General features: G+C 67.5%; 59 protein-coding genes and 1 other RNA gene (2 of these 60 cut by a window edge). 37 read left to right on the top strand and 23 right to left on the bottom strand.

The features are described from left to right. Positions 1 to 389, top strand: partial view of a peptide-methionine (R)-S-oxide reductase MsrB gene (gene msrB, locus AC1RM6_RS24170; protein WP_493105985.1) — the 3' portion only. It extends 109 nt beyond the left edge of the window; 389 of the gene's 498 nt are visible here — the last part of the coding sequence; the start codon falls outside the window, past its left edge; its stop codon occupies positions 387 to 389. Positions 390 to 548: 159 nt separating this feature from the next. Here the strand turns inward: msrB and AC1RM6_RS24165 are convergent, their stop codons facing one another. Then, a complete protein-coding gene (locus tag AC1RM6_RS24165; protein ID WP_493105983.1) occupies positions 549 to 1,373 on the bottom strand; it encodes a cold-shock protein in 825 nt (274 codons plus the stop codon). A 344-nt stretch (positions 1,374 to 1,717) separates the two neighbouring features. Here AC1RM6_RS24165 and AC1RM6_RS24160 point away from each other — a divergent pair, with 344 nt between their 5' ends. The 6 genes from AC1RM6_RS24160 (at position 1,718) to rpoN (ending at position 6,813) form a co-directional block, all read left to right on the top strand. Then, complete coding sequence (locus AC1RM6_RS24160) at positions 1,718 to 2,461, top strand: TerC family protein (protein ID WP_493105981.1); 744 nt, start codon at positions 1,718 to 1,720, stop codon at positions 2,459 to 2,461. A gap of 76 nt (positions 2,462 to 2,537) precedes the next feature. Then, entirely contained in the window at positions 2,538 to 3,155 is a 618-nt protein-coding gene (locus tag AC1RM6_RS24155) for a ribonuclease D (protein ID WP_493105979.1), read from the top strand. Next, on the top strand, positions 3,156 to 3,803 hold the full coding sequence (gene lptC / locus AC1RM6_RS24150; protein WP_493105977.1) for an LPS export ABC transporter periplasmic protein LptC: 648 nt from the start codon (positions 3,156 to 3,158) through the stop codon (positions 3,801 to 3,803). Beyond that, complete coding sequence (locus AC1RM6_RS24145; protein WP_493105975.1) at positions 3,800 to 4,324, top strand: LptA/OstA family protein; 525 nt, start codon at positions 3,800 to 3,802, stop codon at positions 4,322 to 4,324. Before lptC ends, AC1RM6_RS24145 begins: the two co-directional genes overlap by 4 nt. Before the next feature lie 122 nt (positions 4,325 to 4,446). Further along, a complete protein-coding gene (gene lptB, locus AC1RM6_RS24140) occupies positions 4,447 to 5,235 on the top strand; it encodes an LPS export ABC transporter ATP-binding protein (protein WP_493105973.1) in 789 nt (262 codons plus the stop codon). A gap of 24 nt (positions 5,236 to 5,259) precedes the next feature. After that, entirely contained in the window at positions 5,260 to 6,813 is a 1,554-nt protein-coding gene (gene rpoN, locus AC1RM6_RS24135; protein ID WP_493105972.1) for an RNA polymerase factor sigma-54, read from the top strand. A gap of 205 nt (positions 6,814 to 7,018) precedes the next feature. Here the strand turns inward: rpoN and ssrA are convergent. After that, positions 7,019 to 7,361, bottom strand: a transfer-messenger RNA (tmRNA) gene (ssrA, locus tag AC1RM6_RS24130). Positions 7,362 to 7,379: 18 nt separating this feature from the next. Beyond that, positions 7,380 to 7,820: a large conductance mechanosensitive channel protein MscL gene (gene mscL, locus AC1RM6_RS24125; RefSeq protein WP_493105970.1), complete on the bottom strand. Its 441-nt coding sequence runs from the start codon at positions 7,818 to 7,820 to the stop codon at positions 7,380 to 7,382. 133 nt (positions 7,821 to 7,953) lie between these two features. Here mscL and AC1RM6_RS24120 point away from each other — a divergent pair, with 133 nt between their 5' ends. The 4 genes from AC1RM6_RS24120 to AC1RM6_RS24105 are packed head-to-tail and all read left to right on the top strand — an operon-like array spanning position 7,954 to position 10,635. Then, complete coding sequence (locus tag AC1RM6_RS24120) at positions 7,954 to 8,547, top strand: LemA family protein (protein WP_493105968.1); 594 nt, start codon at positions 7,954 to 7,956, stop codon at positions 8,545 to 8,547. Between the two features lie 5 nt (positions 8,548 to 8,552). Then, positions 8,553 to 9,410, top strand: a complete 858-nt coding sequence (locus AC1RM6_RS24115) for a TPM domain-containing protein (RefSeq protein WP_493105966.1) — start codon at positions 8,553 to 8,555, stop codon at positions 9,408 to 9,410. Further along, a complete protein-coding gene (locus tag AC1RM6_RS24110; protein ID WP_493105964.1) occupies positions 9,410 to 10,096 on the top strand; it encodes a TPM domain-containing protein in 687 nt (228 codons plus the stop codon). The genes AC1RM6_RS24115 and AC1RM6_RS24110 overlap by 1 nt, the downstream gene beginning before the upstream one ends. 38 nt (positions 10,097 to 10,134) lie before the next feature. Then, positions 10,135 to 10,635 carry an NUDIX hydrolase gene (locus tag AC1RM6_RS24105; RefSeq protein ID WP_493106177.1) on the top strand — a complete coding sequence of 167 codons (501 nt, stop codon included), beginning with the start codon at positions 10,135 to 10,137 and terminating at the stop codon, positions 10,633 to 10,635. Positions 10,636 to 10,793: 158 nt separating this feature from the next. Here AC1RM6_RS24105 and AC1RM6_RS24100 read toward each other — a convergent pair whose 3' ends face one another. Both AC1RM6_RS24100 and hrpB read right to left on the bottom strand, forming a co-directional pair. Further along, positions 10,794 to 11,096, bottom strand: a complete 303-nt coding sequence (locus tag AC1RM6_RS24100; RefSeq protein WP_493105962.1) for an ETC complex I subunit — start codon at positions 11,094 to 11,096, stop codon at positions 10,794 to 10,796. Between the two features lie 80 nt (positions 11,097 to 11,176). Further along, the gene (hrpB, locus tag AC1RM6_RS24095; protein WP_493105960.1) at positions 11,177 to 13,639 is read right to left on the bottom strand and encodes an ATP-dependent helicase HrpB; all 2,463 of its coding nucleotides are present in this window, start codon (positions 13,637 to 13,639) and stop codon (positions 11,177 to 11,179) included. Between the two features lie 151 nt (positions 13,640 to 13,790). Between hrpB and AC1RM6_RS24090 the strand changes: the two genes are divergently transcribed. After that, positions 13,791 to 14,186, top strand: coding sequence for a response regulator (locus AC1RM6_RS24090; RefSeq protein WP_493105958.1), 396 nt, complete (start codon positions 13,791 to 13,793; stop codon positions 14,184 to 14,186). A 10-nt stretch (positions 14,187 to 14,196) separates the two neighbouring features. Here the strand turns inward: AC1RM6_RS24090 and AC1RM6_RS24085 are convergent, their stop codons facing one another. Both AC1RM6_RS24085 and AC1RM6_RS24080 read right to left on the bottom strand, forming a co-directional pair. Continuing rightward, complete coding sequence (locus tag AC1RM6_RS24085; protein WP_493105956.1) at positions 14,197 to 16,359, bottom strand: S9 family peptidase; 2,163 nt, start codon at positions 16,357 to 16,359, stop codon at positions 14,197 to 14,199. Positions 16,360 to 16,412: 53 nt separating this feature from the next. Continuing rightward, positions 16,413 to 17,438 carry a polyprenyl synthetase family protein gene (locus AC1RM6_RS24080; protein WP_493105954.1) on the bottom strand — a complete coding sequence of 342 codons (1,026 nt, stop codon included), beginning with the start codon at positions 17,436 to 17,438 and terminating at the stop codon, positions 16,413 to 16,415. On the opposite strand from AC1RM6_RS24080, the gene AC1RM6_RS24075 reads away from it, so the two are divergent. Both AC1RM6_RS24075 and AC1RM6_RS24070 read left to right on the top strand, forming a co-directional pair. Beyond that, positions 17,368 to 17,535 carry a hypothetical protein gene (locus AC1RM6_RS24075; RefSeq protein WP_493106181.1) on the top strand — a complete coding sequence of 56 codons (168 nt, stop codon included), beginning with the start codon at positions 17,368 to 17,370 and terminating at the stop codon, positions 17,533 to 17,535. The genes AC1RM6_RS24080 and AC1RM6_RS24075 overlap by 71 nt on opposite strands. Continuing rightward, positions 17,532 to 17,813, top strand: a complete 282-nt coding sequence (locus tag AC1RM6_RS24070; RefSeq protein WP_493105952.1) for a chorismate mutase — start codon at positions 17,532 to 17,534, stop codon at positions 17,811 to 17,813. Before AC1RM6_RS24075 ends, AC1RM6_RS24070 begins: the two co-directional genes overlap by 4 nt. Before the next feature lie 153 nt (positions 17,814 to 17,966). On the opposite strand, the gene AC1RM6_RS24065 is transcribed toward AC1RM6_RS24070, so the two are convergent. Next, entirely contained in the window at positions 17,967 to 19,766 is a 1,800-nt protein-coding gene (locus tag AC1RM6_RS24065; protein WP_493105950.1) for an ABC-F family ATP-binding cassette domain-containing protein, read from the bottom strand. A gap of 103 nt (positions 19,767 to 19,869) precedes the next feature. On the opposite strand from AC1RM6_RS24065, the gene AC1RM6_RS24060 reads away from it, so the two are divergent. The 3 genes from AC1RM6_RS24060 to AC1RM6_RS24050 all read left to right on the top strand — a co-directional run bounded on the left by AC1RM6_RS24060 (position 19,870) and on the right by AC1RM6_RS24050 (position 22,310). Then, positions 19,870 to 20,166, top strand: coding sequence for a PepSY domain-containing protein (locus AC1RM6_RS24060; RefSeq protein ID WP_493105948.1), 297 nt, complete (start codon positions 19,870 to 19,872; stop codon positions 20,164 to 20,166). Positions 20,167 to 20,197: 31 nt separating this feature from the next. Beyond that, positions 20,198 to 20,860 carry a response regulator transcription factor gene (locus AC1RM6_RS24055; protein WP_493105946.1) on the top strand — a complete coding sequence of 221 codons (663 nt, stop codon included), beginning with the start codon at positions 20,198 to 20,200 and terminating at the stop codon, positions 20,858 to 20,860. Positions 20,861 to 21,002: 142 nt separating this feature from the next. Beyond that, a complete protein-coding gene (locus AC1RM6_RS24050) occupies positions 21,003 to 22,310 on the top strand; it encodes a sensor histidine kinase (protein ID WP_493106175.1) in 1,308 nt (435 codons plus the stop codon). 98 nt (positions 22,311 to 22,408) lie between these two features. Here AC1RM6_RS24050 and AC1RM6_RS24045 read toward each other — a convergent pair whose 3' ends face one another. From AC1RM6_RS24045 to gluQRS, 4 genes are all read right to left on the bottom strand, one after another. Next, positions 22,409 to 22,891, bottom strand: coding sequence for a GNAT family N-acetyltransferase (locus tag AC1RM6_RS24045; RefSeq protein ID WP_493105944.1), 483 nt, complete (start codon positions 22,889 to 22,891; stop codon positions 22,409 to 22,411). Positions 22,892 to 22,898: 7 nt separating this feature from the next. Next, positions 22,899 to 25,271 carry a phenylalanine--tRNA ligase subunit beta gene (pheT, locus tag AC1RM6_RS24040; protein WP_493105942.1) on the bottom strand — a complete coding sequence of 791 codons (2,373 nt, stop codon included), beginning with the start codon at positions 25,269 to 25,271 and terminating at the stop codon, positions 22,899 to 22,901. Further along, the gene (gene pheS / locus AC1RM6_RS24035) at positions 25,268 to 26,365 is read right to left on the bottom strand and encodes a phenylalanine--tRNA ligase subunit alpha (protein WP_493106173.1); all 1,098 of its coding nucleotides are present in this window, start codon (positions 26,363 to 26,365) and stop codon (positions 25,268 to 25,270) included. Before pheS ends, pheT begins: the two co-directional genes overlap by 4 nt. A 109-nt stretch (positions 26,366 to 26,474) precedes the next feature. Continuing rightward, positions 26,475 to 27,353: a tRNA glutamyl-Q(34) synthetase GluQRS gene (gene gluQRS, locus AC1RM6_RS24030; RefSeq protein ID WP_493105940.1), complete on the bottom strand. Its 879-nt coding sequence runs from the start codon at positions 27,351 to 27,353 to the stop codon at positions 26,475 to 26,477. A gap of 183 nt (positions 27,354 to 27,536) precedes the next feature. Here gluQRS and AC1RM6_RS24025 point away from each other — a divergent pair, with 183 nt between their 5' ends. Next, positions 27,537 to 28,103: an HNH endonuclease gene (locus AC1RM6_RS24025; RefSeq protein ID WP_493105938.1), complete on the top strand. Its 567-nt coding sequence runs from the start codon at positions 27,537 to 27,539 to the stop codon at positions 28,101 to 28,103. Positions 28,104 to 28,185: 82 nt separating this feature from the next. Continuing rightward, on the top strand, positions 28,186 to 30,867 hold the full coding sequence (ppc, locus tag AC1RM6_RS24020) for a phosphoenolpyruvate carboxylase (protein WP_493105936.1): 2,682 nt from the start codon (positions 28,186 to 28,188) through the stop codon (positions 30,865 to 30,867). Positions 30,868 to 30,936: 69 nt separating this feature from the next. Here ppc and AC1RM6_RS24015 read toward each other — a convergent pair whose 3' ends face one another. The 5 genes from AC1RM6_RS24015 to AC1RM6_RS23995 form a co-directional block, all read right to left on the bottom strand. Beyond that, a complete protein-coding gene (locus AC1RM6_RS24015; protein WP_493105934.1) occupies positions 30,937 to 31,758 on the bottom strand; it encodes an ATP-binding protein in 822 nt (273 codons plus the stop codon). Positions 31,759 to 31,907: 149 nt separating this feature from the next. Continuing rightward, positions 31,908 to 32,417, bottom strand: coding sequence for a ribosome maturation factor RimM (rimM, locus tag AC1RM6_RS24010; protein WP_493105932.1), 510 nt, complete (start codon positions 32,415 to 32,417; stop codon positions 31,908 to 31,910). A 45-nt stretch (positions 32,418 to 32,462) separates the two neighbouring features. After that, positions 32,463 to 32,876 (bottom strand): 30S ribosomal protein S16, encoded by a 414-nt coding sequence (rpsP, locus tag AC1RM6_RS24005; protein WP_493105930.1) that lies wholly within the window; start codon positions 32,874 to 32,876, stop codon positions 32,463 to 32,465. Positions 32,877 to 32,916: 40 nt separating this feature from the next. Beyond that, a complete protein-coding gene (gene ffh, locus AC1RM6_RS24000; protein WP_493105928.1) occupies positions 32,917 to 34,425 on the bottom strand; it encodes a signal recognition particle protein in 1,509 nt (502 codons plus the stop codon). Between the two features lie 144 nt (positions 34,426 to 34,569). Next, positions 34,570 to 35,535: an alpha/beta hydrolase gene (locus tag AC1RM6_RS23995; RefSeq protein WP_493105926.1), complete on the bottom strand. Its 966-nt coding sequence runs from the start codon at positions 35,533 to 35,535 to the stop codon at positions 34,570 to 34,572. Between the two features lie 113 nt (positions 35,536 to 35,648). Between AC1RM6_RS23995 and AC1RM6_RS23990 the strand changes: the two genes are divergently transcribed. Further along, a complete protein-coding gene (locus AC1RM6_RS23990; protein ID WP_493105924.1) occupies positions 35,649 to 37,289 on the top strand; it encodes a putative bifunctional diguanylate cyclase/phosphodiesterase in 1,641 nt (546 codons plus the stop codon). A gap of 191 nt (positions 37,290 to 37,480) precedes the next feature. Here AC1RM6_RS23990 and AC1RM6_RS23985 read toward each other — a convergent pair whose 3' ends face one another. Next, positions 37,481 to 38,449, bottom strand: a complete 969-nt coding sequence (locus tag AC1RM6_RS23985; protein ID WP_493105922.1) for a hypothetical protein — start codon at positions 38,447 to 38,449, stop codon at positions 37,481 to 37,483. Between the two features lie 84 nt (positions 38,450 to 38,533). Between AC1RM6_RS23985 and dapF the strand changes: the two genes are divergently transcribed. The 5 genes from dapF (at position 38,534) to AC1RM6_RS23960 (ending at position 43,581) form a co-directional block, all read left to right on the top strand. After that, on the top strand, positions 38,534 to 39,349 hold the full coding sequence (gene dapF / locus AC1RM6_RS23980) for a diaminopimelate epimerase (protein ID WP_493105920.1): 816 nt from the start codon (positions 38,534 to 38,536) through the stop codon (positions 39,347 to 39,349). A 10-nt stretch (positions 39,350 to 39,359) separates the two neighbouring features. Beyond that, complete coding sequence (gene mtaB, locus AC1RM6_RS23975) at positions 39,360 to 40,610, top strand: tRNA (N(6)-L-threonylcarbamoyladenosine(37)-C(2))-methylthiotransferase MtaB (RefSeq protein ID WP_493105918.1); 1,251 nt, start codon at positions 39,360 to 39,362, stop codon at positions 40,608 to 40,610. After that, the gene (ftsY, locus tag AC1RM6_RS23970; protein WP_493105916.1) at positions 40,607 to 41,542 is read left to right on the top strand and encodes a signal recognition particle-docking protein FtsY; all 936 of its coding nucleotides are present in this window, start codon (positions 40,607 to 40,609) and stop codon (positions 41,540 to 41,542) included. The genes mtaB and ftsY overlap by 4 nt, the downstream gene beginning before the upstream one ends. Further along, on the top strand, positions 41,539 to 42,177 hold the full coding sequence (locus tag AC1RM6_RS23965; protein ID WP_493105914.1) for an inner membrane-spanning protein YciB: 639 nt from the start codon (positions 41,539 to 41,541) through the stop codon (positions 42,175 to 42,177). The genes ftsY and AC1RM6_RS23965 overlap by 4 nt, the downstream gene beginning before the upstream one ends. A gap of 111 nt (positions 42,178 to 42,288) precedes the next feature. Then, positions 42,289 to 43,581 (top strand): methyl-accepting chemotaxis protein, encoded by a 1,293-nt coding sequence (locus AC1RM6_RS23960; RefSeq protein WP_493105912.1) that lies wholly within the window; start codon positions 42,289 to 42,291, stop codon positions 43,579 to 43,581. Between the two features lie 30 nt (positions 43,582 to 43,611). Here the strand turns inward: AC1RM6_RS23960 and AC1RM6_RS23955 are convergent, their stop codons facing one another. The 3 genes from AC1RM6_RS23955 to pspF all read right to left on the bottom strand — a co-directional run bounded on the left by AC1RM6_RS23955 (position 43,612) and on the right by pspF (position 46,265). Then, on the bottom strand, positions 43,612 to 44,235 hold the full coding sequence (locus AC1RM6_RS23955; protein WP_493105910.1) for a superoxide dismutase: 624 nt from the start codon (positions 44,233 to 44,235) through the stop codon (positions 43,612 to 43,614). Positions 44,236 to 44,433: 198 nt separating this feature from the next. After that, on the bottom strand, positions 44,434 to 45,183 hold the full coding sequence (locus AC1RM6_RS23950) for a glycosyltransferase family 25 protein (protein ID WP_493105908.1): 750 nt from the start codon (positions 45,181 to 45,183) through the stop codon (positions 44,434 to 44,436). A 5-nt stretch (positions 45,184 to 45,188) separates the two neighbouring features. Further along, positions 45,189 to 46,265 (bottom strand): phage shock protein operon transcriptional activator, encoded by a 1,077-nt coding sequence (gene pspF / locus AC1RM6_RS23945; protein ID WP_493105906.1) that lies wholly within the window; start codon positions 46,263 to 46,265, stop codon positions 45,189 to 45,191. Between the two features lie 172 nt (positions 46,266 to 46,437). On the opposite strand from pspF, the gene AC1RM6_RS23940 reads away from it, so the two are divergent. The 9 genes from AC1RM6_RS23940 (at position 46,438) to AC1RM6_RS23900 (ending at position 49,766) form a co-directional block, all read left to right on the top strand. Further along, entirely contained in the window at positions 46,438 to 46,590 is a 153-nt protein-coding gene (locus tag AC1RM6_RS23940; RefSeq protein WP_493105905.1) for a hypothetical protein, read from the top strand. Between the two features lie 40 nt (positions 46,591 to 46,630). Continuing rightward, the gene (pspA, locus tag AC1RM6_RS23935; protein WP_493105904.1) at positions 46,631 to 47,302 is read left to right on the top strand and encodes a phage shock protein PspA; all 672 of its coding nucleotides are present in this window, start codon (positions 46,631 to 46,633) and stop codon (positions 47,300 to 47,302) included. A 5-nt stretch (positions 47,303 to 47,307) separates the two neighbouring features. After that, entirely contained in the window at positions 47,308 to 47,577 is a 270-nt protein-coding gene (pspB, locus tag AC1RM6_RS23930) for an envelope stress response membrane protein PspB (protein WP_493105902.1), read from the top strand. A 47-nt stretch (positions 47,578 to 47,624) separates the two neighbouring features. Next, on the top strand, positions 47,625 to 48,005 hold the full coding sequence (gene pspC / locus AC1RM6_RS23925) for an envelope stress response membrane protein PspC (RefSeq protein ID WP_493105901.1): 381 nt from the start codon (positions 47,625 to 47,627) through the stop codon (positions 48,003 to 48,005). A gap of 99 nt (positions 48,006 to 48,104) precedes the next feature. Next, positions 48,105 to 48,419, top strand: a complete 315-nt coding sequence (locus AC1RM6_RS23920) for a hypothetical protein (protein WP_493105899.1) — start codon at positions 48,105 to 48,107, stop codon at positions 48,417 to 48,419. Between the two features lie 19 nt (positions 48,420 to 48,438). Next, positions 48,439 to 48,696: a hypothetical protein gene (locus tag AC1RM6_RS23915; RefSeq protein ID WP_493105897.1), complete on the top strand. Its 258-nt coding sequence runs from the start codon at positions 48,439 to 48,441 to the stop codon at positions 48,694 to 48,696. A 26-nt stretch (positions 48,697 to 48,722) separates the two neighbouring features. After that, entirely contained in the window at positions 48,723 to 48,983 is a 261-nt protein-coding gene (locus AC1RM6_RS23910; protein WP_493105895.1) for a hypothetical protein, read from the top strand. A gap of 17 nt (positions 48,984 to 49,000) precedes the next feature. Then, positions 49,001 to 49,258, top strand: a complete 258-nt coding sequence (locus tag AC1RM6_RS23905; protein WP_493105894.1) for a hypothetical protein — start codon at positions 49,001 to 49,003, stop codon at positions 49,256 to 49,258. A 94-nt stretch (positions 49,259 to 49,352) separates the two neighbouring features. Next, a complete protein-coding gene (locus AC1RM6_RS23900; RefSeq protein ID WP_493105892.1) occupies positions 49,353 to 49,766 on the top strand; it encodes a SufE family protein in 414 nt (137 codons plus the stop codon). A gap of 192 nt (positions 49,767 to 49,958) precedes the next feature. On the opposite strand, the gene AC1RM6_RS23895 is transcribed toward AC1RM6_RS23900, so the two are convergent. Next, the gene (locus tag AC1RM6_RS23895) at positions 49,959 to 50,264 is read right to left on the bottom strand and encodes a WYL domain-containing protein (protein ID WP_493106171.1); all 306 of its coding nucleotides are present in this window, start codon (positions 50,262 to 50,264) and stop codon (positions 49,959 to 49,961) included. Positions 50,265 to 50,520: 256 nt separating this feature from the next. Between AC1RM6_RS23895 and AC1RM6_RS23890 the strand changes: the two genes are divergently transcribed. The 3 genes from AC1RM6_RS23890 to AC1RM6_RS23880 are packed head-to-tail and all read left to right on the top strand — an operon-like array spanning position 50,521 to position 53,891. Then, positions 50,521 to 50,856 carry an STAS domain-containing protein gene (locus tag AC1RM6_RS23890; RefSeq protein WP_493105877.1) on the top strand — a complete coding sequence of 112 codons (336 nt, stop codon included), beginning with the start codon at positions 50,521 to 50,523 and terminating at the stop codon, positions 50,854 to 50,856. Positions 50,857 to 50,899: 43 nt separating this feature from the next. Beyond that, positions 50,900 to 51,862 carry an MBL fold metallo-hydrolase gene (locus AC1RM6_RS23885; RefSeq protein ID WP_493105873.1) on the top strand — a complete coding sequence of 321 codons (963 nt, stop codon included), beginning with the start codon at positions 50,900 to 50,902 and terminating at the stop codon, positions 51,860 to 51,862. Continuing rightward, entirely contained in the window at positions 51,837 to 53,891 is a 2,055-nt protein-coding gene (locus AC1RM6_RS23880; RefSeq protein ID WP_493105871.1) for a CHASE2 domain-containing protein, read from the top strand. The genes AC1RM6_RS23885 and AC1RM6_RS23880 overlap by 26 nt, the downstream gene beginning before the upstream one ends. On the opposite strand, the gene AC1RM6_RS23875 is transcribed toward AC1RM6_RS23880, so the two are convergent. Then, on the bottom strand, positions 53,884 to 54,428 hold the 3' portion of the coding sequence (locus AC1RM6_RS23875; protein WP_493105869.1) for an OmpA family protein. The gene runs 40 nt beyond the window's last position; the window shows 545 of its 585 coding nt (coding positions 41-585); its start codon lies off the right edge, out of view — the gene reads right to left on this strand; it ends in the stop codon at positions 53,884 to 53,886. The genes AC1RM6_RS23880 and AC1RM6_RS23875 overlap by 8 nt on opposite strands.

The following is a 54,428-nucleotide window of genomic DNA, read 5'->3' as shown; positions in this document are numbered from 1 at the left end:
AGGTGACGCTGAGCGACGCCGAATGGCGCAAGCGGCTGTCGCCCGCCGCCTATCAGACGCTGCGGCACGCCGCGACCGAGCGGCCCGGCACCAGCCCGCTGCTCAACGAACATCGCGCCGGCACCTTTGCCTGCGCGGGCTGCGCGCTGCCGCTGTTCGCATCGAAGACCAAGTTCGACAGCGGCACCGGCTGGCCCAGCTTCTGGCAGCCGCTGCCCCGCGCAGTCGCCACCAAGACCGATCTCGAACTCGGCTATCCGCGCACCGAGGTGCTGTGCCACCGCTGCGGCGGCCATCTCGGCCATGTCTTCGACGACGGTCCGCAGCCGACCGGCAAGCGCTATTGCATGAACGGGGTCGCGCTGAAGTTCATTCCCGCGAAGGTCTGATCGTCCAGGTCTTTCGCCGAGGCCCGCAAAGCCTTCGGTGCGCGTAGTCCGGGGTCGATCGACACGCCGATCGATACCCAAAGAAAAAGCCCGGCTTCGATGAAGCCGGGCCCTCTCCTTATCGTGTGACTGTGCCTGGCCGAGGCCAGGCACCGACGATCACTGAAGCGGGGTGAGGTTCACCGCCGCATATTTGCCGCGACGATCGACCTCGAGTTCGAACTCGAGCCGGTCGCCTTCGTTGAGATTGGTCATGCCGGCACGTTCGACGGCCGAGATGTGGACGAACGCATCGGGCTGTCCATCGTCGCGCTGAATGAAGCCGAAGCCCTTCATCGCGTTGAAGAACTTGACCGTGCCGCTCGCCTTTTCACCGGTGAGCTGACGCGAGGGGCCACCAGCGCCGGCACCGGCGCGGGGGGCGTCGCGATCACGCGGAGGACCGCGGTCCTCGACCGGCAGCGGCTCGCCGTCGATCTTGAGATCGGTCGCCGAGATGCGGCCGCCACGATCGACGAGGGTGAAGCCGAGCGGCTGACCTTCGGCGAGACCGGTCAGGCCGGCCTGCTCGACTGCGGAGATATGGACGAACACGTCCTCGCCGCCATCGTCACGAACGACGAAGCCGAAGCCCTTCTGTCCGTTGAAGAATTTGACGACGCCCTTGCCTTCGCCGATGACCTGCGCCGGCATGCCGCCACGGCCACCGCCGCCGCCACCACCGAAGCCGCCGCCACCGCCGCCGCGATAACCGCCGCCGCCGCCACCGCCGCCGAAGCGGTCACCGCCGCCGCCGCCACCGCCGAAGCGATCGCCGCCACCGAAGCCGCCGCCACCGCCGAAACGATCACCGCCACCGAAGCCGCCGCCACCACCGAACCGATCGCCGCCGCCGCCGAAACCGCCACCATAGCTGTCCTCGCCGAAGCCGTCGCGCTTGTCCCTGCCGCCGCGCTGACCGCGCCGCCCTCTATCGAAACTCATGCCGTCCAAGTCTTCCCGAATGTCGCCCCAAATCATCGAAGGGCCAAGCGTGCCGGGCGCAGCACACAGACCCTTCGGCACGCAAAATGAGCCATGCCTAATAATTGCCATAAAGCAAAACGGGGGCTGCTGCGAGCGGTTTCGCCGCCATCCGAGCGCCGATGCGGTGCAAAGCGCGGCCGAAATGAGCCTGTTACCGTATTTTCCCCAGAAATTGTGACATCGGTCATCCTGAATTCAGGTGAAAAAGCGGCGCTGGCCGCGAGCGATTCGCAAGCGCCCCTTGCCGCTCGCCGGACGAAGCGCCACCTCCCGCGAACGCGATCATCGGGGGCCGGACCATCATGTCGAACATCATCGCCATCTTCGCCGATCCGGCCAACTGGGCGGCGATCGTCGCCTTGGTGACGATGGAGGTGGTGCTGGGCATCGACAACCTCATCTTCATCTCGATCCTGACCAACAAGCTGCCCGAACGCTATCGGGCACGCGCGCGGCAGATCGGGATCGGCCTCGCGCTGATCCTGCGGCTGGTGCTGCTCAGCCTGATCGCGGTGATCGTGCGGCTCACCCAGCCGCTGTTCGAGGCTTTCGGCCATGGCTTCTCGTGGCGCGACCTGATCCTCGTCGCCGGCGGACTGTTCCTGGTCTGGAAGGCGACCACCGAAATCCACCACAGCGTCGACGCCGATGACGGTGCCGAGGCGGCCGATACCGGCAAGGCCGGACTCGGCTTCGGCGCGGCGATCGTCCAGATCGTGATCCTCGACCTCGTCTTCTCGATCGACTCGATCATCACCGCGGTCGGCATGACCGACCATGTGCCGATCATGTTCCTCGCGGTGATCGCCGCGGTGTCGGCGATGATGACCGCCGCCGGCCCCCTGTCGCGCTTCATCGAACGCAATCCGACGGTGGTGATGCTCGCGCTCGCCTTCCTGTTCATGATCGGCATGACCCTGATCGCCGAAGGCTTCGGGGTGCATGTGCCCAAGGGCTATATCTATGCCGCGATGGCCTTTTCGGCCGCGGTCGAGGCGCTCAACATCTTCGCGCGCAACCGGCGACAGGCGCGCAACAGGCCGTGAGGCGATTGCGCGACCCTGCAGGATCCCGGTCGCCAAACGGGTTGAGCGCAGCGGGCTTGGGGCCTATGCGGTCGGGATGACTGTCTATCTGCACCAGGAGGACCTGCCCGAGGGCGTCCTCGCCCCCGGTCCCGTCGCCGTCGATACCGAGACGATGGGCCTGCTCACTCCGCGCGACCGGCTCTGCCTGGTCCAGATCTCCGACGGCCATGGCGACGAACATCTCGTTCGCTTCGCCGCCGGCAGCAGCTTTGCCGCGCCCAATCTGCGCGCGGTGCTAGGCGACCCCGACCGGCTCAAGCTCTACCATTTCGCGCGCTTCGATCTCGCGGCGATCCGCCATTATCTCGGCGTGGTCGCGGCGCCGGTCTATTGCACCAAGATCGCCTCGCGGCTGATCCGCACCTATACCGACCGCCATGGCCTCAAGGAGCTGGTGCGCGAACTGCTCGGTGCCGAAATCTCCAAGCAGCAGCAATCCTCGGACTGGGGGGCGCCCGAACTGAGCGACGCGCAGAAGGATTATGCCGCGTCGGACGTGCGCTATCTCCATGCGATGAAGGCAAAGCTCGACGAGCGGCTGATTCGCGAAGGCCGGATGGAGCTCGCCCAGGCCTGTTTCGACTTCCTGCCCGCCCGCGCCGATCTCGATCTCGCCGGCTGGCCCGAAGTCGACATCTTCGCGCATATCTAGATGTCCGAACTCGCCGACAGCGCCAGATCCAGACGGCAGCTCTGGGCCGCATCGGGCAGCAGCCATGACCGGCTGATCGGCCTGCTGCGGCTGGTCCTGCCCGCGGCGATCCTGGTGCTGGTGGTGGTGCTGACGATCGCGCCGCTGACGATCGGCAGCGACATCAGCTTCGTGCTGTCGAAGGACCGAGTCGAACTGGCCCGCGAGCGGCTGCGCGTGACCAAGGCGATCTATCGCGGCGAGGATTCGAAGGGCGAGCCGTTTCAGCTGACCGCCGCGTCGGCGGTCCAGGCGACCTCGCGGGATCCCGTGGTCAAGCTGTCGACCCTCGCGGCGAAGATCCAGCTGCAGGACGGCCCGGCGACGATCGTCGCCAATCGCGGCCGTTACGACATGGACAGCCAGAAGATCGCGATCGACGGGCCGGTGCTGTTCCAGTCGGCCGACGGCTACAAGATCAAGACCCGCGACGTCGGCGTCGACATGGAAAGCCGGACGCTGGCGAGCCAGGGCAATGTCGACGGGATCATGCCGCTCGGCACCTTCACCGGCGACCATTTCACCGCGGATCTCAACACCCATGTCGTGGTGCTCGAGGGGCGCGCGCGCTTGCATATCGTACAGGGGCAGGGCAAGGCGAAACCATGAACGCGACGCTTCATCCGATCATCGCCCTCGCGCTTGTCGCGGTGCTCGCCCCTGCCCCGGTTTCGGCGCAGGCGGTCTCCGCGCTCAAGAATCACGACAGCAACGCGCCGGTCGATTTCTCGGCCGACCGCATCGAGCTGCAGGACCGCGCCGACCGCGCCGTGCTGACCGGCAATGTCGACGTCAAGCAGGGCAATATGACGATGAACGCCGACCGGCTGACGATCGCCTACAACAAGGCCGGCAGCACCCAGGTGACCCGGATGGACGCCAGCGGCGGCGTCACCGTCAAGAGCCCGACCGAAACCGCGCGCGCGCAATTCGGCATCTACGATCTCCAGAAGCGGCTGATCACGATGATCGGCGGAGTGACGCTCACCCGTCCGGGCCAGGGCGATACCAACGGCGCCCGGCTGGTGATGAACCTCAACACCGGCATCGCCACGATGGACGGCGGCGCCGTCGGCGGGCGTGGCGGCCGGGTCACCGGTCGCTTCACGCCGCCGCCGCGCAAGGATTGAGGTTCGCCGAACCGGCGCCCGTCGCGATGAATCTTCGGCATGCACGAAGCTTGCCAGTTTCCCCGCGCCCGGCGTATCGCTAAACCGCGGCTTGCGTTGAAAGCCGCCAGGATGGTCCGCTCATGAACGATACCGCCACGATTGAACGCTTTGGCGAACGCTCCGGCCGTCCGATCGAGGAGGGAATCGGGCGCGGCCTGTCGGTCGTCTCGATCGCCAAATCCTACGACAAGCGCCAGGTCCTGTCGGACATCTCGCTCGATGTCGCGCGTGGCGAAGTGGTCGGCCTGCTCGGCCCCAACGGCGCCGGCAAGACGACCTGCTTCTATTCGGTGATGGGGCTGGTGAAACCCGACGCCGGCCGCATCCTGCTCGACGGCGACGATATCACCACCCTGCCGATGTACCGCCGCGCGATCCTGGGCCTGGGCTATCTGCCGCAGGAGACCTCGATCTTCCGCGGGCTGAGCGTCAGCCAGAATATCCTCGCCGTGCTCGAACTGATCGAGCCCGACAAAGGCGTGCGCAACGACCGGCTCGAATCGCTGCTCGCCGAATTCCACCTCACCCATTTGCGCGATGCGCCGGCAATGGCGCTGTCGGGCGGCGAGCGCCGCCGCTGCGAGATCGCCCGCGCGCTGGCGGCGAGCCCGTCGATCATGCTGCTCGACGAACCGTTCGCGGGCATCGATCCGATCTCGATCGCCGACATCCGCGACCTGGTGAAGGATCTCAAGCGCCGCGACATCGGCGTGCTGATCACCGATCACAATGTCCGCGAGACCCTCGACATCGTCGACCGCGCCTGCATCGTCTATGACGGCAAGGTGCTGTTCCAGGGCAGCCCCGCCGAACTGGTCGCCGATCCCAATGTCCGCCGCCTCTATCTGGGCGAGAGTTTCTCGCTTTGAGATGATCCGACGGCCCTTGGCATAATGGCGCTCGGCCCCCGCCTCGACCTGCGTCAGAGCCAGTCGCTGGTAATGACGCCGCAGCTCCAGCAGGCGATCAAGCTGCTGGCGCTCTCCAATCTCGAGATCGAGGCGTTCATCGCCGAGGAGATCGACAAGAATCCGCTGCTCGAAGCCGGCGGTGGCGAGTCCGAGGCGCCGAATCGCGAGGACGGCCCCGATTTCGATCCCGGCGACGGCGCCGGCGGCGAATCGGGTTTCGACGATGACGGTTTCAGCGCCGACGATCCGCCGACCGCCGACCGGCTGATGGCGGCGGGCGATGCCGCGGGCGACGCCCCGCTCGACGTCGATTATGGCGCCGAGACCTTCCATCACGACAGCGCCGCCGACAGCATGAGCGATGGCGGCCGCGGCCTCGACGGCGGGCTGGGGCTCGAAGGCGGCGGGGGCGGCGACGAGGGGATCGATCTCGACAGCTTCGCGACCGCGACCATCTCGCTCCAGGACCATCTGATCGCGCAGATCGGCCAGATCCTGTCGGGGGGCGACCTGCTGATCGCGCAGCAGCTGATCGATATGATCGACGAGGCCGGCTATCTCGCCGGCCAGACCTTCGAGATCGCCCAGCAGATGGGGGTGCCGCTCCACCATGTCGACCGCGTCCTGCTCGCGATCCAGCGGCTCGATCCGACCGGGGTCGGTGCGCGCAATCTCGCCGAATGCATCGCGCTGCAGGCGAAGGAGGCCGATCGCTACGATCCGGCGATGGCGCGGCTGATCGCCAATCTCGATCTGCTCGCGCGCGGCGCGCTGCCGCAGCTGCGGCGCATCTGCGGGGTCGACGAGGAAGATATGGCGGACATGATCCGCGAACTGCGCGGCTATGATCCCAAGCCCGGATTGCGCTTCGGCGGCGAGACCGCGGCCCCGGTGTCGCCCGACATCTTCATCGCCAGACTGCCGGGCGGCTGGGCGATCGAACTCAACCGCGCCACCCTGCCGCGGGTGCTGGTCAATCGCGATTATTATACCGAGCTGGCGAGCGGCCCGCAGGACAAGGCGAGCAAGGCCTGGCTGTCCGAATGCCTCGCCAGCGCCAACTGGCTGGTCAAGGCGCTCGACCAGCGCGCCCGCACGATCCTGAAGGTAACGACCGAGATCGTGAAGCAGCAGGAAGCCTTCTTCGTCCACGGCGTCGAGCATCTGCGGCCGCTGACCCTCAAGGCGGTCGGCGATGCGATCTCGATGCACGAATCGACCGTCAGCCGGGTGACATCGAACAAATATCTGATGTGCGAGCGCGGGCTGCACGAGCTCAAATATTTCTTCACCAGCGGGGTCTCGGCTTCCGATGGCGGCGACGCGGTGTCGGCCGAGGCGGTCAAGAGCCAGATCGTCAAGCTGATCGCCGCCGAAGGCGACGACATATTGTCCGACGACAAGCTGGTCGACCTGCTCAAGGACAAGGGCTTCGACCTCGCCCGGCGCACGGTGGCCAAATATCGCGAGGCGATCGGCCTCGGCTCCTCGGTCCAACGCCGCCGCCAAAGGGCGCTGGGGTCGCGGGCCGCGTGAGCCCTGTATCTGAAGCCGGACAGGGCCGGTCGACATTCGACTTGGGCTGTGCCGAAAATGATGTTTTTCGAGAACCGGCGCGCAGCGTACTTTCAGTACGTGAGCACCGGAAGCGCAGAAAAGCGTCATTTGCAGGCCAGCCCAAGCGAATGCCGGCCGGCCCGGAAGTGGGGAGCTTCTGTTGCCCGGTGCTCCCCGTACCGCTGGATTCCGCTTCTGTTGCCCGGTGCGGACCGAACCGCGCTTAAGCCTTGTAACTTCGTCTGTTAGGACTCAGTTACGCGGCAATCGCGAGTGCCTCGTTATCGTTAGCACTTGTAGTTTTGAACGGTTTTACGGCTCATTCAGGCCGGGCAAAAACATCGTCTTTGAACACACGTCGATCCTAGTTCGACCCCGTCATAATCCTTGGCGAACCAAGGTTTGTGGTGGAGTCGCCGGGTACCGCCCCCGGGTCCGCTGCATCTATTTCACGACATCATTTATCGCCATAGCCGGGCGAACCCGGCACCGACCTATATAGAGGGTGCGCAGCGAATTTGAAGGGCGAACCGCACCGCCCCCGTTCAGCTCGCCTTCTTCTTCAGCTCCTCGAGGATCTCGCGCAGCAGGACGACATCCTCGGGCGGGGCGGCGGGCGCGGCCGGCTTGGCTTCCTCGGCCTTCTCGAACTTGCTGGCGGCCCGAACGATCAGGAACATCACGAAGGCGACGATCAGGAAATTGACCGCGACCGTCACGAACTGACCAAACCCGATCATCGCCACGCCGGCTTTCTTGAGATCGGCATAGTTGCTCGCCGAACCGGCAAAATCGGCCGGGATCGCGCTCAGCCGCAGGAAATAGCTCGAGAAATCGAGCCCACCGGAGACATAGCCGATCACCGGCATGATGATATCGTCGGTGAGCGACGAGACGATCTTGCCGAAGGCAGCGCCGATGATCACCGCGACCGCAAGGCCAATGATGTTGCCCTTGTTGATGAACGTCTTGAAATCGTTGAGCATCTTTTCACTCCGCTACCGACAGCCTTGGCGCGATCATCGCGGCCGTGCAATAAAGGTCAAGCGCGGCATTGAAGCCGGACAAACCGGGCCTACCTACGCGAATAATACAGTTGGACCAGGGGAAGACCTCCAGATGACCATCGACCGCCGTTTCGCAGCTGCCCTGTTCGTCCCCGTCGCGGCGATTTCGCTGAGCGGCTGCGGGATCAACAGCGTTCCCACCGCGCAGGAAGAGGCCAAGGCCAAATGGGCCGACGTCCAGACCCAATATCAGCGCCGCGCCGACCTGATCCCCAATCTCGTCGCCACGGTGAAGGGCTATGCCAAGCAGGAATCGACCGTCCTGACCGACGTGACCAACGCGCGCGCTCGCGCGACCGGTATCCAGCTTTCCGCCGACGACCTGCAGGACCCCGCCAAGGTCAAGGCCTTCGCCGACGCGCAGGGCCAGCTCAGCGGATCGCTCAGCCGGCTGTTGGTGGCCTCCGAAAATTATCCCGAGCTCAAATCGAGCGACCAGTTCATGGCGCTGCAGAGCCAGCTCGAAGGCACCGAGAACCGGATCGCGATCGCGCGGCGCGATTATAACGAGTCGGTGCGCAGCTATAACACGCTGATCCGCACCTTCCCGACCGCGATCGGCGCCAAGATCTTCCATGGCGCGCAGCCGATGCAGTCGTTCGAGGCCAGCGCAGGCTCCGACAAAGCACCGACCGTCGGCTTCTGACCGGCATGACCGCCGCCGCATTCGCCGCGCCGCGCCCGCACGCGCCTGCCGCATGGGCCAGGACGGCGTGGGTCGTGCTGCTGGCGGCGATCGTGTTGCTGCTCGCCGCGCCGGGCTTCGCCCAGACCTTCCCGCCACTGACCGGCCGGGTGGTCGACGCCGCGCATCTGCTCGATGCCGCCCAGACCGCCGATCTCGATGCCAAGCTCGCGGCGCTCGAAACGCAAAGCGGACATCAGATGGTGGTCGCCACGGTCCCCAGCCTCGAAGGCCAGGAGATCGAGGATTATGGCTACAAGCTCGGCCGTGCCTGGGGCATCGGGCAGAAGAAGGGCAATGACGGCCTGATCCTGTTGGTCGCGCCGACCGAGCGCAAGGTGCGGATCGAGGTCGGCTATGGGCTCGAACCGATCGTCACCGACGCGCTGTCGAGCGTCATCGTCCAGCGCCAGATCCTGCCGCATTTTCGCGACGGCGACATGGCCGGCGGCATCGTCGCCGGTGCCAATGCGCTGGTCGGGCTGCTGCAATTGCCCGACGATCAGGCGCAGGCGCGCGCGCAGGCGATGGTCAGCGCCGACAAGAAAGAGCGCAAGCATGGCGGCGGCGTGCCGATCTCGCTGATCTTCTGGCTGATCGTCATTGCCTTCGTCGTGATCTCGAACATCGTCGGGCGTTTCGGTGGCGGCCGGCGCTATCGCCGCGACGGCGGTGGACCGGTGATCCTGTGGGGTCCGGGGCTCGGCGGCGGCTGGGGTGGCGGTTCGTCGGGCGGATCGGGCTGGGGCGGAGGCGGCGGTGGCGGCGGCTTTTCGGGCGGCGGCGGGTCGTTCGGCGGCGGCGGTTCGTCGGGGAGTTGGTGATGCCGGGCATGGTCGACAGCATCAGCGAAGCCGATATCGCACTGGTCACCCAGGCGGTGACCGAAGCCGAAACCCGAACCGATGGCGAAATCGCCACGATCGTCGCGCGGCGATCGGACAATTACAACGACGTGCCGCTGATCTGGGCGGCGCTGACCGCGCTGCTGGCGCTCGCGGTCTATGCCGCCTTCCCCGATTTCTATCTCGGCCTGGTCGACCGGCTGAGCGGCGGCTGGCAGCATGAATGGACCCACCGCGAAATATTGACCGCGCTGCTGGTCGCGGTGACGATCAAGTTCCTCGCCGCGCGTTTCATCATCGGCTGGTGGCCGGTGCGGATGTTCTTCACCCCGGCCAAGACCAAGACCCGCCGCGCCCATGCCCAGGCGATCATGCTGTTCCGCACCGGCACCGAGCAGAGAACGAAGACCCGCACCGGGGTGCTGATCTATCTCTCGCTCGCCGAACATCGTGCCGAGATCGTCGCCGACGAATCGATCGCGGCCAAGGTGGCGCCCGAGACCTGGGGGGCGGCGATGGCGCTGCTGATCGACCATCTGCGCGACGGCCGGCCCGGCGAGGGCATGGCCGCAGCAGTCGCCGCGGTCGGCGACGTGCTTTCGCAGCATTTTCCACGTACGGGTACCGATCCCGACGAAATCCCCAACCGGATGATCAGCCTGTGAGCGATGCAGAAACGACCGAATATGGCCCGATCGAGATCATGTGGCAGGGCCGCTTCATCACGACGATGCGCGAAGGCAAATGGGAATATGTCGGCCGCGCCCGCAACATCAAGGCGGGGGTGATCCTGGCGGTCGACGACGGCCATGTCCTGCTGGTCGAACAATATCGGGTACCGCTCAAGGCGTGGACGATCGAACTGCCCGCGGGGCTGGTCGGCGACCATGACGAGGAGGAAGAGGTCGAGATCGCCGCCGGACGCGAGCTCGAGGAGGAAACCGGCTACCGCGCCGACCGGATCGATTCGCTCGGCAATTTCGCCTCGTCGCCGGGCATGGTCTCCGAAACCTTCACCCTGGTCCGCGCCACCGGCCTGACCAAGGTCGGCGACGGCGGCGGAGTCGACAGCGAGAATATCATCGTCCACCGCGTCGCGCTGACCGAGATCACCGCCTTCGTCGCCGCCCAGCGCGCGGCGGGCAAGATGATCGACGTCAAACTGCTGCTGCTGCTCGCCGACGATATCCTGGCGGGGGCGTGACCCTGAAATATCGATAATGAGGCGGGAAACGGAGCCGAAGGCTCCGCAAGGCCGAACGGCCGCCCGACCCCGGATCAAGTCCGGGGGAAGAAGCCAAGGCGGGCGGATGCCCGCCGCCCGGCGTCTGAGGGCGGGCCAACGTCGTTGGCCCTAACAAATCACGCCGGATCGATCGGCCCGACGTTGAAATTGTCGGCGTAGGTCTGGAGCTTGAGCGTCTTCGCCGGCGGCGGGACGATCTCGACCGCGAAGCCCTGGCCCGCAGCATAGGCCTTGGCGGCGTCGACCGTCGGGAAGCTCAGCTTGACCTGACCGCGGGTGTCGCCCGACCCTGCCCAGCCGGTCAAAGGATCGGGCTGCTTCGGCTCGACGGGTTCGAACTCGAGCACCCAGTCGGCGGTGCGGGCACGGCCCGACTGCATGCTGTTCTTGATGCCCTGATAGATACGCGCCTGGACCATGTCGGTTTTCCCTCAAGCGATTTCGCGGCCTCGGAAATCGCGACAAATCGGGGGTGCGATGCCGCAGCGCCGCGAAGCCGTCAAGACCGCTGGCTGGCCTTCTTCGTCCGAAGCGTCGGATCGGCCGCGGCCGGATCGTCGGGCCAGGGGTGGCGCGGATAGCGGCCGCGCATTTCCTTGGCGACCGCCGTCCAGCTTCCCGCCCAGAAACCGGGGAGATCCTTGGTGGTCTGGATCGGCCGGCCCGCCGGCGAGGTCAGGCGCAGGGTCAACGGCACCCGCCCGCCCGCGATCATCGGATGGCTCGACAGGCCGAACAGCGTCTGCGGTCGCAGCTCGACCGCCGGACCGCCTTCGGCGGCATAATCGATCGGATGACGGCTGCCGGCGGGCGACTGGAGATGTTCGGGTGCGAGCCGTTCGATCTTCTGGCGACCGTCCCAACCGATCAGCCCGTCGAAAGCATCGGCGTTGATCGTCGGTAGCCGCCTTTTGCCCTCGACCAGCGGCGCCAGCCAATTATCGAGCCCGGCGAGCAGGGCCTCGTCGGCAAGGTCGGCGACATCGGCATCGTGCGTCCGCGCGAAGATCGCCCGCGCGCGCAAGGCGATCGCACCATCGGACCAGTCGAGCAGGCCGAGCCCGCGCTCGCGCACCGCCTCGACAAGAGCCCGCGCGATCTCATCGGCATTGGCGGCCTCGTCGCGCCCGCCGCTGAGCAGGATCGCCCCAAGGCGGCGCTCGCGCCGGGCCTCGACCGCGCCGGTCGCGGGATCGAAACGCGCGGTGCGGCGCAGTTCGATCCGGTCGGCGAACAGCGTCTCGACCGCCGCGGCATCGATCGGCGCGGCCGCGAGGATGCGCGCCCCCGATGCCGACCCTTGCGTCTCGGCGACCGCCAGCCATTCGTTGCGCGCCAGCGGCAAGGTCGGATCGAGTCGGAAACCGCGCCCACCGCTCGAAATCCAGTCTTCGCCGCTGACCGAGCGGCGTCGGGCGATCCGGTCGGGAAAGGCCAGCGCGACGCAGGCCGCGAGATCCGATTCGTCGATATCGTTGCCGCCACCGACCAGCCGCGTCCAGCGCCCGGCGAGCTGGCGCGCGGCATCGGCGCGGCGGCCGCGCTCCCCGCGCCAGCGCCTGAGCCTCAAGTCGAGATCGGCATCATTCCCGCCCAGCCCGCGTTCGGACAGCAGCACCGCGACCGCCGCGGCGGTGCCGGCCATGTCGCGCTCGGCGGCGCGGATCATCATATGGGCGAGACGCGGCGGCAGCGGCAGCGCCGCCATCGCCTTGCCGTGCGCGGTCGCGCGCCCGTCCGCATCGATTGCATCGAGCCCGGCCAGCCGCGTCCGCGCCTCGGCGATTGCGGCGGCCGGTGGCGGATCGATCCAGCGCAGGCTGGTCGGATCGGTGACGCCCCACAGCGCGCAGTCGAGCAGCAGCGACGACAGGTCGGCCTCGAGGATCTCGGGCGGATCGAAGCGCGGCAGACCGGCGGTCGCCGCCGCCTCCCACAGCCGATAGACCACGCCCGGCTGCTGCCGGCCGGCGCGGCCCGCGCGCTGGGTTGCCGCCGCCTGGCTGACCCGTTCGGTGACGAGCCGGGTCATGCCTGCCGCACGGTCGTAGCGCGGCCGCCGCGCGAGCCCCGAATCGACGACGACGCGCAGGCCGTCGATGGTGATGCTGGTTTCGGCGATCGCGGTGGCGAGGACGATCTTGCGGCGCCCCGGCGGCGACGGTGCGATCGCCGCGCGCTGTTCGGCCGCGTCGAGCGTGCCGTGGAGCCGATGGAGGTCGATATCGGGCGCGAGGTCGCCAAGCCGTTCGGCGGTCCGCTCGATCTCGGCGACCCCGGGCAGGAAGGCGAGCAAGCTGCCGCTTTCCTCGCCGATCGCACGGCGGATCGCGGGGGCCATATCGTCCTCGACCCGCCGCTCGACATTGCGCGGCAGATGGCGGAGCTCGATCGGGAAGCTGCGTCCTTCGCTCTCGACCAGCGGCGCCGGATCGCCGGCCTCGTCCGCCATCAAGGCCGCGAAGCGGCCGCCGTCGAGCGTCGCCGACATCGCGACGAGGCGCAGGTCGGGACGCAGCGCCGCCTGGGCGTCGAGCGCCAGCGCGAGGCCGAAATCGCTGTCGAGGCTGCGCTCATGGACTTCGTCGAACAACACCGCCGAGATACCGGGAAGATCGGGATCGGCCTGGATACGGTTGACGAAAATCCCCTCGGTGACGACGAGGATGCGGGTCGCGGCCGACTGCTTGCTGTCGAGCCGGGTCGCATAGCCGATCGTCCGCCCGACCGGTTCGCCGGCGATCTGCGCCATCCGTTCGGCCGCGGCACGCGCGGCGAGCCGCCGCGGCGACAACAGCAATATCTGGCCGCTGCACCAGGGGCGACCCAGCAGCGCCGGCGCGACCGCCGTGGTCTTGCCGGCCCCGGGCGGGGCGACCAGCACGGCATTCGAGCCCGATTCGAGCGCGGCGACGAGCGTGGGCAACACCGCATCGATCGGCAGACGGAAGGCATCGTCCATGGCGTCGTCCCCTGCCAGATCGGCCAGCCCGTGGCCAGTCCCGGACGAAAGGTTCGATTCGAACCCTGTTTTCGAACGATTGCGCATGATTCGGAACCGATTCATGTTACGCTCTGTTAATAAGAGGCTCGCAACCGGGAGAGGTGCAGCCATGCACGTCCTGATTATCGAAGACGAAGCAATGCTCGCCGCCGACCTGCAATGCTTTCTCGAGGAGCTCGGGGCCGATTCCTCCGATGTCGCCGACAGCGAGCAGGACGCGATCGAGGCCGCGCTGGCCCGTCCGCCCGATCTGATCACCGCGGACGTCACCCTGCGCCAAGGCACCGGCACCGCCGCAGTCAAGGCGATCCGCAACGAGATCGGGCATGTGCCGGTGGTGTTCGTCACCGCGGGCGACATGACCGGGGCGGCGTTCGACGCCAACACACACAGGGTCAAGAAGCCGATCCTGTGGCTCGAACTGGTCGAGGCGCTGGCCGAACATGATCTGCCGCCCGCCTATCCGGTGCCACGGGGGGCTGCCGCGGCACCGACAGCCCCCTGAGCAGTATAGGTCAAGGCGCCTTCGTTACCTCCGGCGCCGCGAGCGGCCCTCCGATGACCGCGGGCGCGCCTTTCAGATAATGGCCGAGCCAGCCCTGGACCTCGCGGTAGAATTGCCGGCTGTCCTCGGGCTTCAATATCCAGTGCCAGGCGTCGGGGAAGATCAGCAGCCGGCTCGGCACCTTCATCCGCTGGAGCGTCGACCAGGTCTCGAGCGTGTTCGCCAGCGGCACCCGGAAATCGCGCTCGCCGGCGGTCAGCAGCATCGGCGTCTTCCAGTCGGCGCCATAGGTGATCGGGCTCTGGTCGCGCCAGACCTTGCCGCCCTCCCAGGGCGGCCCCCCGCTGGCGACTTCGCGGCTATAATTGAAGTCGCTGTTGCCCCACTGGGTGAGCAGGTCGACCTCGCCGGCATGGCTGACCAGGCATTTGTAACGGGTGGTCGTCGCCTCGATCCAGTTGGCGAGATGGCCGCCATAGCTGGCGCCGCCGGCACAGGCATTGGTCGCATCGATGAAGGTATAGCGTTTCGCCGCCTCGTTGACCGCCTGGTCGATCTCCTCGCCGGGCCCGCGCAGCGGATCGAGCTTGATCGCGCGGGCGAACGCCTCGCCATAGCCGGTCGAACCCGTATAGTCGGTCAGCAGCACGACATAGCCGGCGCTGGCGAGCAGGTGATAGTTCCAGCGCAGGCTGACCTGGTCCATGTTGCTGCTCGCCGGGCCGCCATGGATGATCACCAGCAGCGGATATTTCTTCGCCGGATCGAACGCCGGCGGCTTGACGATCATGCTGTGGATGCGCCGGCCGTTGGTGGCCGTGAACCAGAAATGCTCCGGGCTCGCCCAGTCGATCGTCGCCGCTTCGGCGGTGTTGACGTTGGTCAGGTTGACATGGCTCTTCCGGGTGGGATCGATCCGGACGATTTCGGCCGGGCTGATCGCGCTGCCATAGCTGGCGATCAGTTCGACGCCCTTGGCGTCGGAGGGAATGTCGATCGCGGTATAGCCGCCGGTCTTGGGCGCGATCACCAGCTCGGGCTTCCCGCCGGCGACCGGCACCCGGTAGAGATTCTCGATCCCGGCCTCGGCGACGGTCATGTAGACGGTGCGGCTGTCGGACGTGATCCGGTAGCTGTCGGGATCGCGATCGAAATCGCGGGTGACGAGGCTCGCCGCGCCGCCGGCGGGCCAGGCGACCTTGCTCAGATGCGGCAGGTCGTACACCTCGCCGCCCTGGCCATTATATTTGAACAGCAGCGCCTTGCCGTCGGGGGTGAAGCTCGGATCGCCATATTCGCCGGGCTCGGGGGTCACCGGCACCGGCTCGCCGCCTGCGGCCGGCATGCGATAGAGGTGGAAATTTACCCGCGCGAACGCCGCGTTCCAGCGCTCGCTGGTCGCGGTGAAGACGATCTCGCGCCCGTCGGGGCTCCAGGCCGGCGAGAGCGAGACCCCGCCATCGCCTTGGGCATTGCCGCCGAAACCCTCAGCCTGCGCGAATTTGGTCGTCGCCAGGATGTCGCGGGCCTTCGCCCCCTCCTCGAGCGGCTGGATCCACAGGCTCGGCCGGCGCTCGTCGATCCACTCGTTCCAGTAGCGGATCGGGAAATGCTCATAGACCCGCATGTTGAACTTGCGCGCCTTCTTGTCGGCGGCAGCCTTCTTGTTTGCGGCCTCGTCGATCGCGCCAGGATAGATGCTGGTTTCGAACAGGATCGCCTTGCCGTCGGGGCGCCATTGCGGATTGCTGGCGCCGGTCGGCACGCTGGTCGCGCGCTTCGCGTCGCCGCCGGCCAGGTCGAGGATGTAGATCTGCGCCTCGTCATCGCCTTCGCGCTTGGTCGAAAAGGCGATCCGCCGGCTGTCGGGCGCCCAGACCGGGCCGTTTTCGCCGGCCTTGCTGTTGGTCAGCCGCCGCGGGGGCGCCGATCCGTCGGCGGGCACGATCCACAGGTCGACGACCGCCTTGTCGCTCTCATAGCTCGGTTCGTTGAGCGAATAGAGCACCCATTTGCCGTCGGGGCTGACCACGGGCGCACCGACCCGCTTCATCATCCACAGGGTCTCGTGGGTCAGCACCTTCTTCGGCACTATGGTCTGCGCGATCGCCGCGGTCGCGCCGAGCGCCACGACCATGCCCGCTGCGGTCAGCAGCGCCGAAACCTTCTTCATCGAACCTCCAAGCCCTGTTCTCGCGGACAGGCTAGCGGTCGATGACGCGAATGTCAGTAGGCGCGGGCCACCGCGAATTCGACCGCCTCGACCAGCGCCGCCTTGGCCTGGCCGTTGGGGAAGCTCGCCAGCGCATCGATCGCGCGGCGGCCATAATGGCGCGCGCGCGCGGCGGTGTCGGCGAGCGCGCCGGTCTCGCGCAGGATGCGGGTCGCGCGGACCAGATCCTCGTCGTCGTTGCGCAGTCCCTCGATCGCCTCGCGCAGGAAGACCCGGTCGTCCTGGCCGGCGCGCGCATAAGCGAGAATGACCGGCAGGGTCACCTTGCCGTCGCGGAAATCGTCGCCGGCATCCTTGCCCATCGTCGCGCCGTCCGATTCATAGTCGATCGCATCGTCGACGAGCTGGAAGGCGATACCGAGATAGCGGCCATAATTGTCGAGCGCTTCCTCGACCGCTGGCTCGCGCTCGGCGACCACCGCGGCGATCTTGCAGGCCGCGGCGAACAGCACCGCGGTCTTGGCGGCGATGATGTCGAGATAGCGGTCCTCGCTGGTTTCGATCCGGCGCTGGGCGGTGAGCTGGTTGACCTCGCCCTCGGCGATCACCGCCGAGGCGTTGGACAGGATCTTGAGCACGCGCAGCGAGCCGTCCTCGACCATCAGTTCGAACGAGCGGCTGAACAGGAAGTCGCCGACCAGCACGCTCGCGGGATTGCCCCAGATCATGTTGGCGGTGCGCCGTCCGCGGCGGAGGCCCGAATTGTCGACGACATCGTCGTGGAGCAGGGTCGCGGTGTGGATGAACTCGACCGTCGCCGCCAGCTTGTGGTGGCGGGTGCCGTGATAATCGAGCAGCCTGGCGCAGGCGAGGGTCAGCATCGGCCGCATCCGCTTGCCGCCGCCGGCGATCAGATGCCCGGCGAGTTCGGGGATCAGCGGCACGTCGGATTGCATCCGCGCCAGGATCACGCTGTTGACCTGATTCATGTCGTTCGCGACGAGAGACATGATCGGATCGAGCGACGGGGTGGAAGCGCTGCGGATCGGCGTCACGGTGGCGGTCATGGGCATGCCCATGGAACGATGGCCCGAGAAAGGCAAGCATCCGGGCCTTGCCAACGGGCCGATCCGTCAACAAAAGGCGATCGCTGACAAGGGGACCCGGCTGCCATGACCGACGATATGCTCAATCGCTACCGCGAAAGCATCGACAATATCGATGCGGCGCTGGTGTTCATGCTCGCCGAACGGTTCAAGATCACCAAGGCGGTCGGCGAGCACAAGGCCAAGACCGGTCTGCCGCCTGCCGATCCGCAGCGCGAATCGGTGCAGATCGAACGGCTCCGTTCGCTCGCCAAAAGCGCGAATCTCGACCCCGACTTTTCCGAAAAATTCCTGCGCTTCATCATCGACGAGGTGATCCACCACCACCGCAAGGCGGGCAGCCGATAGGACCGGCCGAGATTTGGCCCATGCCGGACTGCAAATGGCGCTGCTCTGCGCTTCCGGTGCTCACGTCCATACAGGACGCTGCGCGCCGGGTCTCGATCATCACCATTTTCGCCACGGCCTGAGCCAAATCTCGGCCGGTCCTGCGAGCAAATGTCAGCCCAGGCCCTCGGCCATTTCCGCCAGTTCGAGCCAACGCATCTCGGCCTCGTCCTTCTTCGTGCGCGCCGCCTCGATCGCCTTCATCAGCTTGTCGAACTGTGCCGGATTCTTGGCGTAGAGATCGGGATCGGCGAGCGCCTTTTCGTCGCGGGCGATCGCAACCTCGAGCTTTTCGATCTCCTTCGGCAGCAGGTCGAGGTCGCGCTGGTCCTTGTAGCTGAGCTTGGTGCGCGCCTTGGCCGGCGCGGCGGCCGGTGCCGCCGATTTCGGCGTGCCCGAACGGGTGCGCGATTCGGCGAGCGCGGCGCGCTGGCGTTCCCAGTCCTCATAGCCGCCGGCGACGACATCGACCTTGCCCGATCCGTCGAGGCCGAGCGTCACGGTGACGGTGCGGTCGAGAAAGTCGCGGTCATGGCTGACGATCAGGACGGTGCCCTCATAATCGGCGATCACCTCCTGCAGCAGATCGAGCGTCTCGAGATCGAGATCGTTGGTCGGCTCGTCGAGCACCAGCAGGTTCGACGGACGGGCGAATTCGCGGGCAAGCAGCACCCGGCTGCGCTCGCCGCCCGACAGCGTACCGACCCGTGCCTCGGCGATCGACGGGTCGAACAGGAACTCCTTGAGATAGCCATGGACATGCTTGCGCACCCCCTGGACATCGATCCAGTCGCCGCCATCGGCGAGGATGTCGCGCACCCGCTTTTCGGGTTCCATCAGCTTGCGCTGCTGGTCGATGACGATCCCGTTGAGGGTCCGCGACAGCTTGACCGTTCCGCTGTCGGGGGCAAGCTCGCCGGTCATCAGCTTGAGCAAGGTCGATTTGCCCGCGCCATTGGCGCCGACCACACCGATCCGGTCGCCACGGGTGACCCGCAGGCTGAAATCCTTGATAACCTCCCGCCGGGACTCGCCCTCGCCGAACGCCTTGGTCACATGCTCGGCGTCGATCACGACCTTGGTCTTGCTGTCGTCGGCCGAGATGGTGAGGCGCGCAGTGCCCTGCGGCCCGAGCATCGCCTTGCGTTCGGCCCGCATCTCGTAAAGCTTGGTGAGGCGCCCCTGGTTGCGGCGGCGGCGCGCGGTGACCCCGCGCAGCTTCCAATGCTCCTCGATCTTGAGCTTGGCATCGAGCCGTTCCGCGTTGCGGGCTTCTTCCTCATAGACCTTCTCGGTCCACGCCTCGAAGCCGCCGAAGCCGATCTCGGCACGGCGGATCGCGCCGCGGTCGAGCCACAGCGTCTGGCGGGTCAGCCGGGTCAGGAAGGTCCGGTCATGGCTGATCACCACGAACGCGCCATTATAGCGGCCGAGCCAGGATTCGAGCCATTCGATCGCCGCGAGATCGAGATGGTTGGTCGGCTCGTCGAGCAGCAGCACGTCGGGCTCCATCGCCAGCGCGCGCGCGATCGCGGCGCGGCGCCGCTCGCCGCCGCTCGCGGTCGCCGCCTCGCGCGACAGATCGATCCCGATCTGGTCGGCGATCGCCTCCACCTCATGGACCGCCGGCGCATCCGCCCCGCCCAGCGCATAGTCGCGCAGCGTCGCATGCCCCGCCATCGACGGTTCCTGTTCGAGCAGGATGACGCGGGTGCCCGGCACGATCACACGGGTGCCCTCGTCGCTGTCGATCCGGCCGGCGAGCAGTTTGAGCAACGTCGTCTTGCCGGCGCCATTGCGGCCGATCAGCGCCAGCCGGTCGCGCGGTGCGATGTTGATATCGAGGCCGCGGAACAACCAGCCGTCGCCCTGGACGAGGCCGAGATTTTGATATGCGAGGATGGGTGCGGACATGGCTGCCATATAGTGACGAAAAAGGGGGTGGGCACGTCGACCGGCAGAACGCAATATTCATGCCCTATTCAACGCGTGGGCCCTATGCCACAACCCTATGGTAATGCGTAACTTGTTTATCGCCCTCGGCGCGATCGTGACCGCGGCGGCCCCTGCGGCTGCCGATCGTCCGCGCGCGCCCGAACAGGATCGGCTGCGCGACGATGTCCGCGCCGGCATGGTCCTGCCTTATGGCGAGATGCGCGCCCGCGCGCAGGAACGGGTCGGCGGCCAGATGATCGGCTCCGAATATGATCCGGGAACCGGACGCTATCGTTTCAAGTTTCAGCGCGGCAACTCGGTGATATGGCTCGACATGGATGGTCGGACCGGTCGCGAGCTCGGCCGGGTCGGCGACTGACGTCGCCAAGAATTAGGAAGAAGGGGAAGCCATGCGGGTCCTGATCGTCGAGGACGAACCCAATCTCGGTCGGCAGCTGCGGGCCACGCTCGAAGGCGCCGGCTATGCAATCGATCTCGCCACCGATGGCGAGGACGGCCATTATCTCGGTTCGACCGAAGCCTATGATGCGGTGATCCTCGATCTCGGCCTGCCCGAGGTCGACGGACTGACCGTGCTCGACCGCTGGCGCCGCGACGGCAAGGACATGCCGGTGCTGGTGCTGACCGCGCGCGACAGCTGGTCCGACAAGGTCGCCGGGCTCGATGCCGGCGCCGACGACTATCTCGCCAAGCCGTTCCAGACCGAGGAGCTGATCGCCCGGCTGCGCGCGCTGATCCGCCGCGCCTCGGGCAACAGCTCGTCCGAGCTGATCGCGGGCGACGTCCGGCTCGACACCCGTTCGGGCAAGGTCACCCTCGCCGGAGAGCCGGTCAAGCTGACCGCGCAGGAATATAAGCTCCTGTCCTATCTGCTCCACCACAAAGGCAAGGTGGTCAGCCGCACCGAACTGATCGAGCATATCTACGATCAGGATTTCGATCGCGATTCGAACACGATCGAGGTGTTCGTGACCCGGATCCGCAAGAAGCTCGGACAGGATGTGATCACCACGATCCGCGGCCTCGGCTATTCGCTGGATGATCCCGCCTGAGTCTGATCCCACATCTGGGACCGAGCCCAGGCCGATGACGCTTCGACGCCGGATCAAGATGCTGCGCGCGCTGGCGATCGGCTTCGCGCGCGGGCGGCCGCGGGCGGCGCCCGGCGAATCGACCGGATCGCTGACCCGCCGGATGATCGGCATCGCCGCGCTGTGGATCAGCGTGCTACTGATCGGCGGCGGCTTCGCGCTCGACCGGGTGCTGAGCGACGCGATCACCCGCAACTTCGATTCGCAGCTCTCCTATCTGCTGACCGCGATGGTCGCCTCGGCCGAGATCGGCCCCGATGGCGAGGTCCGCTTCACGCGCACGCTCGGCGACCAGCGCTTTCTCGAACCCTATTCGGGGCTCTACTGGCAGGTGTCGGGCCGTGCCCACGAACCCTTCCGGTCGCGGTCGCTGTGGGACCGCGCGCTCGCGCCCGGCGCCAGCCATATCGGCCAGCAGGACCATGTCCACGACAGCAAGGAATTCGAGGGCGAGGAGCTGCGCATCCTCGACCGCGAGGTGCGGCTGCCCGGATCCGGGGTCGAATGGCGGTTCCAGGTGGCGGGCAGCCGCGCGACCCTTAACGACCAGATCGCGATCCTGCGCCGCACGCTGGTGCGGTCGTTCGCGCTGCTCGGGCTCGGCCTGATCATTCTCGCGGCGCTGCAGGCGACCTATGGGCTATGGCCGCTGCGCAGCCTGCGCCGCGCGGTGGCGGCGGTGCGGTCGGGCGCGAGCCAGCGGATCGACGCGCATCTGCCCGACGAGGTCGCGCCATTGGTGGTCGAACTCAACGCGCTGCTCGCGCATAACGAGAAGCAGGCCGAGGAGGCCCGCCGCCATGCCGGCAACCTCGCCCATGCGCTCAAGACCCCGCTCACCGTCATCATGAACGAGGCGACCTCGAACAGCCCCGAACTCGCCGACATCGTGATCCGCGCGACCACGACGATGCGGCGCCAGGTCGACCATCATCTCGCCCGCGCCCGTGCGGTCGGCCGGCGCGCGACCGCGCAGTCGCGGACCGAAGTCTGGCCCGCGCTCAAGGCGGTCGAACGCGCGGTCAGCCGCATGCACCGCCATGTCACCATCGACCTCGCCGGGGCGAAGGATGCGCTGGTCCATGTCGAACGCCAGGATCTCGACGAGATCGTCGGCAACCTGATCGAGAATGCCGCCAAATATGGCCAGGGCCGGGTGTTCGTCACGGTCGTACGCGAGGCCGGCTTCGTCGAGCTGCAGGTCGAGGATGACGGCCCCGGCATCCCCGAGGCCGATCGCGGCAATCTGTTCGAGCGCGGCGCCCGGCTCGACACCGGCAAGCCCGGCACCGGCCTCGGCCTCGCGATCGTGCGCGACGTCGTCGAGATCTATGACGGGACGATCAGCCTCGAGGAGAGCGAGGATCTGGGCGGGCTGCTGGTGCGGGTACGACTGCCCGCGGCGAGTTGATCGAACCGGACCCGCAGGGTCCGCAAGCCGAACAGCCGCCGCGCTCTATTGGCGCGAAGCCAAGATGGGCGGATGCCCGCCACCCGGCGTCTGAGGGCTCATAAAGATCTGAACATCACGAAGGCGTCGACATCGCCTTCGGCCGGATGCGCGAAGGCCTTCGGCAGGCGACCGACCTTCTCGAAGCCCATCGACTGCCACAGCCCGACCGCACGGACATTGGTCGACACCACGAAGTTGAACTGGATCGCCCGGAAACCGCGGCCGCGCGCGCGATCGATCGAATCGTGGCACATCGCCCGCGCCACCCCGCGGCCACCGGCATCGGCGGCGGTCATATAACCGCAATTGGCGACATGAGCGCCGCCGCCCAGCTGGTTGGCGCGCAGATAATAGGTGCCGAGCAGCCGCCCGTCCTCTTCGACCACCACGGTTTCGCGATCGGCGGCGCACCAATAGGCGATCGCATCGCCTTCCGGCATGTCGCGCGGCAGGGCATAGGTCTCCCCCGCCCGGATCACCGGTTCGAGGATGCGCCAGATGGCGGGCCGGTCGGCAGGCGTCGCGAGCCGGATCACCATCGCCCGATCAGCCGCGCAGCCGGGCGCCCTGCTTGGCGGCGGCGGCGACGACCTTCTCCGAGATCGCCTGAAGCTCGGCATCGGTGAAGCTCTTCTCGGCGGGCTGAAGCACCACCTCGATCGCGACCGACTTCTCGCCCTCGGGCACGCCCTGGCCGGTGAAGACATCGAACAGCTTGACCGCGGTGATCGCCGCCTTGTCGGCACCGCGCACCGCGCGCAGCAGATCGTCGGCGGGCTTGTCGGCGGCGATCAGGAAGGCGAAGTCGCGGCGGACCGCCTGCAGCGCCGGCGGCGCATAGGCGCTGCGCATATGGTCGCTGCCGCCGCGGCGGATCGGAATCGCGTCGAGATAGAGCTCGGCCGCCATCACCGGTCCGTCGATGTCGAACGCCTTGGCGGTCGCCGGATGGAGCTCGCCGAACTCGGCGAGGATCGTCTTCGGCCCCAGCCGCAGCGTCGCCGAGCGGCCCGGATGATAGGTCGGCGACACCGCCTCGAAGATCTGCAGCCGGTCGGCGGGCGCCCCCGCCGCGGCGAGCAGCGCGATCGCCTCCGCCTTGGCGTCGAGCGCGTCGAACGGCTGGGCGCGGCCGGAGGCCCAATCACGCGGCGCCTTGTCGCCGGCGAGCAGCAGGCCGAGCGTAGTACGTTCGCCCGTCGCAGTGTAACGACGGCCGATCTCGAACAGGCGGATGCTGTCGGCACCGCGATCGGCGTTGCGCCGCGCCGCGGCGATCAGGCCGGGCAGCAGCGACGGCCGCATCACCTTGAGATCTTCGCTGATCGGGTTGGCGAGGCTCCACGCACCGCCGCCAAAGGCATCGGCCTCGCGCTCGGAAATGAAGCTCCAGGTCACCGCCTCGTTGAGACCTCGCCCCGCGGCGGCGCGGCGCGCATGGCGCTCGATCATCTGCTCGGGGGTGGCGGTCGGACGCGCGACGCCTTCGGCGCGCGGCAGCGGGATCGAGGGCACCTTGTCGATGCCGGTGATCCGGACGATCTCCTCGACCAGGTCGGCGGGACCGTCGATGTCGCGGCGCCAGCTCGGCACCCCGACATTCCACACCGCATCGATCCCGAAGCCGAGCGAGGTCAGGATCCGCCGCTGCTCGTCGGGCGAGACCCGCAGCCCGGCCAGCTTCTCGGTCAGGGTCGGATCGTAGCGCAGCGCCTTGCGGCCCGATGGCGGCGTGCCCGCCTCGACGACCAGCGTCGGGGTCCCGCCGCAGATGTCGGTCACCAGCTTGGTCGCCAGCGCGAGCCCGTCGGCGAGGAAGGCCGGATCGACCCCGCGTTCGAAACGGGTGCGCGCATCCGAGCTTAGTCCGAGCTTCTGCCCGGTCCGCGCGATCGCCTCGGGGGTGAAATAGGCGCATTCGATCAGCACGTCGGTGGTGGCCTCGGTCACCCCCGAATGCTCGCCGCCCATGATGCCGCCGATGTCGTGGACCTGCGCGTCGTCGGCGATCACCGTCATCGTCGCGTCGAGCGTATAGGTCTTGCCGTTGAGCGCGAGCACGGTCTCGCCGTCGCGCGCGCGGCGGGCGACCAGCGAACCCTGGAGCGTCTTCAGGTCATAGACGTGGAGCGGACGGCCATGGTCGATCATCACATAGTTGGTGATGTCGACGAGCGCCGAGATGCTGCGCTGGCCGACCGCGGTCAGCCGCTTGACCATCCAGTCGGGGGCGGCGCCATTGGTCACGCCGCGCACCACCCGGCCGAAAAAGGCCGGGCAGCCATCCTCGTCGAGGGTCGCGATCGCGATCGGGCTCTCGCCGCTCGCCTTGATCATCGGCGCATGGAACGGCTTGAGCGTGCCGACGCCCGCCGCCGCGAGATCGCGGGCGATACCGCGTACGCCCATGCAGTCCTGCCGGTTCGGGGTGACCGAAACGTCGATCGCCGGATCGTTCAGCCCGGCCCAGTCGGCATAGACCGCGCCGACCGGCGCGTCGGCCGGCAGGTCGATGATGCCGTCATGCTCGCTCGACAGTTCGAGCTCGCGCATCGAACACATCATCCCGCGCGATTCGACGCCGCGGATCGCGCTGATCTTCAGGGTGACGTCGAGCCCCGGCACATAGTCGCCGGGCTGGCCGAGCACCCCGACCATCCCGGCGCGCGCATTGGGCGCGCCGCAGACGACCTGGAGCGGTTCGGGCCCGCCGACATCGACCGACAGCACCTGCAGCTTGTCGGCCTGCGGGTGGCGTTCGGCGCTGAGCACCCGCGCGATGCGGAACGCGCCGAGCTTCTCGGCCGGATTGTCGACGCCCTCGACCTCGAGGCCGACATCGGTCAGCGCCTCGAGGATCCGCTCGAGCGTCGCTTCGGTCTCGAGATGCTCCTTGAGCCAGCTCAGGGTGAACTTCATGCGCCGACTCCCCCCGACAAAGTGGGTACGTCGAGCGCCGCGAAGCCATAATGGCGCAGCCAGCGCAGGTCGCCGTCGAAGAAGGGGCGCAGATCGTCCATCCCATATTTGAGCATCGCCAGCCGATCGATGCCGCAGCCGAAGGCGAAGCCCTGCCATTCGTCGGGGTCGAGCCCGCAGGCGGAAATCACCCGCGGATGGACCATCCCAGAGCCGAGAATCTCCATCCAGCCGCCATTGCCGTCGGCCGGGTTGCCGCCGATCACGCGACGCCCCTTTTCCCAGGTGAAGCCGACATCGACCTCGGCCGAGGGCTCGGTGAACGGGAAGAAGCTCGGGCGCAGCCGCAAGACGATGTCGTCACGCTCGAAATAGGCCTTCACGAAAGTCTCGAGCGTCCATTTGAGATGCCCCATATGGATGCCGCGATCGATCACCAGCCCTTCGACCTGATGGAACATCGGCGTGTGGGTCGCATCCGAATCCGAGCGATAGGTCCGCCCCGGCGCGATGATCCGGATCGGCGGCTGCTGGCTCATCATCGTGCGGATCTGCACGGGCGAGGTATGGGTGCGCAGCAGCGCCTTCTTCCCGTCGAGCATCTGGCTTTCGGGGAAATAGAAGGTGTCGTGCATCGCCCGCGCCGGATGGGTCTCGGGAATGTTGAGCGCGGTGAAATTATGCCAGTCGTCCTCGATCTCGGGACCGGTCGCGACCGCGAAGCCCAGATCGGCGAAGATCTCCGCGAGTTCGTCCATCACCTGGCTGACCGGGTGGACCGACCCCTGCGGCCCGGTCGACACCGGCAGCGTCATGTCGAGCTTCTCGGTCGCGAGCCGCGCGTCGAGCGCCGCCGCCTCGAGCGCGGCCTTGCGCTCGCCGATCGCGGCGGTGACCGCCTCGCGCAGGCCATGGATAAGCGGCCCCCCGGCCTGGCGCTGTTCGGGGGTCATGCTCCCCAGCGTCTTGAGCAGCGCGGTGACGCTGCCCTGCTTGCCGAGCACCGCCACGCGGATCGCCTCGACCGCGGCAAGATCGCCCGCGCCTGCGATCTCGGCCAGCAGGCCCGACTGTAGCTGTTCGACGTCCGACATCTTCACCCCGTTGCCCTGCCAACCTATGCGGGCGTGACCCGTTAGCGGCTGGCGGGGCAGCGGATCAAGTCAAAGGGCAACGGTTCGACGCTTTGAATCGCGACTGTGATCAGGACTCCACGGGCAGACCGGCGAACGGCGCCTCGCCGATTCGCAGCCCCGCCACCAGCCCGACTGGGTCAACCCCCTGTTCGCGCAAGGCTTTCAGGCTCGGCGCGCCATGCCGCTTCGCCAGCCGCCGGCCATCGGCATCGGCGATCAGGTCGTGATGATGATAGCGCGGGGTCGGCAGGCCGAGCAGCGCCTGGAGCAGCCGGTGGACATGGGTCGCCGCGAACAGATCCGCGCCGCGCACCACGTCGCTCACCCCCTGCGCGGCGTCGTCGACGGTCACCGACAGATGATAGGAGGTGCCGAGATCCTTGCGCGCCAGCACGACGTCGCCATGGACGCGCGGATCGGCCTCGACCCGGCGGCGGCGTTCGTCCCACCAGCCGAGCGGGCCGGTCAGCGCCAGCGCGCGCTCGACGTCGAGCCGCCAGCTATGCGGATCGCAGCCGATCCGCGCCGCACGATCGTCGTCGCTCAGATGGCGGCAGGTGCCCGGATAGAGCGGCCCGTCGGGGCCCGACGCCGGAGGGTGCGGCGCCGATGCGCTGGCGGCGATCTCGGCGGCGATCTCCGACCGGGTGCAGAAACAGGGATAGACCATCCCCAGCGCCTTGAGATCGGCAAGCGCGCGGCCATAGAGCGGCATCCGCTGCGACTGGAACACCGGCTCGTCGTCCCAGCCGAGGCCGAGCCAGCGCAGATCCTCGAAAATCCCCTCGACATGCTCGGGACGGCTGCGGCCGGCATCGATATCCTCGATCCGCACGAGGAACCGCCCGTCGGCGCCGCGCGCGAGGTCGTGGGCGAGCACCGCACTATAGGCGTGGCCCAGATGGAGGCGCCCGGTCGGGCTCGGTGCGAATCGGGAAATGATCATTTTCGGCAGACGGACTCTTGACGGCGAGTCAATGATGATGCTGTCATGCGCATGTCACGCTTTGCAGCCAAAGGCGTGATCACAAGGGCGCAGCCGGACAGGCTTTGCGTTCCGGTGTGCGAACGGAACCTGGGGCAAGCCGGATGGGCTCTACCATCACGTGCGGGAGGCCCTGGTTCGTTCATGTACCACCCCGATCTCATCCGACATCCCGATAGCTGCCCGGCGCTCGTGCTCAACGCGGACTATACTCCGCTTAGCTATTATCCGCTCAGCATCTGGTCGTGGCAAACCGCAATCAAGGCGGTGTTCCTCGAAAGGGTCGACATCGTCTCGAATTACGAGCGCGAGGTCCATAGCCCGACCCACACCATGAAGCTGCCGTCGGTGATCGCGCTGCGCCAATATGTGCGCCAGTCCGAACATCCGGCCTTCACCCGGTTCAACCTGTTCCTGCGCGACCGCTTCACCTGCCAATATTGCGGATCGGGCGCCGACCTGACCTTCGACCATGTCGTCCCCCGCGCCCAAGGCGGCCGCACGACCTGGGAGAATGTCTCGACCGCCTGCGCGCCGTGCAACCTGCGCAAGGGCGGCCGCACCCCCAAACAGGCGGGGATGCGACTCTACGAACAGCCGATCCGGCCGACCAGCTGGCAGCTCCAGGAACATGGCCGAAGCTTTCCGCCGCATTATCTCCACCAGAGCTGGCGCGACTGGCTCTATTGGGACATCGAACTGGAAGCCTGAGAGGGTTTTATTTGAGGTTATGGGCGCTGGACACTGATTTCCGACATTGACGGGCGGCCTGTGTGCGGCGCAGCATTCGTCCATGTCCAGCGCCCCGCCCATCACCCAGAATCCCGACATCCGCTTCCTCGGCCGCCTGCTCGGCGACGTGATCCGGGCCTATGGCGGCGAGCAGCTGTTCCGACGGATCGAATATATCCGATCCAATTCGGTCGACCGCGCGCGCGGGATCGTCGATGCCGACACGGTCGATCCGGGGCTCGACGCGCTCAGCCTCGACGACACCCTCGCCTTCGTACGCGGCTTCATGCTGTTCTCGATGCTCGCCAACCTTGCCGAGGACCGGCAGGGGGTCGCCGCCGAACCCGGCGCCGATGTCGCGGCCGCGCTCGACCGGCTCGAAAAGGAGGGGATCTCGCGCAGCCAGGCGCTCGAACTGCTCGACCGCTCGCTGATCGCCCCCGTGCTCACCGCCCACCCGACCGAGGTGCGGCGCAAGAGCATGATCGACCATCGCAACCATATCGCCGAGCTGATGGCGCTCAAGGATATCGGCCGCACCGAGACCGTCGACGGCGACCTGATCGACCAGGCGATCTACCGCCAGATCGCATTGCTGTGGCAGACCCGCCCGCTCCGGCGCGAGCGCCTCTATGTCGCCGACGAGGTCGAGACCGCGCTCGCCTATCTGCGCGACGTCTTCCTCCCCGCGCTTCCCGCGCTCTATTCGCGCTGGCAGCGCGCGCTCGGCCACCGCCCGGCGAGCTTCCTGCGCCCGGGCACCTGGATCGGCGGCGACCGCGACGGCAATCCCTTCGTCACCGCCGACTCGCTGCGGCTCGCGCTCTCGCGCGGCGCCGAGGCGGTGGTCGGCCATTATCTGCGCCAGCTCCACGCGCTCGGCGCCGAACTGTCGATCTCGACCGAACTCGCCGACGTCACCTGGGAGGTCGAGAAGCTCGCCGAAGCCAGCGGCGACAAGAGCTCGACCCGCAGCGACGAACCCTATCGCCGCGCGATCACCGGCATCTATTCGCGGCTCGCCAAGACCTATGAACAGCTTTCGGGCCGCACCCCCGAGCGGCTGCCCAAGACCGAAGCCGAAGGCGGCGCCTATGCCACGCCGGCCGAACTGCGCACCGATCTCGTCGATCTCAGCCAGGCGCTCAACCGCACCGGCGCCGGGTCGCTGTCGGGCGGCGGCGCGCTCGGCCGACTGATCCGCGCGGTCGAAACCTTCGGCTTCCACCTCGCCACCCTCGACATGCGCCAGAATTCGGACGTCCACGAACGGGTGATCGCCGACCTGCTCAAGGTCGCCGGGGTCGAGGCCGATTATATCGCGCTCGACGAGGATGCCCGGGTCGCGCTGCTGCGCTCGGAACTGGCGAGCAAGCGGCTGCTGCGCACCCCGTTCGGCGAATATGCCGACGAAACGCTGTCCGAACTGGCGATCGTCGAGGCGGCCGCCGAGGCGCACAAGCTCTACGGCCCCGAATCGATCACCACCTATCTGATCTCGAAGGCGGCGACCGTCTCCGACATGCTCGAGGTCAACATCGTCCTCAAGGAAGCCGGCCTCTATATCCCGGGCGATCCGCCGCGGGCCGCGATCATGGTCGCCCCCCTGTTCGAGACGATCGGCGATCTCGAAAGCGCGCCCGAGGTCATGACCAGCTGGTTCGGCCTGCCCGAGGTCGCCGCGGTCACCGCGGTGCGCGGCTATCAGGAGGTGATGGTCGGCTATTCGGATTCGAACAAGGATGGCGGCTATCTGACCTCGGTCTGGAGCCTTCACGAAGCGTCGAGCGCGCTCAAATCGGTGTTCGCCGATGCGGGGGCGGCGATGCAGCTGTTCCACGGCCGCGGCGGCTCGGTCGGTCGCGGCGGCGGGTCGAGCTTCGCGGCGATCCGCGCGCAGCCGCCGGGCACCGTCCAGGGCCGCATCCGCATCACCGAACAGGGCGAGGTGATCGCCGCCAAATATGGCACCCGCGAAAGCGCGATGGCGAATCTCGAGGCGGTCACCTCGGCGACCCTGCTCGCCAGCCTCGAAAAGCCTTTGCTCAAGCCCGACGAGGCCGAGCGTTTCGGCAAGGCGATGTCCGAACTGTCGTCGAAGGCGTTCCAGTCCTATCGCGGCCTCGTCTACGACACCGAGGGTTTCCGCACCTTCTTCCGCCAGATGACGCCGATCGCCGAGATCGCCGACCTGAAGATCGGGTCGCGCCCCGCCAGCCGCACCAAGAGCGACCGGATCGAGGATCTGCGCGCGATCCCCTGGGTGTTCAGCTGGGCGCAGGCGCGGGTGATGCTGCCCGGCTGGTACGGCGTCGGCCATGCCCTCAAGGGCTTCGGCGACATGGGGCTGCTGCGCGAGATGCTCGAGGCCTGGCCCTTCTTCCAGTCGACGCTCGCCAATCTCGAAATGGTGCTCGCCAAGTCCGACATGGATCTCGCCAGCCGCTATGTCGCGCTGGTCGAGGACAAGGCGATGGGCGAGGCGATCTTCGGGCGGATCCGCGAAGGCTGGCAGATGACCCATGACTGCCTGCTGAGCGTCACCCGCCAGACCCGGCTGCTGCAGAAGAATCCCGCGCTCGACCAGTCGATCCGGCTGCGCCTGCCCTATATCGAGCCGCTCAACCTGCTCCAGATCGAACTGCTCAAGCGCCACCGCGCCGGCGAGGACGATCCCCGGGTCCGCGAAGGCATCCAGCTGTCGATCAACGCGATCGCGACGGCGCTCCGCAACAGCGGCTGAAGCAGTGTAAACGGACCCGCAAAGCCGAGGGGCGCGGATGCGCCCCACCCGGCGTCCGAGGGCTAAAAATCAAATATGCTTTCCCGCACGGCCGAGCAGCTCGACGACATATTGCCAGGCGACGCGGCCAGAGCGGCTGCCGCGCTGGGTTGCCCAGGCGATCGCCTCGAGCGGTTCGAAGGCGAGCTCATAGGCCGCGGCATAGCCAGCGACCATCGCGACATAATGGTCCTGGTCGACGACATGGAAACCGATCGACAGGCCGAAGCGATCGGCGAGCGCCAGCTTGTCGTCGACGACGTCACGCGGGTTGATCGGGCTGTCCTGTTCCTTGAGATCGCGCGGGACGATATGGCGGCGATTGGCGGTGACATGGAGCCGGGCATTGGCCGGCCGCGCCTCGGCGCCGCCTTCGAGCAGCGACCGCAACAGCCGCGGCCCCTGCCCGCCCGCGGCCTCGTCGAAGCCGAGATCGTCGAGGAACAGGATGAAGGCGCGTTCGACGTTCGCGATCGCCGCGAACAGCCGCGGCAGCAGGTCGAGCTTCTCGCCGGCGACCTCGATCAGCGCGATATCATAGCCTTCGTGCTGGAGCGCGCCGACGGTCGCCTTGACCAGCGCCGACTTGCCCGCGCCGCGCGCGCCCCAGAGCAGCACATCATGCGCCGCCGCGCCCATCGCCAGCCGCCGGGCATTTTCGAGCACCGCCGCCTTCTGGGTGTCGATGCCGTTGAGCAGGTCGAGCGGCAGCGGCGCGAACGCACGCGCCTCGGCCAGCCCGCCGTCGCGCCAGACATAAGCGGGGTGGAGCAGCGGATCGGCATGCGGGGCAAGCGGCGGCGCGATCCGTTCGAGCGCGGCGGCGATACGGGCGAGGCTGTCTTCGGTCATGCGGCGGGCTTAGAGCATTTTCAAGTCGGGTGGAATCACCTGACGGCTCGGAAAATGCGGAAAACAAAGACAATTTAGAGCATGTCCTGATCAATCTGATCAGGACATGCTCTAAAGTGATTTCCCGTTGAGGGGAATCTCCCTAAGCCTCAGGCCTCGACCCAGGCCGCGTCGATCACCAGCCGCTCGGCGGTCCACTCGGGAACCGCCTCGGGCTTCATCGGCACCATGAAGCGCTTGCCGGTCGGCCGCTCGACCTCGATCACGTCGCCCGCACCGAAATTCTCGATCAGCACGACCCGACCGAGATCGCTGCCGTCGGTCGAGACACAGGCGAGGCCGATCAGGTCGGCATGATAATATTCGCCCTCGCCGAGCGGCGGCAGCGCCGACCGCGGCACCGTCAGCTCGGTCCCGCGCAACGCCTCGGCGGCATTGCGGTCGGTGACCTCGGCCAGCCGCGCGACCGCGCCATTGGGTCCGGGACGCAGCGACTTGACGGTGAAGCCGCGGCCGGCGCCGGTCAGCTTCGGATAGGCCTTCAGCTCTTCGGTGAAGAGCTTGAGACGCACCTCGCCCGTCACGCCATGCGCGCCGATGATGACGGCGAGCGTGACGGGCTGGTCTTCGGCAGAGGGGGTGGGTGGAATCGTCGCCATATTATCCTCGGATGCCATGACGCGTCATCCACCCCCGACCAGGGCTCACGCCTCGGTGGTTTCCTCGGCGGCAACTTCGGCGGCCGGCTCTTCGACCGGAGCCTTGGCGGCTTCCTCGGCGGCTGCGATCTTGGCGGCACGCTCTTCGGCGCGCTCCTTGGCCTTCTCGCCGGGCTCGCCACGCTTCGGGTTGTTGCGGGCAGCGCGCTCCTTGACGCCGGCGGCGTCGAGGAAACGGGCGACGCGATCGGTCGGCTGCGCACCGACCGACAGCCAATGCTTGGCGCGATCGGCGTCGATCACGACGCGGTTGGCGTCGTCCTTGGCGAGCAGCGGGTTGTACGACCCGATCTTCTCGATGAAGGCGCCGTCGCGCGGGCTGCGCGAGTTGGCGACGACGATGCGGTAATAGGGACGCTTCTTGGCGCCGCCACGGGCGAGACGGATGGAAACGGACATTGAGACTTCCTTTCTGAAACTTCGAAAATTCTGGGTTAAATCACTTCTTTTTCAGGAAATTCTGGAAACCGGGGGGCAGCCCCTGGGGATTGCCGGGCATGCCGGGAAGCCCGCCGGGCAGGCCACCCAGGCCGCCGCCGGCCGGACCGCCGGCACCGCCGGCTCCTCCGCCGCCGCCGAGCAGCCCGCCAAGGCCGCCCAGGCCGCCGCCACCGCCGCCGAGCAGGGCGCCGAGGCCCTTGAGCCCGCCCATCTTCTTCATCTTCTTCATCATCGTCGCCATTTCCTGATGCATCTTCAGGACCTTGTTGACGTCCTGCACCGTGGTGCCGGACCCCTTGGCGACGCGGATCTTGCGCTTGGCGTTGAGCAGTTCGGGCTTGCGGCGCTCCTTGGGGGTCATCGATCCGATGATCGCGTCCATCCGCACCAGCACCTTGTCGTCGGCGGCGCCCGAGGCCATCGCCTGCTTGACCTGCTTGACCCCGGGCAGCATCGCGGCGAGCCCCGACAGGCCGCCCATCCGGGTCATCTGGTTGAGCTGGTTGCGCAGGTCGTTGAGGTCGAACAGCCCCTTGGCCATCCGCGCGGCCATCGCCTCGGCCTCTTCGACCTTGATCGTCTCGGCGGCCTTCTCGACCAGGCTGACGACGTCGCCCATGCCGAGGATGCGGCCTGCGACCCGGCCCGGCTGGAACAGCTCGAGCCCGTCGAGCTTCTCGCCGGTGCCGACGAACTTGATCGGCTTGCCGGTGACCGACCGCATCGACAGCGCGGCGCCGCCGCGCGCATCGCCGTCCATCCGGGTCAGCACGACACCGGTCAGCGGAACCTGCGCCGAGAAATTCTGCGCGACGTTGACCGCGTCCTGGCCGGTCAGCGCGTCGACGACGAGCAGGATCTCCTGCGGCTCGGCGACCGACGCGACCGCCTTCATCTCCTCCATCAGCGCCTGGTCGACATGGAGCCGGCCCGCGGTGTCGAGGATCAGGACGTCATAGCCCTGGAGCTTGGCCGCCTGGAGCGCGCGCCGGGCGATGTCGACCGGCTGCTGGCCCTGGACGATCGGCAGCGTCGCGACCGAGGTCTGGGTGCCGAGCGTGGCGAGCTGTTCCTGCGCCGCCGGGCGATTGACGTCGAGCGACGCCATCATCACCTTCTTGCGGCTCTTCTCGGTCAGCCGCTTGGCGATCTTGGCGCTGGTGGTGGTCTTGCCCGAGCCCTGCAGGCCGACCATCATGATCACCGCCGGCGGGGTCACGTCGACGTTCAGGTCGACCGCGTCCGATCCGAGCATCTCGACCAGCGCGTCGTTGACGATCTTGATGACCTGCTGGCCCGGGGTGACCGAGCGCAGGACATTCTGGCCGATCGCCTGTTCGGTCGCCTTGTCGACGAACTCGCGAACCACCGGCAGCGCGACGTCGGCCTCGAGCAGGGCGATCCGCACCTCGCGCATCGCCGCACGCACGTCCGATTCGTTCAGCGCGCCGCGTCCCCGCAGCTTGTCGAACACACCGCCCAGCCGATCGCTCAGACTTTCGAACATGCCATACTCCCGACGCGACATTGCGCCATGATTCCAGCCACTTGATGCATAACGCAAAATACGCCGGCGGGCGAAACCTCGCCGGCCAGCGGGCGTCCTTGGACGCTGGTGATTTGCGTTCGTATCGAAACGACGAGGGCGCCCCTAGCCGATTTGGCGCGATCCGGCAAGGTTGCGGCGGCCGATGGCCGCACGCTGGCCGGCAAGGTCGCGACGGCCGATGGCCGCGCGCTGGCCGGCAAGGTCGCGGCGTCCGATCGTCGCGTGCAGGAAGGCCAGCAGCCGGGCGCGATAGGCCGGGGTCTCCAGCACGCAGGCCGCGGCGTGGTCGGCCCCGGGGGCGAACCACAGCGCCTTCGGCCCGGCCGCCGCGGCGTAGAGCGCCTGGGTTTCCCCGGGCGGGGTGTAGCGATCGGCCCCGCCACCGATCACCAGCACCGGCCCATGATAGTGTCGCAGCACGTCGATCGGCGCGAGCCGCGCCGGCCAGACGCCCATCCGCGGCAGCGCCTGGAAGCTCAACAGCGGCTCGAGCAGCAGCGCGGGACCGATCGTGACGATCGAGGCGATGCGGTTGCGGATCGCATGGCGCAGATCGGGATAGACCGCCTGCAGCACCAGCGCGTCGGCAGGCAGCGGCCCATCTTCGCCGAGCAGGCTCGCCGCGCCGCCGAGCGAGGCGCCTATCACCGCGACCGGCGCCCCATGCTGGTGCCGCTTGAGCCAGGCGAAGCCGGCCCGCGCGTCGCGGGCCTCGAACAGGCCGAAACTGTGCGTCGCCGGACTCGACTGGCCATGCCCGCGAAAGTCGATCGCCAGCGTCGCGAAACCTTGCCCCGCCAGCCAGGCGGCGTTTGCAGCGTTCACCGCCCGCGACGAATCATTGCCATGAAGCAGCAGCACCCCCGGCGAATCGGGCCTGCGGCCAGGCCGGTAGGTGGCGGCGATGCCGATTCCGTCGGCGGCGGTCAGGCGCAGATCCTCGGCCGGCGGCCGCGCCGGCGCCACCACGCTCGGCCGGGTCCGGACCATGATCGACCCGACGGCCCAGCTCGCCCCCAGCCCGACCGCCAGCAGCAAAGCGAAAAGGGCGGGCAGGCGATGGTGCATGGCCCCGGATTATCGATTGCAACCCGCGCCGGCCAGCAGCGTTAACCATCGATTTTTACATCTTGTTAATCGACGATCGGCTAATGGCGGTCGAGGCTCCAGAGAGGAAAATGATGGCCGGCGACGCCGTCCCACCCCCTGAAGGCGTGTCCGAGCAACGCGCCGACGATCGTCGCGACATCCTGACCGCGGCGATGACGGCCTTCGCCCTGCTTCTGGTGCTGGTTTCGGCCTGGACCCTGATCCACTCGCTGCGCACCCACGGCCTCGGCGTCAGCGACAAGGTGCTGCTCGTCGTGCTGCTGCTCAACGCCGCCGGTGTCGGCTTCGGCTGGCGGCGATTCCGCGTTCTCCAGGGCGAAATCCATCGCCGGCGAACCTCCGAAAGCCATGCCCGGCGTCTCGCCACCCATGACCCGCTGACCGGCACCCGCAACCGGCGCGCACTCGACGAGGTCGGCAACCGGCTGATCGCGCGCGAGACCGCGCTCGGCCGGCCGGTGGCGATGCTGATGATCGATCTCGATCATTTCAAATCGGTCAACGACCGCTATGGCCATGGCGTCGGCGACCGACTGCTCCAAGCGACCAGCATCGCGATCGGCGCGGCGCTGCCCGACGACGCGCTGGTCGCCCGGCTCGGCGGCGACGAATTCGCCTGCCTGTTCGCCTTCGACCGCAATGCCCCCGGGACGGTCGATGCGATCGCCGCGACGATCGTCGGCCGGATGGCGCAGCCTTTCATGATCGGCGATGTCCACGCCCAGATCGGCGCCTCGATCGGCATCGCCCGCACCGACCAGGATACCGCGACGGTCGACCGGCTGATGCTGCGCGCCGACATCGCGCTCTATGCGGCCAAACATGCCGGACGCAATCGCTTCGCCTGGTTCGATGCCGGCATGGAGCGCGAGCGCGACGCGCGCAGCGCGCTGGAGCAGACGTTGCGCGACGCCCTCCCCCGCGGCGAGATCGTCCCCTATTTCGAGCCCCAGTTCGATCTGGCGACCCGGCAGATCACCGGCTTCGAGATGCTGGCGCGCTGGGAACATCCCGATCGCGGCCTGATCCCGCCCGCTTTGTTCATCCCGGTCGCCGAGGAATGCGGGCTGATCGGCGAATTGTCGATGCATGTCATCCGCGCGGCGATGACCGAAGCCACCGGCTGGAATTCCGGATTGAGCCTCGCGGTCAATATCGCGCCCGCGCAGATGCGCGACCCCTGGCTGGCGCAGAAGCTCGTCAAGCTGCTGACCGAAACCGGGCTGCCGCCCGAACGGTTCGAGATCGAGCTGACCGAGACCGCCTTGTTCGAGGATCCCGCGCGCGCCACCGCGATCATCGCCTCGATCCGCAATCAGGGCATTCGCATCGCCATCGACGATTTCGGCACCGGCTATTCGAGCCTCACCCATTTGCGGACGATCCCGCTCGACCGGATCAAGATCGACTGCAGCTTCGTGACGACGATGGTCGACGAGGAGAATAGCGAAGTCGTCGTCCGCACCGTGATCGGGCTGGCGAAGAGCCTCGGGGTCGCGGTGCTCGCCGAAGGCGTCGAGACCGCCGAGATCGAGGCGCTGCTGCGCCAGGCCGGCTGCACTACCGGCCAGGGCTGGCATCTCGGCCGCCCGATGAGCGCACGCGCCACCGCCGCACTGCTCGCGGGCAAGGGCCAGCTCGCGGGTGTCGCCGCGGTCCACCGCACCGGCGCGATCGTCGCCGGCCGCCAGGACCGCCTCCGCGCGGTCTGAGCGCGCAAGGCCGGACAGCCACCCAGGCCTATGCTAGAGCATTTTCAAGTCAGGTGGCATCACCTGACGGCTCGGAAAATGCGGAAAACAAAGACAATTTAGAGCATGTCCTGATCAACCTGATCAGGACATGCTCTAGAAAGCCCAGGAACGCGGATGCGTCCCGCCCGGCGTTTGGGGGCCGAACCAAACTACGCCTCATAGGCTTCGAGCAGCCAGCTTTCGTCCTGCGGCTTGCCGCCGCCCGTGGCGATCGCCTCATATTGGCGCGACCGCTCGATCACCCGCGCCCGCGACAGCTGATGCTCGATCCGGCCCGCCAGCGACACCGCGACCTGACGCCAGTGCACCCCGTCGAGCGGCGTCTCGTGGACCCGGCGATGATAGCGGACATGCGAACGGGTCAGCCGATACTGGACGTCGGGGTAGAAATTCGAGAGCTGGCCATCGACCAGATTGGCGCGCGGGAGGCCGACGATGCTGGTGCCCCAGGCCTCGGCCTCGGCGGCGACCGCACCGAGCGATTCGATCAGCCCGCGGTCGAGCTGCTCGTCGGTGTCGAGCTGGACGATCCACGGCACCGTGCACAGCGCTTGCGCGCGGTTGCGTTGGGCGGAAAAATCGCCCGCCAGCGCCTGCGCGCGGACGACGATGTCGGCGCCGGGGGCCAGCGTCCGCAGATGATCGGCGATCGCCCGCGCCTCGGCCTCGCGCCCGTCGAGCATGAAGATGAATTGCGCGAAGATGTCCGCATAGCGCTCGACGAACAGGTCGAGCGCGCCGGCCTCGCTGGTGCGCGCGATGCAGCCGAGCGCGACCTTCGCGCCGGTTCCGGCCGGACGCGGCGCCAGCGCGACCCGGATCCCCCCGGCCAGCCGGTCGAGCAGCGGCAACGGCACGAATCGCGCGAGCCCCGCCGGAATAGCCTGCCGCCCGGCCCGGCTCGCCGCCATCCGCAACCCGGCCAGCGGCAGCGTCCAGCCCGACGCGCCTGTCAGGCCCGACGGCGGCACCGCGAGGCTTGTCCGATCGAGCAGCGCCGCCAGTTCGGTGGCGGCGCGTTCACGCTGCGCCGGATCGAAGACGATCCCGCACAACGGGCAGGTGACGCGCGCCGGCGCGGGCTCGATCCTGTGATCGCAGAGGAAGCAGCGGGTCATCGCGCACGACCATCCACATATTCGCCTATGCCGACAAGGCGGCTCTTATGGACTTGCGGAGCCGTAATCCCTAGATCGCGCCCGATGGTGCAGTTTCACAAGATGCATGGGCTGGGCAACGACTTCGTCGTGATCGACGCGCGCGAAGCGCCGGTCGCGATGACCTCGGCGCGCGCGCTGGCGCTGGCCGATCGCAAGACCGGCATCGGCTGCGACCAGCTGATCCTGCTCGAACCAAGCCAGGTCGCGCAGGTGAAGATGCGGATCTTCAACGCCGACGGCAGCGAGGTCGAGGCCTGCGGCAACGCCACGCGTTGCGTCGTGAGCCTGCTCGGCGGCGAAACCAGCATCGAGACGCTCGCCGGCATATTGAAGGGCAGCACGATCGGCGCCACCGTCTCGGTCGACATGGGCGCGCCGCGCTTCGACTGGGACGCGATCCCGCTCGGCTATGCGATGGACACCCGCGCCATGCCGGTCGGCTGGGAAGAGCTCGACGCGCCGGCCGCGGTCAATGTCGGCAACCCGCATGTCATCTTCTTCGTTGCCGAGACCGACATCGTCGATCTCGCGCGGCTGGGGCCGATCATCGAACATGATCCGCTCTTCCCGCAGCGGGTGAACGTCAATGTCGCGACCGTCGACGATCGCCGCCATCTGCGGCTGCGCGTGTGGGAGCGCGGCGTCGGGCTCACCGACGCCTGCGGCACCGGCGCCTGCGCGACCGGGGTCGCGGCGATCCGCGCCGGGCTGGTCGATACGCCGGTGACGGTGACCCTGCCCGGCGGCTCGCTGGTCATCGACTGGGCCCCCGGCCGGCCGATCCTGATGTCGGGCCCGGCGACCCATGTCTTCACCGGCATGATCGACCTCGGCGCCACCGATCTCGCGCCGGTCTGACCCCGGCAGGATGAGCGGTCCCGACCTGATCTCGTTCGGCTGCCGGCTGAACATCGCCGAGAGCGAGACGATGCGGGCGCTCGCCGCCGACCAGCACGACCTGATCATCGTCAACAGCTGCGCGGTCACCGCCGAGGCGGTCCGCCAGGCGAAGAAGGCGATCCGCAAGGCCGCCCGGGCGCGCCCCGAGGCGCGCATCGTCGTCACCGGCTGCGCCGCCCAGATCGAACCCGCCGGCTTCGCGGCGATGCCCGAGGTCGCGCGGGTGATCGGCAATGCCGACAAGCAGGACGCCGCGCTGTTCCGCTTCATGCCGACCGGCACCGCCGACGTCCGGGTCTCCGACATCATGGCGCTGCGCCGGACCGCGCCGCATCTGGCGTCGGGCTTCGCCGACCATGTCCGCGCGTTCGTCGAGGTGCAGAATGGCTGCGACCATCGCTGCACCTTCTGCGTAATCCCCTTTGGCCGCGGCAACAGCCGGTCGGTGCCGGCGGGCGCGGTGATCGACCATATCCGCACGCTGGTCGATCGCGGCCATGCCGAGGTGGTGCTGACCGGGGTCGATCTGACCAGTTACGGCCCCGACCTGCCGGGCAGCCCGACGCTGGGCCAGCTCGTCGAACGCATCCTCGTCCATGTGCCCGGGCTCCGCCGGCTGCGGCTGTCCTCGCTCGATTCGGTCGAGATCGACGACCGGCTGTTCGAGCTGCTGACCGGCGAGGCGCGGCTGATGCCGCATGTCCATCTGTCGCTCCAGGCCGGCGACGACATGATCCTCAAGCGGATGAAGCGCCGGCACAGCCGGGCGCAGGCGGTCGCGATCGTCGAGCGGCTCAAGGCGAAGCGGCCCGAGATCGCGATCGGCGCCGACCTGATCGCCGGCTTCCCGACCGAGGACGAGGCGATGGCGGCGAACACCAGCGCGCTGATCGACGATTGCGACATCGTCTTCGGCCATGTCTTCCCCTTCTCGCCACGCACCGGCACCCCGGCGGCACGGATGCCGCAGCTCGACCGCGATACGATCAGGGCGCGCGCGAAAAAGCTGCGCGACAAGGCCGAGGCACGCCAGGCCGCCTGGCGGCGCGGTCTCGCCGGCACCGTCCAGGACGTGCTGGTCGAGCGCGGCGGCGCCGGCCATGCCCCCAATTTCGCGCGCATCGATCTTGCCGCGATCCACACCGACAATATGGTCGGACAGATCATCCCCGTCCGCGTCGCGCTGGACGGCAACAGCCTCACAGGAACCCCCGCATGAGCGAAACTCCCTGGCACGAAAAGCTGCTGGGCGGCTTCCGGCGCACATCCAGCCTGCTCGGCCAGAATCTGTCCGGGCTGCTCTCGACCGCCGAGCTCGACGACAAGACCCTCGACGAGATCGAGGAGGCGCTGATCGCGTCCGACCTGGGCCCGGCGACCGCCGCGAAGATCCGCGCGCGACTCGACGCCTTCCGCTACGACAAGGGGCTGACCGAGGACGATATCCGCCTGATCGTCGCGCAGGAGATCGAGAAGATCCTGACGCCGGTCGCCAAGCCGCTCGAGATCGAGGCGTTTCCGCGCCCGCAGGTGATCCTGGTGATCGGGGTCAATGGTTCGGGCAAGACCACGACCATCGCCAAGCTCGCCCATCTGCTGACCGAGCAGGATTATCAGGTGATGCTGGTCGCCGGCGACACCTTCCGCGCGGCGGCGATCGGCCAGCTCAAGGTCTGGGCCGACCGGGTCGGGGTGCCGATCATCTCGGGCAAGGAGGGCGGCGACGCCGCGAGCCTGGTGTTCGAAGGGGTCAAGCGCGGCACCGAGATCGGCACCGACGTGCTGATCGTCGACACCGCCGGCCGACTGCAGAACAAGGCCGGGCTGATGGACGAGCTCGCCAAGATCCGCCGGGTGCTCGGCCGGCTCAACCCGGCGGCGCCCCACGACGTCTTGTTGGTGCTCGACGCCACCACCGGACAGAATGCGTTAAGCCAGATCGAGATATTCAAGGAAATGGCAGGCGTGACCGGCCTCGTGATGACCAAGCTCGACGGGACGGCGCGTGGCGGCGTACTGGTCGCGGCGGCGGAGAAATACGGGATGCCGGTTCACGCCATCGGACTGGGTGAAGGGATTGGCGATCTGCGCCCCTTCGATCCGGCCGAAGTGGCCCGCGCGATCGCGGGCGTGGAGAGGATCACCAAGTGAACAGCACCTCGCTGAAAGCGAATCGCGAACCCGGCCCGCTGCTGAAGGCGGCGATCGATCTGGGTCCGCTGATCGTCTATCTGGTCGCCTATTGGGCGATGAAGTCGGTCCTGCACCTGCCGGTGTCGCGCGCCGCGATCATGGCGACCGCGGTGTTCATGGCGGCGACCGCGGTCGCGATCTTCGTGTCGCGGCTGCTCCACGGCCGGGTGTCGGCGATGCTGTGGTTCTCGGGGGCGATGGTGCTGGTGCTCGGCGGCCTCACCGTCTGGCTCAACGATCCGCGCTTCATCCAGATGAAGCCGAGCATCTATTATCTGCTCGTCGCCGCGATCCTGGGATTCGGGCTCTACACCGACCGGCCGACGCTCAAGATGGTGCTCGGCCAGTCCTTTCCCGGCCTGTCCGACCTCGGCTGGCGCAAGCTGACCCGCAACTGGGCGCTGTTCTTCCTGGCGATGGCGGTCGCCAACGAGGCGGTGTGGCGGACGACGTCGATGGACTTCTGGCTGGGCTACAAGCTGTGGGGCGCGATGCCGGCGACGATCCTGTTCGCGCTCGCCAATTTCCCGATGCTAACCCGGCACGGCTTCAACGCCGACCCCGAGAAAACGCCGATTCCGCCGCAGGGCTGATCGGCCCGACGGATTTTATCGCGCGGAAAAATCGCGGATTTCTGCGGCCTGACATCGAACTGTCACGCGAAAATTACCTTGGCTTTACCCTCTGCGCGGTAGCGAAGCCGCATGACGAGCCCCGCTGTCCCCGCCGAACCGCCCGCCACGCTGCTGTCCCGCCTAGCGGTCCGCCTCGACACCGAGCTGTCGCAGGTGATCGCCCTGTTCCAGGACCATGACGGGCTGCGGCTGCTGCCGGTGCTCGACGATGGCGGGCGGCCGGTCGGCGCGATCGAGGAACGCCGCATCCGCGCCCAGCTGCTCAGCCCGTTCGGCTATTCGCTGATGCTCAACCCCGGCTTTTCGCGCGACCTCGCGCGCTACACGAGCCGGGTCCCGGTGAGCGAGATCGACGCCGGGCTTCCGGCTATGCTCGACCGGATCGCCGAGAACGGCAGCCACGACGCGCTGCTCCTCACCCGGCAGGGCCGGTTCGTCGGCACGATCGACAATGGCGCGCTGCTGCGGCTGGCCGCGGCGCGCGAGACCGCGGTCGCCACCGAACGCATCGAGCGGCTGAGCCGCATCGACGCGGCGAGCCTGACGATGCGCGAGGAGGCGGCGGCGCTATCGGTCGAGATCGAACAGATTTCGACGCGGCTGATCGAATCGGCCGAGCAGATGGGCGATCGCGCCGCCGCCGCGGGGGTGCGCAGCATGTCGGTAGCCACGGCCGCGAGCCAGGCCGCCGACAATGTCGCCGCGATCGCCGCGCAGGGCGATGCGCTGGCGCGCGCGCTCGACATTCTCGGTATCGACGCCGCCGACGCGAATCGCTCGGCGGCCCACGCCGCCGACCTGATCTTCCAGGGCGGGATGCGGTCGCGCGAACTGGTGGCGATCCTGTCGGACGTGAGCGGCGTGATCGGGACGATCGATACGATCGCCCGCAAGATCAACCTGCTCGCGCTCAACGCGACGATCGAGGCGGCGCGTGCCGGCAGCGCCGGGCGTGGCTTCGCGGTGGTCGCGTCGGAGGTCAAGGCGCTCGCCGGACAGACCCGCGATGCCGCCGGGCGGGTGAGCGGGCAGATGGCGACGATCCGCCAGGCGATCAACGGCGTCGCCAGCCATCATGACGGGCTCGAACAGGCGATCGCGATGCTCGACAGTCTCTCGGCCTCGATCGAGGCGGCGGTCGGCCGCAATGGTGCGGCGACTCACGAGATCGCCGCGAACGTCGCCGATGCCGCGGCCGCGAACGGCCATATCCGGCAGAATGCCCACGATATCAGCGAGACCGCGGCCAAGGCGGCGGCCAATGTCGACGGCATGATCGCGGTGGCGGGAACCCTGACCGCGCGGTCGACCGCGCTTCAGAACCGGCTCCACGCCTTCCTCGACGACATTCGCGCGGCATGATCCCCGAAGGAATCATGCCGCGCAGAAAGTTTATTGCTGCTGGTCGGCGCGCGACGCGCCTTCGCCGTCGAGATTCTGCGACACGAAGTCCCAGTTGACGATCTTGCCGAGCACTTCCTCGGCGAACTTCGGCCGCAGGTTGCGATAGTCGATATAATAGGCATGTTCCCACACATCGAGCGTCAGCAGCGGGGTCAGCCCGTTGACCAGCGGCGTGTCGGCGTCGTGGAGCGAGGTGATCTTGAGCGCGTCGCCCTCGAGCACCAGCCAGGCCCAGCCGCTCGCGAAATGGCCGACCGCTTCGGCGGCCAGCTTCTCGAGCAGCGCCGCCTGCGAACCGAAGCTGCTCTCGATCAGCTTGGCGAGCTTGTCGGACGGCTTGGTCGAACCCTCGGGGGCCAGGCCCTGCCAGAAGAAGCTGTGGTTCCAGATCTGCGCGGCATTGTTGAACAGGCCCTTGTCGCCGGTGTCCTTGGCGAGTTGCACCACCTCGATCAGCGATTTGCCGGCCAGACCCTTTTCGTCGATCCAGCCATTGGTCTTCACGACATAGGCATTGTGATGCTTGCCGTGGTGATAGTCGAAGCTCTCGGCCGACAGGACGGGTTCGAGCGCCGCCTTGTCGAAAGGCAGCGGGGGCAGGATGAACGCCATTGCAGGAATCTCCGTTGAAGAACTTGAGGGACGCCCCCTCAACGAACCGAATCCTACGCAGGTCCAACGAAAATTTCCACTTGGAGACGATCGTTCCGGCGCTGCATCAAGCAGAACTCATCGATAAGCCCGGCGAAGTCGATCGATATCGCGTCGACGGTCTTGCTGATCCGGCCGCCTATCCGGCGTCGAGATCGCCTACAGGCCCGCGCGGCGGCGCCACACCCGGCGCACCGCGCGGATCGCATGCCGCGCCGGAGTCGGCAGCGGCAGCCGGTCGACGAAACCCGGCGGCGAAATGTCGGTCCGCGATGGCCGCTGGACGCCGAGCTGGGGCCGAGCAAGCCAGGTCGCGATCTCGGGATGCGCCGCGCGGAACCAGCTATAGGCGCCATCGACGTCCATCGGGCCGCCCTCGGCGCTCCCCGCGGGGCGGGTGAGCATCAGTTCGAGATAGGGCACCAGCCGCTCGACCGCGTGATGATCGAATCCCATGAAGTGGGTCAGCCGCACCGGGCGGGCCGGCTCGATCCGGGCGACCGGCCGCCCCGGCGGGATCGCGCGGCCATCGGGCAGCGCATAGCCGCCATAGAAGATCCCGAAACCGCGATCGAGCGCGTCGAGCGCCGCCGGCAGCAGCGTGTCGATCCGTGGGGGGAAGTCGGCATCGTCCTCGAGCAGCAGGATATGGCGGTGTCCGTGCACCAGCGCGTCGCGCAGCACGCCGAGATGGCTCAGGAAACAGCCGCGCGCGCCGGCGCTGCGAAACGGTCCGGCATCGGCGGGCTGCACCGCCTCGAACAGGCTGATCCGCGGATCGGCGAAGCCCGTGCCCAGCCGCGCGAGTTCGCCGGCCATCTCGTCGCGGCGATCGGCGCGATGGACGAGATTGACGATATAGATCCGGTCGAAGCTCGCGAAGAGGCGGTCGGCGAGCTTCGACGACATCGCCTTCAGCTCGCCCGGTCGAGCAGCTCGTGCCGCCGCAGCGCGTGGCGAAGCTGGTCATAGGTGAGCTTGAGCGCGAGCGCGGTCGCGCGCTGGTTGAAGCGGCAGCGTTTTAGCGCGGCCTCGAGCAATCCCTTTTCATGCGCGAGGCAAGCCGCGCGGAAATCCTCGCAGTCGAGCGACACGACCGGCGCCGGCGCGAAGGCGGGCGCCGCCGCAACCGGCAGGCCGGGCGCGGGATCGTTGGTCGGCTGCCCCGTCGCGACCAGCGACGGCCCCGGCACAGGCACCGCCGACGCCGCCGGCCGCCACGGACTTTCGAACGGATCGAACTGGATCGCATCGACCGGCCGCTCGGGATCGTCCCAGCGATAGACCGCGCGCTCGACGACGTTGCGCAGTTCGCGGACATTGCCGGGCCAGTCATAGTGCGCGAGCAACTGCGTCGCCTCGGGCCCGAAACCCGGCCAATAGGGCCAGCCGAGCTCGGCGGCCATGCGTCGGCCGAAATGGTCGGACAGCACCGGCACGTCGCCCTCTCGCGCGCGCAGCGGCGGCAGCGTCACCACCTCGAACGACAGCCGGTCGAGCAGATCGGCGCGGAAGCGACCCTTTTCGACCAGCTCGGGCAGATGCTCGTTGGTCGCGGCGACGATGCGGACATCGACCCGGATCGCCCGCGACGACCCGATCCGCGTAACCTCGCCATATTCGGTCGCGCGCAGCAGCCTTTCCTGCGCCCCCATCGACAGGGTCGCGAGCTCGTCGAGGAACAGGGTACCGCCATCGGCCTCCTCGAACCGCCCGACCCGCGCCTTGGTCGCGCCGGTGAACGATCCCGCCTCGTGCCCGAACAATTCGGCCTCGATCAGCGTCTCGGGCAACGCCGCGCAGTTCATCGTCACCAGCGGCCCGTCCCAGCGCTTCGACAGGCGATGAAGCCGCTCGGCGATCAGTTCCTTGCCGGTGCCGCGCTCGCCGATCACCAGCACCGGCCGGTTCAGCTCCGCGGCGCGGCTCGCGCGCTCGACCGAGTCCAGAAAGGCCAAAGACTGGCCGATGAAGGCATTTTCCCGTTCCACGCGGACAGTTGGCGGATTTTCCCAACATGTCGCAAGCGGAAAATACCAACCCGCAACCCAATCCCCACCATCTCCTTGAAAACAGGCAAAAATCGAAATTGGCACGGAGTCTGCAATGATATTGACATACCGGCCCCGCCGGACAGGATATTCGCATTCAAGGACAAGACCGATGTTCGACAAGATCGACCTCCAGCGTATCGCCGTTTCCTCGATCGGCGCGCTGATCCTCTCGACCGCCTCCATCGTCGCGGTGGCGGGCCCCGCCAAGGCCGCCCCGATCGCTTCGGTTGCAGCGGCTCCCGCCACCACCGTCGCCAACTAAACCACAACAACCCCGAACGCCCCCGAAGGAGTTTTGTACCATGGGAATCTTCTCCCGAACCCGAGACATCATCGCCGCGAACGTCACCGATCTGCTCGATCGTGCCGAGGATCCGGCGAAGATGATCCGCATGATCATCCTCGAGATGGAAGAGACGCTGGTCGAAGTCCGCGCCTCCGCCGCCCGGACGATCGCCGACCAGAAGGAAATGCGCCGCCAGATCGCCAAGCTCGACACGGTGCAGGCCAACTGGATGGAGAAGGCCGAACTCGCGCTCTCCAAGGATCGCGAAGACCTCGCCAAGGCCGCGCTCGTCGAAAAGCAGAAGGCCGGCGACCTCGCCGACCAGCTCAACGAAGAGATCGCGCTGCTCGACGAGGCACTCAAGGCTTCGGAAGCCGATATCGCCAAGCTGCAGGGCAAGCTGCGCGAAGCCCGCGCCCGCCAGAACAGCATCGTCGCCCGGCTCGAATCCGCACATAACCGCGCCAAGATGCGCGAGATGTACGCGGGCCCGAAGATCGACGACGCCTTCTCGCGCTTCGAGATGATGGAGCGCCGGGTCGACTGGGCCGAGGGCCGCGCCGAAGCCGCCGGCATGGGCGCCGCGCCGAAGAGCCTCGACGAGGAGATCGCCGAACTCCGCTCGAGCGACAAGGTCGAAGCCGAGCTCGCCGCGCTCAAGGCCCGTAGCGCCGGCAAGGAGGCCTGATCGTCATGGAAGACGTACTCGTCCCTATCGGCGTCGTCGGCATGCTGTTCATCGGCCTGCCCTGGCTGATCTTCCACTATGTCACCCAGTGGAAGAAGAATGGCGGTCTCACGGTCGAGGACGAGCGCCTGCTCGACGACATGCATGAGATGGCCCGCCGGCTCGACGACCGGCTGGCGACGCTGGAGCGGATCCTCAGTGCCGAGGATCCCACCTGGCGCCCCCGCCAGCCCCCGGAACGCACCCGTGAGGAGGATTGGCGCCGCGAGCATTGATCGCCGCCAATCCCACCCAGCCCATATAACAGGAAGGAAAGTTCGAAATGTCCGCTCGTCGCACCAAATTCTACCTCGACAAGCGTAACCGCAAATGGTCGGGCGTCTGCTCGGGGCTCGCCGATTATACCGGCATCGACGTCACGCTGATCCGGGTCGGGGTCGTGCTGCTGACCTTCATGACCTCGGGCTGGGCGATCCTCGCTTATTTCGTCACCGCCTGGGTGGCGAACGACAAGCCGCGCGAGTTCTACGAGGGCAATCGCGAGGACGAGAAATTCTGGCAGACGGTGCGGGCGCGCCCCGGCCATTCGGTCCGCGACGTTCGCGCGAAGTTCCGCGACATCGATCGCCGCATCGCCGACGTCGAGACCCACGTCACCACGAGCAATTCGGCACTGGCGCGCGAGATCGACGCGCTGCGCTGACCGGCCCATGCGGTTGATCGATCGGGCATGCCGTTCGTCGAAAAGACCGTGAACGAGGCTGGAAAACGACAATCGGATCAAAGTTTAGGGGTTTGAACGATGGTTATTCCATTCGACATATTGGCGCCGGTCGCCGCGCTTGCGGTGGTCCTCGGTGTCGGCGGGTGGGTTTTCACCACCTGGCTCAGGATCAAGCACGGCTACCCGCTCGAAAACAGCTGGGGCAAGGCGGTCTATCCGCGCCAGAACGAGGAGATGGTCGAGCGGGTCAAGCTGCTCAGCCAGGAGAATGCCCAGCTTCGCGCCGAGCTCTCCGCGATCAAGGATCGCCTCGCCAATGTCGAGCGGATCGTCACCGACAGCAGCTACCGGCTCGACCGCGAGATCGAGACGCTGCGCGGCCCGGCCAACTGATAGCAACGGGAATTTCGCCATGAACGGAATTGCTACTTGGGTCTGGGTGCTGATCCCGCTGACCGCGATCGCCGCCCGCACGGTCCAGCAATGGTTGCGGATCAAGGAGCGCCAGATCGAGACGGCATCGCGCGACACCGCCGAAAAGGCCGCGCAATATGCCGCCAAGACCGAGCGCCTCGAACAGCGGGTCGCCGTCCTCGAACGGATCCTGACCGACCGGTCGACCCATCTGGCCGACGAGATCGACCGGCTCCGCGACCAGCCGCTCAACTGATCGCATAAGAACAAGGGAGAAAAGCGATGAACCCCTTTGAAATGGTGGTGCTGATCGTCGCGATCACCGCGGTCGCCAGCATCTTCCGCGCCAAATATGGCGTGGTCCGGCGCGGCAAGGGCGAGGAATTTGTCGGCCGCCCCGACGACAGTGCCGAGACTTTGCGGATGCGCGAGGAAATCCGCGCGCTGCGCGACCGGGTGGCCGTCCTCGAACGGATCGCCACCGACAACAACCGCGGCCAGCAGCTCGATCGCGAGATCGAGGCGCTGCGGCACCGCGACTGAGGAAAGGGAACATGACCATGCACGATCCTGTTGTCTGGATGGCGATCAGCGGCGCCGGCCTCGCCGGCCTGACGATCACCGTGTTCGCCGCCCTGTCGGGATGGCGCAGCTGGCTCGAACTGCAGCGCATGGCGCTCCAGCAGCGCATCGGCGAGCAGCGTGGCGACCAGCCCGACATGCGCACCGCTCCGTCCTCGGGGGCGCGGATCGAGATCGCCGATCTGAAGGAACGCGTCCGCAAGCTCGAGGCGATCGCCGCCGGCGTCGATATCTGAAAGCTGCGGGGATCGCCGGGCGCCCGGCTTTCCCGCCTTGTTCGCCGCCTTATAGGGTTTCAAATCCGCGGCGAAATGGTCTAGCGCAGCCGGCATGACGATGCCCGCGCTGACCGAAGTCCAGGAAGACTATGAGCTGCTCGACGCCGACGATCGCTACCGACTGCTGATCGATCTGGGCCGCGCGCTCGAACCCATGCCCGATCCGCTCAAGACCGATGCCACGCTGGTGCGCGGATGTTCGGCGGCGGTGTGGGTCTATCCGATGGTCCGCGACGACGGCACGCTCCACTTCCTCGCCGATTCGAACGCCGCGATCACCAAGGGGATCATCGCGCTGGTGCTGCTGACGGTCCAGGACCGCCCCGCAGCCACCGTCCGCGACACCGACATCGCCGCCGCGCTCGCGCCGTTCGACCTCAAGAATCAGCTGAGCTCGAACCGCACCCAGGGTATTCCCAACATGATCGCCCTGATCAAGGCCACGGCCGAGCGCTACGCGGCATAGATTGCGGCGCGGGCTCGCGCCGGCCCGTGCCAATGAGCGCCAGGACAAATGCGCTCGCCCCAACTCCGTCATGCTGACGGAAGTCAGCATCCAGACGCGCTTACGGCGAGGACTATCGGTAACATTGCGGCTGGATGTGCCGCGTTGCGCGTCTGGATCCTGATTTTCATCAGGATGACGAGAAGTCGGGATTTATGCCTCGACCGCGAAGAGGGTCACACCCTCATATTTCTCGCTCTTCGGGTCGAAGAGTGGCTTTTCCGGCAGGAACGGCAGGCTCGCCAGGCTCAGATCCTTGAGACCCGCCAGCTTGAAGGTGCCGAGCTTGATCTCGCGCGGCGGCTGGCCGTCGCGCTCGAGCGTGACCGCGTCGACATAGATCTCGTCATGGCGCGTGTAGAGGATATAGGGCGCGAGCCGCACCGCCATCTTGTTGTAGGTCGCCTCGATGCATTTGTGCGTGGCAATGGCCTCGAACAGTATCTTGTTCGCCTGCATCGGGTCGGTGGGTGCGGAGCTGGTCAAAATTCTACCATTTATATGTGCGGCGGAGTCGCAACGCGGCCCCGCGGTCGCGCATCCTAAAGCGGCATCAGCCGAAAAATTCAAGTCGGGACAGCATTTCGGCCTCGCCCACGATCGAATCGCATCCGAAATCGATTGATTTTCACAGCCTGCGCATGGCGACATCCCGGCCATTGCGATAGCGTCGATCTCGGCTAGATTGCCGATGGTTTCGGGGGAGCAGGAAGCCATGATCTGGGCGGACGAGATACGCGGCGACACGCTGGTCGCGATGCCGAAGGGGCGGATCGATGAATCGACCGCGCAAGGCTTCGCCGACGACCTGGCCGTATTGGTCGACCGGGCGGCGACCGTCGCGACCCGCAAGCTCATCCTCGACTGCACCGGGGTCGACTATATGTCGTCGCGCGGCCTCAGGGCGCTGACCCTCGCCAAGCGCAAGGCCGATGGCGCGGGCGTCAGCATCGCGCTGGCCGCGCCCAACGAGGTGATGCGCGAGATCCTGGCGATCAGCCGCTACGACAAATTGTTCGCGGTGACGGACACGGTCGACGCGGCGCTCTGACGCCGGAAACGGCCCCGCGGGGGCGTGTGTGGGAGAGTAAGCGATGCTGGTGCGATTCTGGGGGACACGCGGATCGTTGCCGGTCGCGCCGAAGGCGGCGGCGATCCGCGCCAAGCTCGCCCGCACGCTGGTCGCCGCCGATGGCCGGCGCTTCGCCGACGAGGCCGCCGCCGGGGACTTCATCGACAGCGAGCTCGCCTTCGCCACCGGCGGTACCTATGGCGGGGCGACGAGCTGCGTCGAGATCGAGGCCGGCGATGGTTCGTTCATCGTCTGCGACATGGGATCGGGCCTGCGCGAATTCGGGATCAGCGCGGCGGCGCGCTGCGCCAAAGGTCATGAGAAGACCTATCATTTCTTCCTGTCGCACCTGCACTGGGACCATATCATGGGCTTCCCCTTCTTCGGGGTCGCCTTCGATCCGGGCGCGCATATCGTCATCCATTCGGGCCATGAAGACGCCGAACAGGCGCTGCGCCGCCAGCAGGAGGAGATCAGCTTCCCGGTCCCCTTCGCCTGGCTGCGCGCGAAGATCGAATTCGTGACGCTCGCCCCCGGCCACAGCTACAGAATCGGCGGAGTCGACGTCGAACTGATCGAGCAGCATCATTCGCACAGTTCGTTCGGTTTCCGCTTCACCGATCCCGACGGCAAGGTCGCGATCTACAGCACCGACAGCGAGCACAAGATCGAGAGCATGGAGGGCGAGGAGGATATCGCCCATTTCTTCCGCGACGCCGATCTGGTGGTCTGCGACACGATGTACTCGCTCGCCGACAGCGTCTCGATGAAGGAAGACTGGGGCCATTCGAGCAATATCGTCGCGATCGACATCTGCCATGCCGCCGGCGCCCGCCAGCTGGCGCTGTTCCATCACGAGCCGACCTATAGCGACGAGGACATCGAGCAGATGCACCGCGAAAGCATCCGCTATGAGGAACTGACCCGGCAGGAGCGCCCACTCGACGTGCTCTGCGCCTATGACGGCCTCGAAATCCGGCTCTGACCCGCGGCGGTCCCGGCGGGTCTGGCTCGGCGGGCTGTCGGCGGCGATCCTCGCCGCGCTGCTGTTGCTGGGCGCCGGCGACCGGCTGAGCCGGCCGCTGTTCGACGCCTGGCAGCGGCTGTCGCCGCGCGACCTGGCGGGCACCGATGTCCGGGTGGTGCTGATCGATGCCGACAGCCTCGCCGCGATCGGTCCCTGGCCCTGGCCGCGCTATCATATGGCGCGGCTGACCGAGGAGATCGCCGCCCAGCATCCCGCCGCGATCGGCTTCGACATGATCTTCGCCGAGCCCGACCGGATGAAGCCCGAGATCTTCGCCGGCCTCTATCCCGAACTCAGCCCCGCGGCGATCGCCGAGATCGTCAGGCTGCAACCGATGGACCAGCTGTTCGGCCAGGTGCTCGGCCGTGCCCCCGCCATCCTCGCCCGCGCGGCGATCGCCGACGGGCCGTCGGGTGGGGCCGACCTGCCGGTCGAGGCAGTCTTCGCCGGCACGCTGCCGCCGGATGTGCCCGCCTTTCCCGGCGCGATGGCGAACATCCCCGAACTCGACGGCGCCGCGCTCGGCCATGGTCTCGTCAACGGCCCGCCCGACGATGACGGCATCGTCCGCCGGGTGCCGATGCTGCTCCGGGTCGGCACCCGGCCGATGCCGGGCTTCGCGCTCGAACTGGCGCGAATCGGGCTCGACCAGGACAAGGTGGCGACCGGCCGCGCGACGATCGCGCTCGGCAGCCGCCGCGTGCCGGTCGACCGCCAGGGACGGATGGCGCTGCGCTTCGGGACGATGCCGCCGGGATCGATCATCAACGCGCTGGCGGTGCTCCAGCGCGGGGTGCCGGCCGGCAGCTTCACCGGCAAGACCGTGCTGATCGGCCTCGCCGCCGAGGGCAGCGCCGACATCGTCGCGACCCCGCTGGCCGCCGAAGCCTATGGCACGCTGGTCCAGGCGCAGGCGGTCGATGCGATCCGCCGCGGCGGATGGCTCGTGCGGCCGGCCTGGGCCGGCGCGGCCGAATGGGCGACCGGCGGACTGCTCGTCCTGCTGATCGTCGGACTCGGCAGCCGCGGCCGCACGATCTGGTGGACGGCGCCGCTTGTCCTCGCCGTCGCGATTCCGATCGGCGCCTGGCTCGCGTTCGATCTCGGCGCGCTGCTGCTCGATCCGCTGAAGCCGATCGCGCTGGGCGGTGCGAGCCTGGCGGGGGTCGCGAGCGGGCTGTTCCTCGAAGCGCGCCGCGAGCGCGAGCGGCTGCGCGACGCGCTGCTCACCGAACGGCTCGCCGCCGCGGCGACCGAAGGCGAACTGCAGGCCGCGCGATCGATCCAGCTCGGCATGCTGCCGCCGCCCGAGGCGCTTGCGACGCTCGACCCGCGCATCGAGATCGCCGCCCTGCTCGAACCCGCGCGCTCGATCGGTGGCGATCTCTACGACGTGATCCGCCTCGACGCCGATCGCATCGCCTTCGTCGTCGGCGACGTCACCGGCAAGGGGGTGCCCGCCGCCTTGTTCATGGCGCTGTCGAAGGCGCTGACCAAGAGCGTGCTGCTGCGCGATCCCGACGGTCTCGGCGTCGCCGCCGAAATCCTCAACGCCGAATTGTCGCGCGACAATAGCGAGGCGATGAACGTCACGATGATCCTGGGGGTGATCGACCTTGCCAGCGGCGAGGTCCGGCTGGTCAGTGCCGGCCATGAGGACCCGATCCACATCCGCGCTGACGGCAGCGCGGTACCGGTCAAGCTCGACGGCGGCCCGCCCTTCTGCGTCGTCGACTATCCCTATCCCCAGGAAGCGATGACATTGCTGCCCGGCGAAGCGCTGGTGGTGCTGACCGACGGCATCGGCGAGGCGCAGAATACCGGGCGGCAATTGTTCGGCAGCGCGCTCGCAACGGTCGCCGCCCATGCCGGCGACGATATGGCGACATTGATCGGCGCGGTTCGCGATGCCGTCCGCGTCTTCGAGGCCGGCACCGAGCCGACCGACGACCTCACCGCGATGGCGATCCGCTACCGCGCTATCTGACGATCACCTCGACCCGGCGGTTGAGGGCATTGCGTACCCCGTCACCGGTCGGTTCGCGCAGATTGCGCTCGCCGCGGCCGACCGCGGTCATCAGCCGGCGATCGATCCCCTGTTCGGCCAGCGCCGCCAATATCTCCTCAGCCCGGCGCTGCGACAGCAGGTCATTATCCGCGTCGCTGCCCAGCGTGTCGGTGTAGCCGGTCACCTGCACTTCGACCCCGGGGCGGGTCGCGACCTCCTCCTTCAGCCGATCGAGTTCCGGACGCGAGGTTTCGGTGAGATTGGTCGTGCCTTCGGTGAAATAGAGGGTGAACGGCACCGCCGCCGGCGGCAGCGCATCGATCAGCGACGCCTCGCTCGCGCTCAACCCGCCGGGCGAGAATGCCACGGTGCGCGGACGGGCGCCGCCCAGCCGGGTCCGGCTGTTGCCCTGCGCGACCACCATCTCCTGCGCACGACCGCCCGATTCGAGCACCGCGACCGCGCCCTGGTCGCCATGTTCGCCCGGCAGCAACACCAGCGACGGCGTCGCGCATC

The sequence above is a fragment of the Rhizorhabdus sp. GW822-FHT03C02 genome, assembly GCF_058801765.1.
This window is presented reverse-complemented; position numbering and strand designations above follow the sequence as displayed.

Coding starts and splice junctions, on each gene's coding strand:
- AC1RM6_RS24165 (WP_493105983.1), bottom strand. CDS start 1,373: ATGAGTTTCGATAGAGGGCGGCGCGGTCAGCGCGGCGGCAGGGACAAG.
- AC1RM6_RS24160 (WP_493105981.1), top strand. CDS start 1,718: ATGTCGAACATCATCGCCATCTTCGCCGATCCGGCCAACTGGGCGGCG.
- AC1RM6_RS24155 (WP_493105979.1), top strand. CDS start 2,538: ATGACTGTCTATCTGCACCAGGAGGACCTGCCCGAGGGCGTCCTCGCC.
- lptC (WP_493105977.1), top strand. CDS start 3,156: ATGTCCGAACTCGCCGACAGCGCCAGATCCAGACGGCAGCTCTGGGCC.
- AC1RM6_RS24145 (WP_493105975.1), top strand. CDS start 3,800: ATGAACGCGACGCTTCATCCGATCATCGCCCTCGCGCTTGTCGCGGTG.
- lptB (WP_493105973.1), top strand. CDS start 4,447: ATGAACGATACCGCCACGATTGAACGCTTTGGCGAACGCTCCGGCCGT.
- rpoN (WP_493105972.1), top strand. CDS start 5,260: ATGGCGCTCGGCCCCCGCCTCGACCTGCGTCAGAGCCAGTCGCTGGTA.
- mscL (WP_493105970.1), bottom strand. CDS start 7,820: ATGCTCAACGATTTCAAGACGTTCATCAACAAGGGCAACATCATTGGC.
- AC1RM6_RS24120 (WP_493105968.1), top strand. CDS start 7,954: ATGACCATCGACCGCCGTTTCGCAGCTGCCCTGTTCGTCCCCGTCGCG.
- AC1RM6_RS24115 (WP_493105966.1), top strand. CDS start 8,553: ATGACCGCCGCCGCATTCGCCGCGCCGCGCCCGCACGCGCCTGCCGCA.
- AC1RM6_RS24110 (WP_493105964.1), top strand. CDS start 9,410: ATGCCGGGCATGGTCGACAGCATCAGCGAAGCCGATATCGCACTGGTC.
- AC1RM6_RS24105 (WP_493106177.1), top strand. CDS start 10,135: ATGTGGCAGGGCCGCTTCATCACGACGATGCGCGAAGGCAAATGGGAA.
- AC1RM6_RS24100 (WP_493105962.1), bottom strand. CDS start 11,096: ATGGTCCAGGCGCGTATCTATCAGGGCATCAAGAACAGCATGCAGTCG.
- hrpB (WP_493105960.1), bottom strand. CDS start 13,639: ATGGACGATGCCTTCCGTCTGCCGATCGATGCGGTGTTGCCCACGCTC.
- AC1RM6_RS24090 (WP_493105958.1), top strand. CDS start 13,791: ATGCACGTCCTGATTATCGAAGACGAAGCAATGCTCGCCGCCGACCTG.
- AC1RM6_RS24085 (WP_493105956.1), bottom strand. CDS start 16,359: ATGAAGAAGGTTTCGGCGCTGCTGACCGCAGCGGGCATGGTCGTGGCG.
- AC1RM6_RS24075 (WP_493106181.1), top strand. CDS start 17,368: ATGATCGGATCGAGCGACGGGGTGGAAGCGCTGCGGATCGGCGTCACG.
- AC1RM6_RS24080 (WP_493105954.1), bottom strand. CDS start 17,438: ATGGGCATGCCCATGACCGCCACCGTGACGCCGATCCGCAGCGCTTCC.
- AC1RM6_RS24070 (WP_493105952.1), top strand. CDS start 17,532: ATGACCGACGATATGCTCAATCGCTACCGCGAAAGCATCGACAATATC.
- AC1RM6_RS24065 (WP_493105950.1), bottom strand. CDS start 19,766: ATGTCCGCACCCATCCTCGCATATCAAAATCTCGGCCTCGTCCAGGGC.
- AC1RM6_RS24060 (WP_493105948.1), top strand. CDS start 19,870: ATGCGTAACTTGTTTATCGCCCTCGGCGCGATCGTGACCGCGGCGGCC.
- AC1RM6_RS24055 (WP_493105946.1), top strand. CDS start 20,198: ATGCGGGTCCTGATCGTCGAGGACGAACCCAATCTCGGTCGGCAGCTG.
- AC1RM6_RS24050 (WP_493106175.1), top strand. CDS start 21,003: ATGATCGGCATCGCCGCGCTGTGGATCAGCGTGCTACTGATCGGCGGC.
- AC1RM6_RS24045 (WP_493105944.1), bottom strand. CDS start 22,891: ATGGTGATCCGGCTCGCGACGCCTGCCGACCGGCCCGCCATCTGGCGC.
- pheT (WP_493105942.1), bottom strand. CDS start 25,271: ATGAAGTTCACCCTGAGCTGGCTCAAGGAGCATCTCGAGACCGAAGCG.
- pheS (WP_493106173.1), bottom strand. CDS start 26,365: ATGTCGGACGTCGAACAGCTACAGTCGGGCCTGCTGGCCGAGATCGCA.
- gluQRS (WP_493105940.1), bottom strand. CDS start 27,353: ATGATCATTTCCCGATTCGCACCGAGCCCGACCGGGCGCCTCCATCTG.
- AC1RM6_RS24025 (WP_493105938.1), top strand. CDS start 27,537: ATGTACCACCCCGATCTCATCCGACATCCCGATAGCTGCCCGGCGCTC.
- ppc (WP_493105936.1), top strand. CDS start 28,186: ATGTCCAGCGCCCCGCCCATCACCCAGAATCCCGACATCCGCTTCCTC.
- AC1RM6_RS24015 (WP_493105934.1), bottom strand. CDS start 31,758: ATGACCGAAGACAGCCTCGCCCGTATCGCCGCCGCGCTCGAACGGATC.
- rimM (WP_493105932.1), bottom strand. CDS start 32,417: ATGGCGACGATTCCACCCACCCCCTCTGCCGAAGACCAGCCCGTCACG.
- rpsP (WP_493105930.1), bottom strand. CDS start 32,876: ATGTCCGTTTCCATCCGTCTCGCCCGTGGCGGCGCCAAGAAGCGTCCC.
- ffh (WP_493105928.1), bottom strand. CDS start 34,425: ATGTTCGAAAGTCTGAGCGATCGGCTGGGCGGTGTGTTCGACAAGCTG.
- AC1RM6_RS23995 (WP_493105926.1), bottom strand. CDS start 35,535: ATGCACCATCGCCTGCCCGCCCTTTTCGCTTTGCTGCTGGCGGTCGGG.
- AC1RM6_RS23990 (WP_493105924.1), top strand. CDS start 35,649: ATGGCCGGCGACGCCGTCCCACCCCCTGAAGGCGTGTCCGAGCAACGC.
- AC1RM6_RS23985 (WP_493105922.1), bottom strand. CDS start 38,449: ATGACCCGCTGCTTCCTCTGCGATCACAGGATCGAGCCCGCGCCGGCG.
- dapF (WP_493105920.1), top strand. CDS start 38,534: ATGGTGCAGTTTCACAAGATGCATGGGCTGGGCAACGACTTCGTCGTG.
- mtaB (WP_493105918.1), top strand. CDS start 39,360: ATGAGCGGTCCCGACCTGATCTCGTTCGGCTGCCGGCTGAACATCGCC.
- ftsY (WP_493105916.1), top strand. CDS start 40,607: ATGAGCGAAACTCCCTGGCACGAAAAGCTGCTGGGCGGCTTCCGGCGC.
- AC1RM6_RS23960 (WP_493105912.1), top strand. CDS start 42,289: ATGACGAGCCCCGCTGTCCCCGCCGAACCGCCCGCCACGCTGCTGTCC.
- AC1RM6_RS23955 (WP_493105910.1), bottom strand. CDS start 44,235: ATGGCGTTCATCCTGCCCCCGCTGCCTTTCGACAAGGCGGCGCTCGAA.
- AC1RM6_RS23950 (WP_493105908.1), bottom strand. CDS start 45,183: ATGTCGTCGAAGCTCGCCGACCGCCTCTTCGCGAGCTTCGACCGGATC.
- AC1RM6_RS23940 (WP_493105905.1), top strand. CDS start 46,438: ATGTTCGACAAGATCGACCTCCAGCGTATCGCCGTTTCCTCGATCGGC.
- pspA (WP_493105904.1), top strand. CDS start 46,631: ATGGGAATCTTCTCCCGAACCCGAGACATCATCGCCGCGAACGTCACC.
- pspB (WP_493105902.1), top strand. CDS start 47,308: ATGGAAGACGTACTCGTCCCTATCGGCGTCGTCGGCATGCTGTTCATC.
- pspC (WP_493105901.1), top strand. CDS start 47,625: ATGTCCGCTCGTCGCACCAAATTCTACCTCGACAAGCGTAACCGCAAA.
- AC1RM6_RS23920 (WP_493105899.1), top strand. CDS start 48,105: ATGGTTATTCCATTCGACATATTGGCGCCGGTCGCCGCGCTTGCGGTG.
- AC1RM6_RS23915 (WP_493105897.1), top strand. CDS start 48,439: ATGAACGGAATTGCTACTTGGGTCTGGGTGCTGATCCCGCTGACCGCG.
- AC1RM6_RS23910 (WP_493105895.1), top strand. CDS start 48,723: ATGAACCCCTTTGAAATGGTGGTGCTGATCGTCGCGATCACCGCGGTC.
- AC1RM6_RS23905 (WP_493105894.1), top strand. CDS start 49,001: ATGCACGATCCTGTTGTCTGGATGGCGATCAGCGGCGCCGGCCTCGCC.
- AC1RM6_RS23900 (WP_493105892.1), top strand. CDS start 49,353: ATGACGATGCCCGCGCTGACCGAAGTCCAGGAAGACTATGAGCTGCTC.
- AC1RM6_RS23895 (WP_493106171.1), bottom strand. CDS start 50,264: ATGCAGGCGAACAAGATACTGTTCGAGGCCATTGCCACGCACAAATGC.
- AC1RM6_RS23890 (WP_493105877.1), top strand. CDS start 50,521: ATGATCTGGGCGGACGAGATACGCGGCGACACGCTGGTCGCGATGCCG.
- AC1RM6_RS23885 (WP_493105873.1), top strand. CDS start 50,900: ATGCTGGTGCGATTCTGGGGGACACGCGGATCGTTGCCGGTCGCGCCG.
- AC1RM6_RS23880 (WP_493105871.1), top strand. CDS start 51,837: ATGACGGCCTCGAAATCCGGCTCTGACCCGCGGCGGTCCCGGCGGGTC.